Genomic DNA, 42,122 nt, shown 5'->3' with positions numbered 1-42,122 from the left:
CACCAGCGCGGACGTGACCCTCGGGCGGCCACCGTGTCCCGAAAGTTGAATGCTGCGTACATGCGCTCTGCGATCTGGCGTCCTTGATCCACAAAGCGCAGTATGCCTTCACCCCACGACATCGTCAGTCACCCGCCTGCTATCGACCCGCCTGACCACCCACCCTGTGCCACCCCGTCGGCCAGCGCTGGCTCACGATCGCCGCGCCTTGTCAGCGGTATGAGCGTGCATTCGAAACGACGGTTGGGTTTGCAGCATCGCGATGATGCGTTTCGTGATGGATTGCTTCTGCCCTCCGGTGTTTGGCGCGGCGGGCTGTCGTCAGGTGTTGTTCGCTCTGTCTAGGGCTAGCGCTATCGATGCCTGGGCTTTCTCGAGTGTGTCGCCGGCTCCAACCGCAAGGTCCCGTAGGTACTGGCGGAACTCGTCATCAGACGGGTGGTTTGAGGTGAGGTAGCCGGCGAGTTCGAGGCTGACCAGTCCGTGCAGCTGACACCACATGCGCCGGGTGATGGACCAGGGATCTGCGGGACGGAACCGGCCTGCCTGGATGCATCGGGGGACGGTATCCCTAGCTACGCGCAGCGTGTAGAGGCCGATGCGCCGGTCTTCTTCTGAAAGTTGGAACCCGGCGATGCTTGAGCCGCCGAACATCACCGCGTACAGGTGGGGTGCCAGGTGCGCGGACTGCCGGTACGCGATGGCCAACTGGAAGCTGTCGGCGACTGGGTCGTCGCTGGCATGCACCGTCGCCAGCCGGTCAGCTAGCCGGGCGAAGCCTTCCCGGATGACGGCCCGTACCAGACCTGGCATGCCGCCGAAGTACGTGTAAATGGCCATTGTGGAGGTGCCCGTCTCGCGTGCTAGTGCTCGCGCGGACAGTGACCGGGGTCCCTGCTCGGTCAGCAGCCGAGCGGCGACTTCGACGAGTTCCTGCCGCGGATCGCTGCTTGCCCTTGACATGAGCTCATCATAACGGTGTTATTGACATAACGGTGTTATGAGGGGGAGGCGATTGGATGTTGGGACCACGACGGATCCGAGCACGGATCCCGCGACTTGCCGAAGCGCACGGAGATGACTGGGGAACGGTGGCCGGCAACGGAGAGCCACTTCGGCTGGCCGTGCTCGGCGACTCCGCAGCGGCCGGGGTCGGTGCTCCCGACCATCAGGCGGCCTTGGCTGGTCAGACTGCGTTTGCACTCGCCGCGCTGACCGGGCGGCACCTGTCTTGGCGGGTCGTGGCACGATCGGGAGCCACGGCCAGAACGATCCGACGAGACTTAGTGGACGGCATCACCGATCCACACACGCGCTGGAGCCCACACTTGGTCCTCGTGGTTGTGGGGGTCAACGACGCGGTCCGGTTGCGGCGACCCGGCCGGTTTCGGCGCGACGTCGAGCATCTGGTGGCGGTGATTCGGCGTCGGCTCGGTGCCCCGATCCCTGTGCTTCTGGCTGGGCTGCCCCCCGTGCACCGCTTTCCCGCCCTGCCTGCGCCGGTGCGGCTGCTGCTTGGGACCCACGCGCGCCGGCTGGACCGTCAACTCACGCGCCTGGCTCGACGGGACACGGACGTGTTCCACCTGCCGGTTGGGCACCTACCCATCGAACGAGACGACTTCTTCGCCTCGGATCGCTTCCATCCCGGCCCAGCCGGATACCGCGTGTGGGGCCGAACGCTGGGTGCACAGACGGCCACGATCGTCGATGCAGTCCTGCCTATGACGGTGGAATGTTGCCAGTCAGCGTGACGGCCACAGGCGGGGCGCAACGGCAGAAGAAGCCGGCCGGAGGTAGCCGGCGGACAACATCCGCACATCGGCGTGACCGTGCACCGGCCGACTGACGATCGGGAGCCGAAGCGCCGCACGGTCGTGCGGGGAGTTATCTCAGAGATCCACAACTTCGGCGTCTTCGTGCGTCTCGAAGGGGATCCGGCCAGTTCACCCGGCACGGGGTTCATCCGGATTCCGGAACTGACCTGGGATTACTTCTCAGATCCCGCAGAGGTGGTGCACGCAGGCGACCAGGTCTGCGCCGAGGTGCTCGACGTCGACGCCACTCGTGGACAGGTGCAGCTGTCGCTGAAGGCGTTGCAGGAGGACCCACTGGTCCAGTTCGCGGACCGGGTTGGTGAGGTGCTGTCCGGGCCGGTCGTCAACGTGGTGCCGTTCGGCGTCTTCGTCCGCGTCGCGCCGGGCATCCTGGGACTGCTTCACGAGTCATTTCTGACCAGGGAGCCAGCGATGGGAGAGATCGTCACCGTCAGGATCGTCGAGGTGGACCGGCCGGGGCGCCGAGTGCGGCTGGAGCCCGCGTCGACGCGTTGATTGGTAGCCCACGACGAGCCGCCCGACTTAACAACGTCGACATCAGCCAAACCCACACCACGCGCGGGTCTCGGCGACGCTTTGGACGAGACGGACCCGCGTTCGGTTCAGCTGCAGTCGCGCGGATCGCGGCCAGAAGCGGACGTCAGCTCCGATCGAAATGGCACATATTCGGCGGCTCAGTTGGCGGGCGCCGGCGCCCGTCGAGTCGGCCGACCCCTGGGAAGGTTTCCTGGCGCTGCCAGGCTGGAACCGTGTGAGGGCCTACCCGCGCTGCGAAGGTTTGACCAGACCGAGCCAATGCGCGGCCTCATCGGCCGGCAGCATGTCATCCACGGTCACCGTCGGGCGCATCAACGGGTACGGCCGGCCGGCGTTCCAGCTCCGCGCGTACGGCGGCGGATCGAGGACGACGACTCGTTTTCCTTCTAGCTTCGGGATATCCGCGGGACGACCCTCGTTCCAGATCCATTCGCCGTGGGCGTCGACCAGGTTGAAGTTGCCTCGGATGCCGCCGGCTGGTGTCAGGTCCTCGCCGTCGGAGGCCGCCGCGATCTCCGCGGCGCTTGGCCGTTGACCGGGCAGCAGGCCCTGCGACTCGTCGCCGATCAGGGCGGCGGCGAGGAGTGTGTGCAGCTGAAAGTTGTCGCCGATGCCGCTTATCGTCACCCGATAGCCGCGTCGGGTCGCGCGGTGCAGCACGACCAGCGGTTCGTCGTCCAGGACAAGCAGCAGCCCGTACAACCAATGCGCCGTGCCGATGTGCTCACGCGTCGCGTCGATGGCGGCGGTAAGCCGCGGTCGTTCGGGCAGCACGGCCCGCACGTCCTTGCGCTGCGACAGGTACAGCACCGGCTGAACCCACTGGCCGCCAGAGAACCACGCCTGAACCAGGTTGTAGGCGTCCGGCTGGGCCATCCCCCGGTTGGGCGCCGTCTCGACGAACCGCTCGATCGTCGGGCCGATCTGCTCGGCATCATCGGGGTCGGGCAGGTCCCCAAACACCGCACCGTACAACTCGGCGAAGCGTGCCGCCTGCTCCATCGCGTTGCTGGCCCGCCTGACGAGGGTCGGCACCACCACCGCCGCCTCGGTGCCGTAGTCCGCCATACTGCCGGCAATCTGGGCCAGGTCGCCGCCCATTCCGATCGGGATCTCGGCGAGCACCGGAGTCAACCTGGCCAGGGCCGCGTCTACCTCGTCGGGGCGCGCCTTCGGCGTGGCGCCTGCGATGCCCCGCAGGGCCGCGAAGAACCGCTTGTCGTCGCGGCTGTCCACCGCGCCGACCAGGTCGTCGACCCGCTTGCCCAGGTCCGCCTTGAACAGCATCCGACGATCTTAGCGTTCGGCCTCAGGGTGTCCGTCCCGTGCCGAGCGCCGATCATCGGTATCCCCGGTGCCGGACGCGATGGTGTGCAGCGCTGGGGTTACCGCCTGTCCTTCTTGTCTTCATCGCCATCGGCAGCCTGATCCTGATTCAGGCCTATGCCTGACCGACGGCCTGAGCGATGGCGAGGGTGTGCTGGTACTCGCGCCAGTGAGCCAGTTTGCCGTCCCGGGTCCGCAGCACCCCGATGAACGGCGCCGAGGCGGTTGCCCCGGTTGTTGTGTGAGTGCCGACGAGTTCGTACTCGACCACGATCACCTCGGGGTCAGTGGTCTCGTGCACGATCACGTTGAGTGGAGACTCATTTTGGTAGAGGGTCCGCCGTTGCGCGCCGACGCGCAACGCAACCGAGCTCGCATCCTGGACGCTGCCGAGGCCGTCTTCGCCGAATTCGGCCCCCGAGCCTCCACCGAGGAGGTGGCCCGGCGGGCCGGCGTCGCCATCGGCACGGTCTTCCGCCACTTCCCCACCAAGGACGACCTGCTCGCCGCGATCATGAAGCGACTGCTGACACAGCTCGTCGAGGAGGCCGGACAGCGAGACCTGTTCGCCTTCTTCACCCTCATGGTGGCGCAGGCCGCGGCGAAGAAGACCGTCGCCGACCTACTTGCCGGGTCCGGGATGAACATCCGGCTGCCCGACGCGGTCGGTCACCTGGAGGAGGCGGTGGGCCGGCTGCTCGAACAGGCCCGCGCCGCCGGAGTCGTCGCGGCCCCGGTACGGCTAGCCGAAGTGATGGCGCTCCTCGCCAGCGTTTGCCAGGGAGCCTTGCACGGTGGATGGGACGAGCAGTTACAGGCCCGTACGCTCGCGGTTATCTTCGCCGGCCTGAAACGCTACTGACCGCCAGCCTCCGACCGGGTATTTTCCAGGCGTGACCGAGTACGCCGCCCTGCTGCACGCCTACGGCCTCGCCGTGGACACCCCCGGCCACCTGGCGGCGCTCGCCGGCGACGACCCGGCGGCCCGCGCGAGGGCGCTCAAGCATCTGCGGTCGGCGATCATCCACCAGGGAACGCCGTGCACCGCGACCCCGCCGGCCGCCCTCGAGGTGGCCGCGCTGCTCGCCGACCCACGGGTGACCGATCCCGGCCTGCGTGCCGAATTACTCAACTTCCTGGCCGCGGTGGCCGAGGCAGGCACCATCACGGACATTGACCTGTCCGAGCCGGACTTCGACGTGGACGCCGCTCTGGCCGAGGCGCTTCGCGACGGCGACGAGGAGGGGATCTGGGAGGACGGGCGGTTGCAGGGCGCCCTCTACGTCCGGGCTGTGCTCGGTTGCCGGCAGATCGCGTCGGCGTTGCTGGCCACGGCCACCGCGGCGTTGTCCGATCCGTCCCCGCAGGTCCAGGCCGCGGCCGCGCGCACGATCGACGCCTGCGGTGGGGTGACACCTCTCGCCTGGAGGAGTTGACCCGGACGAGCGGGCCGCCTCGCCCGGGCCATCGGCGACCTCGGCGTCGCGCCTCGTCGCCACCTGCAAGATCCTCACCCAGCGGTACGCGCCTGCGCCGCTCTCGCTCCCCCGCTGGCCGGCAACCCCGCGGCGGCGGCCGAACTGCTAGCGGCCCCTGGACGCACCCGGGCGGCGTCGGCTGCTGGTCAAGGGTGGTGTCAGCGTGGCGCGGCGGCGTACTCGGCTATCAGGTACGAGCGATAGGTGATCACCGCGGGGATAGTCACGTTCAGCTTCCCCGCCGTGGTGGTCAGCACCTCCTCGTATCCCAACAGCGCGCCCGAGCGTGGATCGACGATCACGGTGTATTGGGCGGGCAGGCCGTGAGCGTCGGTGGTGATGGAGAAGGCTTCGCCGGTGCGTCCGGCGCGGTCGGTGACGGTGCCGGTGACCGTGATGCCTGGGAGGTCGGCCAGAAGTGTGAGTACCGCTGCGCGCTGGGCCGGGTTCAGCAGCCGTACCCCGGCGAGTTGAGCGGCGTCCTCCAGGTACTGCACCGGGGCCTGAGGCGCGGACCCGCCTGCCCTCAGCCAGCCGCGCAGTGCGGCGGCGTCCGTCGGGACCGCACCGCGGAAGCCGCTGTAGAACTCCCCGGCGGCGTAGTCGTGCACCTCCTCGGACGACTCGGCCCGAGCGCCCCACTTCTTCCACTGCCTACGGTCAGCGTCGGATCGGAAGATCGGCGGCAGATCCTTCTGGATCATGCGGCCCGCGTTGTCGTCGGTTCGCCAGGACCGCCACTGCTGTGGCACCACGGCGGATACGGTCCTGCCGCCGGAGATGGAGGAGTTCAGAAACCAGTTCGTGGACTCCAGGTGCTCCACCGTCCCGGCGGGCCGCGGCGGCATCGGCTGCTGCGCCGCCACGGCGGCCAGCCGCCGAAGTCGGGTACTGGCCGGTTCCGCAGTCGGCGGCGGCCCGTAGGTCAGCATCACCGGGGTCGCCGCATAGGCCGGCTCCGGCTGGCGGTACAGCTCAACCGCTACCCCACCACCGGCCACCGCCACGACCACCGCACCGACCGCGGCCAACACGAACCGACGTCGCGACACTGATCTCCTGGCGGTACCTGCTCTGCGGTCCTCGGAGAGGATGCGAGCCAGAACCTGCCCGCGATGGCTGTCATCGCACGGCGGGGCGGTACAGGCCGGGTCCAAGCCACCCAACACCTGACGCACCTCATCCACGGCATTCATGTCATCCGCTCCAATTCGACATCGACGGCGCTGCGCTCGACGTCCGCCCCGCCCCGTCCCCGGTCACGCCGAGCTGCCTTCGTAACCGACGACGGGCTCGCATCAGCCGCATCGCGAACGTCGCCCGCGACTGACCCAGTACGGCCGCCGCCTCGGCCGGCGCCAGGCGCTCCCACGCCACCAGCCGCAGAATCTCCTGGTCACCGGCCGACAACCGGTCGAACGCCACCGCGACGTCACACTGACTGACCACACCGTCCGCGTGATCCACCTGCACCGTCTGATCAGGCTCCGCCGCCACCCGCAGCGTCAGCTCCTGCCACCGCCGACGGCCTCTGGCCTCGTTGGCCAGCACCAGACGCGCCACCCCGTACAGCCACGGCAATGCCGATCCGATTGGCACATCGTCCAGACGCCGCCACGCGACGAGGAAGACATCGGCGACAACATCACCGACGTCAGACGCACACACCCGCCGAGCGACGTACCGCCACACGTCACCGTGATGACACTCGTACAACTCGGTGAACTGCTCCTTTGCAGCGTCCATCACACCCCCTACGTGCTTATGTCCGGCACCAGCCAAAACGTCACACCTCGCAGCGGAGGATTCGCCCGACCTGGCACCGCCCTCCCCCTCAACGAGGCGGGACCGGTCCCCTACTTCTTCGGATGCGAGAAGGTCGCCGAGCTGGGGGTTAGGACGGGTGTCGCCGTCTGGAAGGCGACGCGCAGAGGCAGATACTGATCAGCTCGTTCAGCCCTGATCCGTTCCGACTGCCGGCGCGAACCGGCGAGGCGGTGTGACTGTTTCTCTTCAGGCCCCGACGGGGTAAGGCCAGAGACTCGGCGCGCTGTTAGCTTTGCACCTTCAGCGGGGGGAGCCCAGGTGACATCGAAGATGTTCCGTATCGGCGGAGATCTGGAGGTACGGCGACTCGGATTCGGCGCCATGCACTTGCCGACCGAGGCCGGTCCCGCCCGCGAGTCGTCTCTAGCGGTGGCCCAGCGAGCAGTCGAGCTCGGCGTCACGCTGATCGACACCGCCTACATGTATGGCTGGGGCACCAACGAGGAGCTTCTCGCCGAGGCCCTATACCCCTATCCGGACGGGCTGGTCATCACGACCAAGGTCGGCGTTGCGCGATCGGGTCCGCAGGGCGAATGGAAACTGGACGGGCGGCCAGCCATCCTCCGCGCGCAAGTCGAGCAGGCGTTGCGCCGGCTGCGCGTCGAGCGGATCGAGCTACTCCAGTTGCACCGGATCGACCCGGAAACGCCGCTCGCGGATCAGCTGGGCATCCTCCGGGACATGACGGCTGAGGGCAAAATCGGCCGGATCGGACTGTCCGAGGTCACCGTCGCCGAACTCGACCAGGCGCGGCAGATTGTTGATGTGGCGAGCGTGCAGAACCGCTACAACCTGCTCGACCGCAAGCATGAGCCCGTACTCACGGCCTGCGAGCATGCAGGGATCGCCTTCCTGCCGTGGCGGCCGGTCGCGACCGGCACGGCAGGGGCAAAGGCGGACATCGCTGCGGTGGCGTCCGAGGTAGGTGCCACCGCCACCCAAATTGCGCTCGCCTGGCTCCTCAGCCGCTCGCCGGCCATGCTGCCGATCCCCGGCACCGCCCGGGTCGACCACTTGGAGGAAAATCTCGCTGCCGAGGAACTCCAACTGTCCCCCGCCCAATACGCCACCCTGGACCGGCTGCACGAGCCTACGTAGCGCCTGCCGTGCTCGCAGGGCCACGCACTGACGTCGGCACGTGTCCGCGGGAGGGCGTCGAACCAGCGGGTGGCAACGGAAAGATCAGCGATGTGTCTGACTGATCAGCGCCTGCCTGAGGGCGTTGAGTATCCCTCGGCTGAAGAAGCTGTCCGCGTCCGGCGTCACGATGGTGACCAGCGACATGCCAACGGTGACCAGCGTGGCGGGGTGCGGGTCGAAGCCGAACCCGCTTCGTCCGTACGGGTCCTCGTGGAGCTGAATCCCGACTGCTGACTGGCTGGCGAGCTCGTAGAGCACCGCGAACGGTCCCTCAGCGTGTTCCATGAGCGAATACCCGACATCGTCCCAGCGCCGCTCCATCTCCGCATCGCGCGCGACATACACCTCGCCTGCGTCGGCCGGCACCTCCGCCCGCGCCTTCCGCCACGGGAGGAACGGCCCGACCTGCTCCCCGCCCAAGGCGACCAACATGTCCGGCCATCTGCCATGCAGCTCGTCCAGCATCGCTCGGATACCAGCCTCCACCGGCGCACCGGTGATGAGAACCGTGTCGTATCCCGTGATCATCTACGCTCCGTCCGGCTGCGGATCCGTCCGCTCGCCGTGCTGTCCAACGCCTACGCGGCACTCGCGCCTGTTCTCCGCAGAAGATGCTCGCACGGAAGAGGCTGTTGAGGCCGACCCACGGGCCGTACCCGCCACCAGTTGTGCGACGCCGATGCTGATGGGCCCGCCGCGCCTTGCCACCGGTTACTTGTGCGAGCGTTGGTCGGCGTACCACGTCGGCGCGACGTGAGCCGGTGATGGCGCGTCGGTGCGTCGGCTTTTCAGAACGGTGCGGGGCCGGGCCAATAGTGGACATTCGCCCGCCTCGCCGCGTTTCGGTTCGCCGCGCTCAGGGATGTCTGGTGACGGGCAGCGGGCCAGTGCTGCGGACGATGTCGCGGTAGACGGCGAGGGCGGGCTTGGGTCGGTATGTGTCGGTGACGATGCCCAGCGTCCCGGTGGGTTCCGTGGAGCTGCTGTCGGCGTCCCTGAGGCTGAACAGTTCGTAGTGGGTGATGTTCAGACGCTCTTGTTCGGTGAGGATGACGCCGAGCATGTCCGACAGTGAGTCGCACTGTGCCTGCTCGGTGCGCGGTGACCCGCTCGGGGTGCCGTTCTCCACGATGTGGATGGGAGTGCTGGGCGGGATGTGCGCGCGGGGCAGCGACCCGCCCCGCAAGTGGCGCAAGGCGTGAGTGGTGAGGGACGCGGTGTCCCCCGGGTTGCCCCGCGGGGCGACGGGCGAGAAGGCATCGGGGTACAGGCCCAGGCCGACGTAGTCGACGTGGGACGCGAAGTCCTGGTACGGGACCGAGGAGAGGTACGACCAGAATTGGTCGTCGCCGCCCAACCATTCCGGTGGTTCGGCGACGGAGAAGCCGATCCGCACGTGCTGGAGACCCCGCCGGTCCAGTGCGGCGCGTGCGTGCGGGATGCCGAGGGTCAGGGCTTCGAGCACGCCGGGTGCGCTTCCGTCGATGAGCGGGATGGGGAAGTTCGGCTCAAGCGTCACCTGGAGGTACCGCGTCAGGTGACCGTAACGGTCGATGACGGTGTCGAGGAAGGCCAGCCATCCGGAGAGGTCAGCGGCCCGGGGGATGTAGCTGACCACGAGGTCCAGCTCGCGGTTTCCGTCGACGTACCACTCGTCGGGCATCGTGAGGTGCGCGAGTTCGTGTTCGGCTCCGAGTGAGGTGACGACATCCGGCGGTGCCGCGTCGCCGAGGAAGTGCACGCACTCGCGGACGACGAACGGGCGACCGTCCGAGAGGTCGTCGACGAGGTCGCGGATCGCGGCGACATCGGGTGGGTGGGAGCAGACCGTGCCGGCCCGCCCGCCCGGATAGATACCGAACTTCACGCTTCTGCACTCCCCTGTTTGTCGGTTTGCTGGGCCGGCCAGCCGATCTCGTGTGACCGGATCCGCCGCACCAGGGTCCTGATCCAGGTGGCTTCGGTGGCGACGATGGTGCGCCAGTAGGCGACTTCGAGCATGTGCACTTCGAGTACGTCACCGTCGGGCAACCCCGAAAGGGCAGCCAGTTCCTGGTCGAGCCGGTCGGCTCGACCGTCCAGGATGGATGCCGCCTGGTCGATCGGAAGAACTCCGACGTAGGCGACCGCCATGACGAAGTCCACGGACGCGGCCGGGGTGTCGCACACCCCAACCTCGACCTTGCGGCGGAAGTCGGCGAGACCTGCGGCAGTCAACTCGTAGGCCGTCCGTGGTGGCCGATTCCCCACTCGCTCGGGCGGCCCGGAGGAGACCAGGCCTGCCTTCTCGAGCACCTTCAGCAGAGACGTGATCGTGCTGCGGGTGACCGATAGGTGTCCGTATCGGTCGCGTAGGCGTGTCGTGATGTCGTAGCCATGCGCCGGCTGCTCGACGAGGAGTCCGAGGATCGGCAACACCAGGCTGTTCCGTGACGCGTCCAAGGGCACCCAGGCAACCTATAGACGTATACGTCTAACGGCAAGACCGAGCCGGGCGCCCGAGACAACGGCCAGGTTGCGCATCGCCACCGCACCACCCCGGCTCGACACCCGCACATCGGCTACTTGTTTCATTGACCTGCGACCGTGGCCCGGCCAGGCTTCGGTCGAGGCGCCCGGGCTGTCGCTCTCATTTCGGCTGCCCACGCTGGTCGTGTGGCTCTCATTTGGCCTGGGCGGCCCGGGCGTCGCCCCAGGGCGGGGAGAGGCTCAAGAGGCCCCTCGTCCCTGTCCGGCGTCGGTGACCACTTCGGATGCGGAGACCACTTCGCCAACCTGCACCCAATCTGCTCCCAGTTGCAAGGCCAGGCCAACCAACAGCTCCTTACCGCCGTGACCTGCGCACACTCCCCTACCAGGCGACAGAGAGCGTTGACGACCGTATCGCAGAACCGTGGAGCACTCCGCGGTGAACCAGGACGCTGCACCCAGTCTGTGTCCGTCGACGGCTCGCCGCAGCCACACCCTCAGCCACCGGCAGAGCGGCGATCCTGCTGTCCTGGCTGGGCCGGCTCCCCATTCCGGCAGAGGCATTCTGGGGCGGGGGCGTTCTGGTGCGGCAGCTACTCGCCGACCTCGCACTGCCCGACATCGCGGCCGCAAAGGTACGCGCGACCGAAAGGTTCCGCCCGCTCAGCGGCTACAGCGGACATCTGGTTCAGCTGAAGACGTCGTGGTGCGGTACACCGCAGGCGAGAGCCAGATCCATTGGTACGTTGCCCGCCATGACTGAGCTTGGACCCGCCGCCTGGCCACCTGCCCCGATCAGGACCGAGCGGCTCGTGCTCCGTGAGCCCGAGGCCCGGGACCGCATGGCGGTCATCGAGCTGTTCGCCTCGCCAGAGGTTGGCACCTACATCGGTGGCCCTCGCCCCCGTGACGAGCTCGAGCGCACGGTGCCTGAGGAACCCCGGCGGCGCCCTGGCCTATTCGTGGTCGATCTCGACGGAGCGATGATCGGCACGATCACGTTCGATCGGCGCGACGCAGAGCGTCCGGGTCACCTCCGTCCGGATGCCGGGGAGGCTGAGCTGGGCTACATGTTCCTGCCAGAAGCATGGGGATACGGGTACGCCGCCGAGGCGTGCGCAGCGGCACTCGACTGGTTCGCCAACGCGCTTCCCAGCGAGCCGGTAGTGCTCTGCACCCAGACCGCCAACGACCGCTCGATGCGCCTCGCCGCAAAGCTGGGGTTCACCGAGGCCGACCGGTTCAAGGAGTACGGCGCCGAACAGTGGTTCGGCGTGTGGTCCTCGGTCAAGTCGTCCGGTTGAGCAGGTTGAGGCCTTGCCAGCAGCCGGGATCTGCACTACTGCTCCGCCCACGATCACGTGAGACGATCCGCGAGGCCGACATCGATCGGGCACTCGCGCTGCGGGCATACGCCAGGATGCCCGTCCGGCTGCTGACCATCGACACCAGCATGGCCTTACGCGCCCGGATGCTCGACCTACGAGTCCTCAAACCCACCAAGGACATCGGCGACGAGCCAGTCAAGCCCGAGCCCAAGCCGACGATCCAGACCAAGGCGGCGCCGGCCCGGTAGACGCCTTCCGACATGGCAATGGTCCGCCGGGCACTCATCACACGGGTGGCGTCAACGGCCGCAACCAGCTGCACCGTCACGAAACGTGGTTACGGGTGCCTTCATGGCGACCGACAACTTGGGCGTGCCCAGTCCCGGCGGGACCTGGCGGCCCTCGACCAGCCCGCGACGATCCGCGAATCAGTCAAGGAGGAGTCTGTCTAAGCGCGCCCGTCACGCAGTGCTGGGCCCCCGGGCATAGCGGACGAGGCGAGTGGCTCTGATTGTCTTGGCGGGCCTGTACCCTGCGGCCAATGACAGGCAATTCGTTGACGTACCTTCGAGACGACTCGAGCAGCGGCCCCCTCGGCCTTGACCTTCCGCCGGGGCGAGCCGTGCACGAGACCGAGGCCGGCGTTCTCGAGGAGCCGATCCTGTGGATCAGCGACACACGTCCGGATGCGGGTCTGTGGGGCTCACTTCAGGCGCTCCATGGCCGGACGGGTCTGTGGCCACTGCTTCTCGGAGGGAGTTCGTACGAGCCGAGCAGCCCTTGGACGACCGGTCAGCTCGACCCGGGTCTCATCAAGTCCAGGCCGGGCGATCATGACGCTGACGTACTGCTGGCGGGGTGGTGGTCTGTCTACACGACGGTGGATGAGGACGACGACCTGCTCAGCGCGCCGGAGCGGCTGGCCGTCACGGCGCCGTTTGGCAACCGGTGGCCTGGGCTCGCGCCTGCCGGAACGCTGCAGGAAAGTCCCGCGACTCGGGCTGCCGAGTTCGCTGAACATCTGATAGCCGACTCGTGGCTGACCGCGCCGCGCCTCGGGCTCAGTGCCAGTTCCCGCGGTGCGGATGCCCCGGCCGATCTGGGGTGGGGTGGGCCGTTGAACTACGAGAACGACACCGCGCAGTTCAGCACGGTGCTGCGCAGCTGGGAAGAACGTTTCGGCGCCAGAGTCGTCGGCCTCGGACCAGCCGAGCTATTCCTCAGCGTCGCCGCTCCACCCACCGATGCAGACCACGCGCTGCGCGTCGCTGCGGAACACTTTGCGTTCTGCCCCGACAACGTGTGGCAGTCCAGCACAGACACCCTCATCCGTTACGCCGAGAGCCTCACGAACCGGGCCTGGTGGTCGTTCTGGTGGGACTGAACCGCCAGGGTGCGGGTGCCGGGCAGAGAAGGGTTCACCAATCGAGTAGACCTCCAGGCACGACAAAAATCCGCTGCCCGGTCAGGGCGGCCAGCACGGTCCCGACGGCGAGATCAGGTTATCCCGGCTGAGTTGCCGACTGCTCGCCGCGGCGGGCCGACCGGACCGGGGCGATGCGGGGTCGGCCGACGCGAAACACCGCGAGCGGAAGGCCTGCGACCCGCTCGGCGAGCCGACCGGCGGTCGCGGGGCAGTCGATGAGCTGGCTGAGCGGATGGACCGCCAGGCCGTGCCGGGCGAGAGCCAGCCACGTACGCAGCAGACGTCGGCCCGAGCTGATCTGGTCGTCGCCGTCGGCGGCGAGGAGGACCAGGACGCTGCCGTCGTAGCGCAACAGGCCGCGACCGCTGGCGGCCAGCAGCGCCGGCAGGCCCAGTCGGCGGGTGACCGGATACGCGCGCAGCGCGGCGGACAGGACGCGCGCTTCGGTCCGGGACAGGCTGAGCGCTCGGTCCGTGAGTCCGTCGAGGTGATAGCGAGGATGGCGTGGGCTCAGGCGCAGCCAGTCCCGCAACTCGACCGCGACGGCAGGTGTGCCGAACATCCACCGGTCGGCGACGGCCAGGTCCGATACGAGATCCCGGGTCGGGACGTGTGCGATACCCGGCTCGAGATCGGCGAGGACGGCGTCGTCGACGTACCCGGGTGCGTATGGACCACGGGCGACCCGGCGGGCCTCGATGTCGGCGATCGTGAACGGAGTCGCGTACCTCTGTGCCGCGGGGACCAGTCGTGGACCGGGCGCCACGGTGACGGTGAGGCCGAGTTCGGCGGAGACGATGAGGCAGGTCTCGACGAACGCGCCGATGCCGAGGGTCAGGTCACGCCCGGTCGGGTCGGAGTCGGGCAGTCGGCGGGCGGGATCGACGTCGATGGTGATCTCGTCAGTGTGGTATTCCGGTCGCCACGGCTGCGTGTTGTGTGCGCTCGGTGCCCGGCGGCAGATCGCCTCGGTGGCCCGCAACTGCTCGACCCAACTCACACCGATGTTCCTCGCTCGTAGAAGGTGTACCCGTGCAGGGGCCGCCCACCCGCGCGCCGGTACTGGGCGGCCGAGGCGACGTTCGTCCGCTCGACGAAGGTACTGCGCAGTGCCCGGTAGCCGTTGCGGGCAAGGTTGCGATGCAACTCCCGGGACAGCAGCGTCAGGTATCCGTTGCCCTGCTCATCGGGAACGGTGCCCTTGATGATGAGGACCGCGTCCCGCCGATACCGGCCGCGGGTGGCGAGAAGCCGGAGCTGATTGAGTACGTCGAGCCGACCGCCGACGCTCATGACGTATTCGGAGATGTCCGGCACGGTGACGACGAACGCGACGGGTCGACCGGCCTTCTCCAGCCAGAGGAGCAGCGCCTCGTCGAGCAGGAACGCCAGGCCTTCGGTCTGCTCCGCCAGTTGCTCGGCGGAAATGTCGGTGTAGTAGCCCAACTGGGCGAAGCTCGCGTTGAGCATCCGGCGCAGGATCGGCAGTTGGCTGCGCAGGTGCCACCGGGAGCCATGCCGGATGACGAGCTGTTCGCTGCCGATCCGGGCATCGTCGAAGGCGAATCCACAGTCGGCGTCGACGGCCGGCGACGCACCCGTGGCCGTACCGTCGAGGTCGACAAGCCAGGTGTCGGCCTCGAAGCGACGGTGGAAGCCGTGTCGCTCGTACATCTCCGGGTAGTAGGCGGGGTTCCACGCCGAGTCCACGAAGCCACGATCGGCGAAGCCGGAGGTGATCACCCCGCCGGTCTGGTTGGGCAGCAGGGCCACCGGCCCGAACAGTTGTCGACCGCCGGCCCGGGCCTCGACCGCGTCCATGATGGCGGTGAAGACGTCGTCGTCATCGACGAACTCGGTGTGCCCGAACAGCTGCCGCGGGCCGACCTTGGCGTCGAAGGGCGCACTGCGGTGCATGCTGGTGCGTCCCACGACCTCGCCGCGTCGGTCGCGGACCAGGAACAGCTCGGCGGCGCGGCGGTGGGCCGCGATGACCGATGACAGCAGGGGTACGTACCGGTCGGTCGGGTGGAGCCGGAGCGGAAAGTCGACGAATGCCCGCAGGTCGGCCCGCGATCGCACGGGATCCAGTCTCATGCGCGGTGCACCGGCGGGCCGGACGTCTCACGCGAGAGCGGGGTGAAGGTCGGTATGTGCGCCATGCCGTCCCCTTCGGCGCGCCAGATGCCGTTGCTGTAGCCCTCGGGCTCGGCGTTGTAGAGGCGGATGTAGCCGCCTGTCGCGTTCTTCGTGCCGTGATCGGTCACCCAGCACATGAGGTCACGGTGATGGCGGCTGCGGGCGAACGTCAGTAGCGCGTCACGGTCGCTGAAGAAGGCGATGGTGCCGAGTGTGAACGGGAACTGGTAATAGACGGTGTGCCACCGGTATCCGTCCATCCGCCGCATCTGCCGGACCATCCTGTACCAGGTCCGGGTGAGCGTGAGGATCGAGCGCGGCCCCCGGTAACGGGTGGCGCCGACGAACATGGCTGTCGCCTGGCCCACCGCGGGCGCGGCGGAGAAGTCGGTGGTCCTCATGCCGGCACGCCCTTCACCAGGTAGACGTTCTTGATTTTGGATGCCGCGTCGGCGAACGGGCCGGTGCCATACTCGTGGACCTCCACCCGCAGGTCCGCCGCGGACGGGTCCTCGGCGAGGGACTCGGCGAAGTCCCGGCTGACCTCGGCGAGGTGGCGCAACACTCCCGCGCGGCAGGTGTCGGCGAGGGTTCGCCGCTCTACCGGTTCGAGCGTCAGGCCCTCGCGGAGTTGCAGGTTGACGACCGGCCGGCTCTCCAGGTCGGCCTGCTCGGTCACCGCGAGGCAGAAGCTTTGCAACAGGTGCGCCTGGGGATTGCCCGCATAGAGGCCGTACTCGACGTCCTGCGGGTAGATGTTGGCGCCCATGTACGAGATCGTGCTGTCCTTGCGGCCGTACAGGAACAGCAGTGGTAGACGCATCCGGTCGACCTGCCAGGCACGGTCCGCGGCGGCCCGCGCCGCGGGGTCGGCGATCGCGGCCAGGACATCCGGGTACGAGATCAGCCGGCCCTCGTCGCCGATGTTGTAGCGGACCCGGGGATTGAGCACCGCCGTCGAGTTGATCGTGCAGAGCACCTCGTGGTCCGGTGTGGTCTCCAGGTACGTCTCCAGCGGGTTGTACTGGAAGACCATCGGCAGCCGGTGCTCGTCGGCACCGAGCAGGGCGGTCCGCAGTGCGGCGTCGGTACGCAGTCGTCGGCGGACCCAGACGCTGAAGTCGCTCTCCCCGGCCATGCCGATGGTGAGGTCGCTGGCCCCGTAGCCGGAGCGCACCTTGACGAAGCGTTCCTCCAGGTAGTCGCGCAGTGCCTCGGTCATCCCCTCACCGCCGACAAGTCCGCTGATGCGGTACTCGGCCCAGGGAAAGCCCTCGGCGTCGAGCTTGTCGCGTAGGTGCTTCAGGAACGGCGGGTAGGCGGTGACGATGTAGTCGAAGCCGGGGCCGAAGTACAGCAGGGTGTCGACGATCTTCCGCAGGTCGGGACCCGTGTTCTTGACCATCGCGATCGCCGACATGGCGATGCCTGTGTTGGTTCCGGTCGCCCAGGCGCCCATCGAGTACGCGTTGATGACGAACCGCCGCTTCGACGGGAACACCATCGTCGCGAAGCCGGCCAGGTTCTTGTGCACCGAGCGCAGCTCCCGGCGGCTGCGGATCCAGTTGAACGGCTGGCCGGACGAGCCCGACGACTCGTCGACCACGCTGCCGGCGATCTCGATCTCCCCGTGCCGACAACGCTGCGCCTCCGGGTACGCCTGCACGTACGACCGCTTGTTCGTCGGCGGGTACGACGACAGATCGAACCAGCGGAACCGCCAATGGTGGCGGCGAAGAAAATCGCCGTACGCGGGCACGTCGATCGCGGCGAACTGGCAGGTCATCCAGGCGTGCAGCCGGGCGAAGCGCCCCATGTAGGGACGGTACTGACGTGCCGTGAGCCGCCACACCGCCGGATGGATCCGGTAGAGGGTGTAGAGCCAGGTCAGGGCGAAGCTCGCGGCCCGCAGGGTCCACCGACGCAGGAATGTCACCACGCGGCAACACTATTGACCGGTAGAGCCGGCCACCTGATGGCGCATACTCAGCCCTCCTGAGTATTCGAACGAGGAGCCGGATCACCCCGATCAATTGACCGTTCAACTTTCCACGGGCAACCTTCGTGGCCCATTCGTTGGCCAGCTGGTCAGGCTGGCGGATCATCTCGAAAGAGGTGCCCCTTCACATCTGGCCCCCAGCGGGTTGCAACGAGTTCGGGACGAGCGCTGTCATCGGCAAAGTTCTCGGCCAGCGGCCGATCAGGGTGGGTGACCTTGGCGCCTCAGCGAGCAAGTGCGCGACGTCAGCTGGCCCCAAGCAGGTCCCACCGGTTGCCGGCGATGTCGAGGAAGACCGCGACCCGGCCATAGGGCTCGGTCCGCGGCTCCCGGACGAAGGTGACATCGGCCTCGACCATCCGCCGGTAAGCGGCGTCGAAGTCGTTGACGCGCAAGAAGAACCCGACTCGGCCGGCTAGCTGGTTACCGATTGCGGCGCGTTGGTGTTCTCCGTCGACGCGAGCGAGCAGGATCCCGGTCTGGGCGCCCGGCGGTCGAACGACCACCCACCGCTTGGGTCGACCGTCATTGGTCAGCGATGGGGAGTCCTCGATGAGGTCGAAGCCGAGTACGTCGGTGAAGAACGCGATCGCTGGGTCGTACTCGTCGACAATCAGGGCAACCAAGTCGATCTGCACCAAGGCAGCGTACGCGGCACGGTGTCCTACTGGCCGCCTTGTCCACCGACAACGGGCACAAGACATTTGCCGCTGACGCGCTGCTGCTCCGAACCCCTGGGCATCGCTCGCAGCCGCTCGATCGTCTCCGCCCAACCGGCCCGCAGCTGCCGGACAGCCTGCAGCAGGTCCGCCGGATCGGCTGAACGGAGCAGCAGCCGCACCGGATGTATGCACCCGGCCGTTCACCTTCGTCGCCGGTATCGGGCCGGCCCTGATCTTCGTTCGCGCCCGGTCATGAGCGACCGCGCGCGGACCGCCGCATGATGCAGTCCGGGGCACGGCCACCTTGCCTGTCGCCCCAGCTCAGCCCCACGGCGGGCGGAGTTGCCGGAGTAGCCCTGCAGAAGGATCGGATCCAGGTACCGGACCGGGACCCGGTCGTGATCCGTGATCTTGCTGGTGCGGTCGCAGGAGACGCAGGTGACCAGGAGCAGGATGTCGAGGAGTTCGTCGTTGGCATTGACGCGGAACGTGCCATCGCCGTTGCTGGCGAGGCCGGAATGGCAGTGGACGCAGCGGAACCCGAGCAGGGGAAGGGGCGTGCGCCGAATGGTCCAGGACGGAACGATATGAGGACGCGTAGACATGATCCCTCTGAAGACCTGACGGAAGGCATGGGAAAAGAGCCGACGGCGACGTCGGCGACCGATGCACGGAAAGAGGTCAGGTCTAAAGAGCAGGCGGCGTCACGGGGGGTGAAGTCCTCTCTTGACTGGGTCGGAGAAAAAGATCCAGTTGCAAGGTAGGGCGGGACGGGCTGGCGAGGCCACCCATTTTGTCTTGGTGCCGAGCACCCCCAGCGCCACCAGGACCTCAGAGATCATGCGGCTGGACCGAACCGCAGCCGCACAGCAGCACCACGGTTGCCAACGTCGCCATAGAGGCAACCCACTGAACTTTGCCCGCCGTCAGCCTCCCCCCAACGACGCGAGGGGACGAAAAGGGGTGCACGCTCCGATCGAGGACCACCGAGGCCAGGCACACGACGCCGACCAGCAACCACACCAAGAACCAGTCAAGCCATGGCGCGGCTACTAGGCTGCGGGGCCACTGCGAGACGGCGAACGCGGCGGCCGGCCCGAGCGGCAGTACCGCAAGCAAACCGCCGCCCGCAGTCAGCGGCCACCTCAACGGTCGTCGCCGCCCGGGGACCAGCCGGTGGCGGCAGCCCATTCCTCCGCGACGGTCACGACGAGGTCGACCACCGGGTCTTTGACGTCCGTGTAGACGCCCAGGTCGCCGACGGCGGCGGCCAGAGCGCCCTTGAACCGTGCGTACGCTGGCACTGCTAGCGGGTGCGCCGTGAACCAGTCCCGGAACAGCAAGGCGAGCCGCTCATTCGGTGAGCCTACGAGCCGACAATGCAGGTTGACCTGCCGCTCACCGGCGCTTCGCTTGTTCCAGTATCGCTTGGCCCACCTATGTGGCGGGTCGTCACGACCGGCCGGTACGTGGTCTCGCTCGTATGGTCGTCGGCAGAATCCGAGGGCGGCCAGCGGTTCGTCGAACGCCGCTACGGCGGCGTCGAGGTCAGCGACGCTGACCTGCAGGTCGAAGACCGGCTTGGCTGCCATGCCGGGGATCGAGGTGCTGCCGATATGATCCACCCGCCGTGCCACCGGTACCAAAACAGCCTGCAACTCGTGGACGAGCGCCGCTCCCTGTTGCTGCCAGGCTGGGTCAGCCGCAGCGATGAACGTGGAGGCGAAAGAATCTGCAACGACCACGTGTAGCAAGGTAGCGCAGCGGTTTGGGTCGATCCGCCCGGTGTCCCACTGCCGATGTCGCCTAGACCAATTCCGGGGACCACGACGGTCGGGGATATCACCTTCGGCCACACACTACTTCCGGCATGTGCGGATGCTGCCCGACTGACAACCGGGAGCGCCATGGCTGACGCCTTCGGATCCGCAGAAACTAAGGGTGGGCGATGCTGGTATCGAACCAGCGACCTCTTCGGTGTGAACTCGGCAAGCCGGTCGGATCGGGCTTGATGCGAGTTCGCACGGCCTGCTAGCGCGCTTCTCGGCTCGGTTCGGCTGGCCGGGTTGCTGTACTTAACTGCTGTACTGCTGGCGTCAGACGAGGCGTTGGATGCGGACCTTCGGGCGCTCGCTCCTGAGGTGGCCGTGCTTGTGCTGGCGGACCTACTCGTCCCAGATTTCCTGGTCGTAGTCCGGGTCCGGTGGGATCCATTTGTGCGAGCCGTCGCTGTAGTGGAACTTCTCATCACCCGGCCGCAGGGTGCTCATCGGGTCCAACCGAGGAAGCGGTAGCGCAGGTGGCGAGCGGGAACGTGGGCCAGGTCATGGGCGGCATCGACGAGTTGGGCGGCCAGATAGAGGGCCATCGACACCGGGGCGCGGTCGTACTCGGCTCGCAGCTCTTGGCACCGGGTCTGGCATGGCCACTCCCCCGCACAGCCGCCGCACGTCCAGGCCGGCTTGATCGGGTGGTGAGTGGTCACTGCCGGCCGTCCTGGCTGGGCCAGTGGCCGCGGTTGATCGGGATGCGGTGGCGGCTTCGGCATGGCAGCTCGCCTCGGCCGCTCGCGCCAGGGTCTGCCCTGCCCATGTCGATGGGAGCACCGCCGTCTCCTTGTGTCGGAGCGATCTGGAGGCGTGGATGCCCGAACGCGGGAGACGCGCCGAACATCCACGCCGGCGAGGACGGCCCACAGCGCCAACCGAGGGAATCGACCTCCTCTTGCCAACCGAGGAGAACCACGTGCCACCGCGTTACCGCTACGAGCAGATTGCCGACGACCTCGCCGAACGCATAGCGTCAGGCGAGTTCCAGCCTGGCTCCAAGCTGCCCAGTCGGCGAGAGTTGATCGAGCACTACGGGGTCACCGAGCCGGTGATCGACCGCGCCATGCAGGTACTACGGATCAAAGGGATGACCGAAACGCTACCCGGCGTCGGCGTCTTCGTCGCCGAGAAAATCTCCTCGCAGAGCCGGCCGCCACGCCCGCGACATCTCGCTTACAAGCGTTGTTCATCTCGTCCGCACACGTCCGGGAGCGGCTGCACGCTCGGAGCTTCGTCCATACCAGCGCTCGTAAGGGTGCTGCCGTCCGGCGAGGTTGCTGTCAGCGTTGCTGTCGACAGCGGACCCCGAACTCCTGAAGTCCGCCTCCGGTTGACGGTCAGATACGGACGTAGCATCGGGCCGTGACGTCCGGAACAGCGACGCTCATCGGCTGCGGGGCTCTCTTCCTCGGCGGCCCGGTCGGCCTGATCCTGGTCGCCAATCTGATCCGGCAGCGAGACTTCGGTCAACGATCCCTGCGGCTCCTTGTGGTCGGCGGCATCGTCGCGTCCGGGGCGATCATCCTCTGCGCCGCTCCCGCATTCCATCGACTCTTTCCGCCGCCGCACGATCCCGTCTTCGCCAGCGGCCGCGGCCTCGACCTGCGCGGCATTTGGTTCTGGCTGGCCGCCTGGGCCGGTGGGGCTCTGACCTTCGCCCTCGCGCTCGCCTACGGTGTCGACCTGGGTCGGCTGAGGCGGTCCCGGCAATCGGAGCGACAAACGAACGCACCTGGTTGAGTTGAAGCGGAACGTTGTGCCGCCGTGGCCTGACCTGCGTCACGATGCCGGCGTGCTGGTCGCGGGTCGGCGGCTCATGCCACTGGTTGCTGGTTGCTGACGTTTGACGCTGTCTTGTGCCCCATGTGTGCCCCGACTCCGAGAGCTGCTGCGTCACCAGCTCCGGCCGCCGGCAAGCAAGTCCTCCGCCCAAACGAGCGCTCGGAGGACTACCGCTTGGGTCAGCCCTCCGGCTGGATCGCCATCAACTAGCAGCGTCGGTGCCTTACGGCCCTCGGCCCAGGCACGCTCCTCCGACGTAACGCGTCGTCGATCCATACCGCAGGTCGTTAGCCCACATAATTTGGCGACGGCCGGCACCTTCTCCCGTGGCTCGAACGGGATCGGAGGAAAGCCGATCACGGGCAGCTGTGGAAGCTGTAGCACCGGTGCGAGAAAGTCGCATTCGCCTCGGCACCCCACCCGGTTGCCCAGGCTATCTCGAACCGGTCACCCAGCTCCCGAAGCCAAGCCGCGTGAGCGCGGCACAGCCGTACCGGCTCCTCGTCCGGGAAGAAAATCGAACTCCTCGTAGCCGGATGGACACTGGTCAGCCCCGAACGGGTTCAGAACCCCGTCGACGTCCAGCAGGAGGAGAGGCAGGCCGCTCGGCATGGTTGCCACAGTACGGAATCCGGCGTACAGGTCGACTCGTCCGTCGCCCACCAGGTCAGCCGCTCAAACACGGCAGCTGACCTGCTGTTTCTTCGGGGCCGCTGGTCGTCGCTGGTTATCTCTGGTCAGCGTTTGACGGCCCGATGCTTCGCCGAGCCGACACTGCGCAGTCTCGACGCCATTCATCTGGCGACCGCGCAGGTTCTTACCAACGAGTCCGGAGCGGAGTTCCACACTGAACGCACAGGCCACCGCCACGAAGATGGCGTGTGGTGTGCTCACGTGCGATTGCGGCCAGTCTGGGAGCGCACGGCGAGGGTGACACGCAGGAAAGCTGCGCTTGCGGCGCTGACCGGGCTCATCACACCTGGCCGCCCAGGTGGTGGGCGCTCCCTGGGCCGATCACCGCCGCCAGGTCGAGCAGGCCCGAAGAAGGCGATCATCAGCACCCACGTCGCCGAGATCCAGATTGATCAGATCACGCCGCATTCGCTCGGCAATCTTGGTGTGGCGGGCCGTGGCTACACTGACGCCGCTAAAGCCCTTGCTCGGCAACCGAAACGGAGGCGCGATGGGTAATCCGCTGTTGGACGCCGAGGATGCGCGGGAACGCCTGGAGGCATGGCAGGCCAATGCCTCGCGCCGGGCCGCCGACACGCAGGCCGCCGCTGCCGGCTTGCGCGCGCTGCGGGTCACGGCCACCGACGCCCACGGGATCGTCGAGGTCACCGTCGACTCCACGGGGGCGATGGCCGACGTCCGGCTCTCCGCGCGGGTGCAGCGCATGGGCCTGGAGCAGACGCAGCAGGCGATCATGGGCGCCTATCGCAACGCGCGGGTCAAGCTCGCCGAGGCCGCCGCCGAGGTCGTGCGGGAGACGGTCGGCGCCGACTCGGCGACCGGCCGGGCCCTGCTGGCCGGATTCCGGACCGCCGACACCGAGGACGAAGAGGGGCGTTACTGATGCACGGGGGATTCGAGGTCGACGTCGAGGCCCTGCGCGCGCACGCGACGGCCATGTTGGCCATTCACGACCGCTTCGCCGCCGTCAAGGCCGCGAGCGGCACCATCTTCCAGGCCGACGATGCGTACGGGCAGCTCTGCCAGTTCTTGCCGCCCATCCTTGAGGGACGCCACCGGGACCAGGACAAGGGCGTGGGGATGCTCGCCGAGAACATCGCGCTGCTCGCCGCGGGAATCAAGAAAACCGCCGACGCCTACGAGCGGACCGAGGAGTCGACCACCGACGGCTTCAACTCCTTCCACTCCGCGACCTGAGCCGGCCCGGCGTCCTCTCATGAGCAACCCACTGGTCGCCACGACCTCCGACATCCCTTCGACCAGCGCCGCGCACCGCGACGGCTGGACCGGCCTGCCGCTTGCCGACGACTACATGGGCATCAAGGACGCCATCGACTCCGGCAGCTGGATCGACGGCTCAATCGCGGGCTTGGGCGCCGCTCTCGACGGGGCGGCCATCGCCATCGACCCGTTCAGCACGCTCCTGTCGATGGGCATCGAGTGGGCCGTCGAGCAGGTCGAGCCACTGAAGCAGGCACTCGACTGGCTCGCCGGTGATCCCGAGACCATCGAGACGCACGCCATGACCTGGGACAACATGGCCAGTGAGCTGTTCTCCATCGCCGAGGACCTCAAGGCGCGGCTGGTCGGCGACCTCGACGGATGGCAGGGCGCCGCCGCCGACGCCTACCGCGACATCCTCACCATCAACATCGACGTCGCCGGGATCTTCGCGGGCACGGCCGCCGGCATGGGTGCCGCGACCCGTGGTGCGGGAACCGTGGTGCAGATAGTGCGGGAGGTCGTGCGCGCCTTCATCGCCGACTGCATCGCCAAGGTCGTGGTGTGGCTGGCCGAGGTGGTCTTCTCCCTCGGCGTCGCCACACCGCTTGTCGCCGCCCAGCTCGCGGTCGCCGTCGTCCGCTGGACCGGCCGCATCTTCGGCTGGCTGATGGGCCTGATCGCCAGCCTCTCCGCCCTTCGCGCACTCCTCGACGTCTAGGCGGCCCTCGATGCGACAACTCATGGCGGCTCTGCGGACCACCGCCGTCCTGGTGGTGCTGTTCGCTGTGGCGGGCCTCCACAACAAGCACCCCTCAGGCCCCACCCCACCGCACGGCGGTGACGGCGACGGCCCCAAGCGTCCCAAGTTCAGCCCCGGCATGATGCCCAAGCGCGTGGGACCAGCCCAGCAGCGCGGCATACAGCGCGCCGAGGAGGGCCACCCGAAGGGCGCCGACACCTCCGAGCCCGAGGCGCCCAAGAGGACCAACCCCTGGGACGACCCCGAGTTCACCGACGCCAAGTACGACATGCACCGCTTCGGTCAGATGGGCGACGGGGCGATGGACAAGATCTGGGACGGCGACGGCAAGGGCAATGGCGACCACAAGCCCTCCTCCACCGAGCCCGGCAAGACGCTCTTCCCGCCCGGCACCACCAAGGAGCAGGTCGAGGGCTGGTTCAAGAGCATCGCCGCCAACCCCGACAGCCGCCCTCAGGCGCGTCCCGGCGGCGACGGCTGGGTCGTCATCGGCACTCGCGACGGCATCACCTGCAAAGTTACCCTGGACAAGGACGGCAGCATCTCCGGCGGCCACCCCACCAGCGGCGAGGGCGTCCGCACCAACCCGCTGGCCTAACCACCGCACCCACAGGAGACCCATGGAAGTCAACGATTACATCCGGCGCACCCTCCGAATCATCGACCAGCTCGCACCCAAGATCAGCCCGAAGTACCTGCCGATCGTCCGGGACGCCGCCGGCGCCGGGGCCTGGGACCTGGCGATCACGACGCTCGTCGGCGCCGTGTGGGAGGAGGGCGTTGTGATCACCACGGCGGAGAAGGACGCGCTGCGGGAGCTCATGGAGTACCTCCAGGAGCCTCTGACGCGCCTGGAGCAGATCCGGATCTCGGACTGACGGCGGAAGCGTAGATCGGGCCCCTCGAACCCTGCACCGTGTCGACCAGCGGGCGTCCCAGACCTGGCCCGATCTCGGCGAGCATGTCGATGGCGACATTCACCGAACGGTAGATCTCGGGATCCGACTGCGGAAGGTGTCAAGATTTTTGAGGCGGGTTGATCAGGGATTCTTCGAGTGAATCTGCTGGTCGTCCTGCTCCTGAGCGGGTGGGTTGATCCATACCGCTGCGGGCAGGACTGCTGGTTCAGGGTGTTTACGGACGAATCGTTCGGGGTGGCGCTGGTAGGCGACGGTCAGGACCTCGGCGCGGACCGCGTGGACGATGCCGGCGTGTCCTTGGTGGACGTTGTACGGAGTGTGCCAGGCAATACCGGAGTGCCGATGCTGGATGTTGTACCAGGTGAAGAAGTCGCGGCAGAAGGTTCGGGCCTGTTCGATGTTGTCGAAGCGGTCGGGGGAAGCCCCGACGTCCACCCCAGAGTCGCCATGCAGGTGTTGAGGCACGCCCGCTCCTCCGTGACGATGGAGATCTATACCCAGGTATCAAACAAGGCGACCAGGGACGCCCTCCCCGTCGCGAGCGCGTGATCATCGGCAGATCAGGATGGCGGCCTGGGCTGGCGGCCAGGAAAGATCAAAGCCATGGGGCACAGGTCTGCCAGGTGGGCATGGTCGAAAGTCAGCACGATTCATGGGGTCCGTGGTGGGGACGCCGTCGGGTGTGCCGGCGAGATCTCCTCCTACAGGTACCGCCTATACGCGCCCTCTGACAAGTTCTACGAGCGCTGCGTTGGCTTGGCGTGGTGCTCGAACTGCCGCGAGTACTCCGGTGCCATGGTGTTCGTGCCGCGGAACGAACGCCTCCGGGACCTGCTTGCCGATCTGCCGACGGCCGAGCGTGAGAGGCTTGCTCGCAGCGAGGTGAAGCTACTCGATTACCTTGATCGCCTCGCCCGGCAAGGAATCTGGCCGCCACGCCAGCCGTGATCGGCGGACGAACTAGCGGCGCACTCAATTCGACACGAGCGGACCCCGCCCTACCGCCTCTGCGGGGACGCCAACGCTGACGCCTTCGGGTCCACCGAAGAGGTCGCCAGCCTGAAGGGCCTGCTCAGGACGCTGCCCGTGGGATCGGCTTCTCAGATGACGGAACTGCGGCGGACTTCAGCCTGCTCACCCGAGACGCTCTATGTCGATCTACAGCACCTGCGGCGCTAGAAGCGGATGTGCCGAGTCCAGGCAGCGACGCATAATGGCCCGACGACGGCGTGCGGGTCGGCGTCGAGGAACAGTCGGGATCCGCTCGGTGATTGGTGACCAGTCAGGTCCGAGCCAGACGAAGTGGCTGTCGGCGAACGAGCTCACCGAGCCCGTAACAGCGCCGCCACGTCGGCGAGGAAACGGTCCTCCGCCGCTGCGGCGGCCGGTGACGCATTGCGCAAGGTCGGAAAGTTGTGCACTAGCCCAGCCTCGCACCGGTGCACTACTGGCACCCCAACATCGATAAGTCGGCTGGCATACGCGTCGCCTTCGTCGCGAAGCGGGTCATGTTCTGCCGTTACCACGACGGCCGGCGGCAGTCCGCTCAGGTCGGCGACGAGCGGGCTGACAGCGGCTGAACCCCGCATGGCAGGGTCAGGCAGCCACATGCTGATCCATCGCCGTAGCTCGTCAACGTCGAGCAGCCAGCCGTGTCCCTTCTCGGCAATGCTGGGCATGCGAAGCGTGGGATCGGCGTTGGGACAGACCAGCAGTTGTGCCAGCAGCGACACTTTTCCGCGCAACCGCAGCGCCGTCAGTGCAGCGACGAGGCCGCCCGCAGAGTCGCCGGCCACCGCAACCGGCGTTCCATCCGCTGCGATACTTGCAACGACGCTGACAGCATCGTCAACCGCTGCAGGCCATGGATGCTCCGGAGCCCGGCGGTAATCGACCGCGACGACGGTTGCTGCCGTAGCCGCAGCGAGCCGCCGCACCTGGGCGTCATGGGTGTCGAGATCTCCCAGTACAAAGCCCCCACCATGCACATAGACGATGACGGGGAGAAGGCCGGGCTGGTACATCCGCACCGGCACCCCAGCGATCAATCGGTCGACGGTGGGCATCGTCGGTCCCGGGGTGCGGGCGGCAGCCCGGGCGCGCGCCGCTTGACGCAACGCCGCAATCTCTGGCACGCCATTGACGGGCTGGGCATGCACCGAACGCAGCAGCGCGGCCAACTCGGGATCAGCTATCCGATCGTTACTCACGTACAGAGCGTAGGGCCAGGCAAACGCTCGTTCATCGGCTACTTATCTACTGGTGCTACGACCGCAGCCCGGCCAGGCTTGGTCGAGGTGACCGGCGGGGTCGCTCTCTCATCGGCTGCCTACCGCGGTTCGGTGTGGCTCACTCATGATCCGCGACCATCGAGATCATCAACGACAGCGAGAAGATCCTCGCCCAGGGCCGGTTCGGCACCGACCGCGACGGCTACCAGGCCACGCTCAAGCTCGGCCGGCAGCACAAAGAGCGGATCTGGGCGGTGGAGGGCTGTAACGGGATCGGGCGGCACATCGCTCAACGCCTCGTCGCCGACGGCGAGACCGTGGTGGACGTGCCGGCGAAACTGTCCGCGCGGGCTCGCGTGTTCGACACCGGTCAGGGCCGCAAGACCGACCCAGTCGACGCCCACAGCGTCGCGGTCGCAGCCCTATGCACCAAGGGTTTGCGGCAGGTCACCATCGACGATGTGGCCGTTGCGCTGCGCCTACTCGTTGATCGCCGCGACGGTCTTGGCCACGCCCACACCGGCCTGCTCAACCGCATCCACAAACTCCTGCTGGAACTGCTACCCGGCGGGGCCAAGCAGTTCCTGTCCGCCCCGCAGGCCCGGACCCTGCTCAAGACGATTCGGCCGCGTGAGCTTGTCGGGGCCACTCGCCGGCGGTTGGCGTCGGAACTGATCACCGAGCTGGCCCAGGTCGACAAGAAAATCAAGGCAGCGAACAAGGAACTGACAGAGCTCGTCGAGACCACCGGCAGCAGCCTGCAGGACCTCAACGGCATCGGCCCCTCCGGCGCCGCCCGCCTGATCGGCGACATCGCTGACATCAGCCGGTTCGCCAGCCGCGGGCACTTCGCCTCCTGGAACGGCACAGCACCCCTGGACGCCTCCTCCGGCGATCACAAACGCCACCGCTTGTCCCGTGCCGGGAACGGGCGCATCAACCGAGCCCTGCACATCATGGCCATCGTCCAACTGCGCCAAGACACCGAAGGCCGCGCCTACTACCGGCGCGAACTCGCCGCGGGCAAGACCCCGATAGAAGCCATGCGCTGCCTGAAACGACGCCTGTCTGACGTCGTCTACAAGCAGATGATCAACGATGCAAGACAGACGAGGACGGGCCCGGGAGGACACGCGGGGGCGACTCTGCAATCCAGCGCGGCTGACCCGATCCCCATGGTCAACACTTCGGAACAGTCACTACCCGGACCCGCCGACTCCCAGCCTAGAACACCGCTCCTCGCCGTCTCTTGACACAGCGGGGTGCCTACTTACCGCTTTGACCTGCGCACATCACCCCGCCAGGAAACATAGGGCGTCGTCGACTGCTCGGCAGAACCGCGGAGCGCTCCGCGGCGAACCAGGACGCCGGACCGACTCTGACCTGCGGGAACGTGGAGCTGCAGGCAGGGGTGGGTGCAGTTGAGCGCCGTCCGTTGCCGTTGAACGCAGTTCAAGGCCGTTCAGGGCGCCCTGTTGCTCCCAACCTGCTCTCCCCAACCGGGCTCGCACCGGGCCGCCGACCGATCGTTAGCTGCCGGCCCAATGCCTTGGCTGGCACCAGCACTGGCTCCAACAGCCGCATCGGTCGATCGGAGAGCACCCCCACGGCAAGTCGCCCCGTGATCGACGCGGCCCTCCTCTTCGCGCGGGTGCCATACTCGCCGACGTGAGCTCGCCGCTGGAAACCTTCGCCGGGCTGCTCGATCGCTCCATCCGGGAGATCGCCACCCTGGCCACGGACGCCCGGAGCTTCGACGCGACTCGCATCGGCCGCATCGCCGACATCTGGGACAACAACACTCTGCCTCTGGTGGTCGCCGCAGGTGCTCCGTGGCCACTTCGGTCCAGACGAGCCAGCAGCGCCCTGCGGTGGATGGCTGACCTCGGGGCCGACCGCCGCGGGCTGATAGTCGACCTGGACCCGAGCCTGGACAGGGTGCTCCCCACCGCAAGGCCGGAGCGTTCCGTACATCGGGACTACCAAGGGCGCGTCTTCCCGGGCACCTTCCGGCTGACCGCGGAAATCATCGACGCGCTGGCCCACGACTACGACCTCGCCAACGGCAGCGTGCGCTCGCTCACGGCACGACCCTCGGATGAGGGGTTGCAGGTACACCTGACCCTGGCCACTCCACGGCGGTTCACACCCAGTACCGGACGTGTCTCGCGGGACGGGTCCACAATGCCCTGGCCCGCCGCGCCGCTGAGGTTCACCTTCAACGGGGTCACCGACTTACAGTTCGACGCCGACGACCGGATCGGCATGGTCGTGAGCCGCACTAGCTCCGGGCCGGCCGTGGCGATCGGGCGCAGCGGTCTTCTGCAGGCGACCGAAGCTTCAGTCTGGCCCGACGACCCACGATGGTACGAGTCGACGGCCGGCCAGGCAGCCGACCTCACCACGCCACACACACGGCCGCAACGGCGGAAGCCGGCACCGACGTCGACCCTGACCGCACCGCAGCGGGCCGCCACTCGAGCGCTCATCATGCTGATGAACCACGCTCGGCTGGTCCACCACTATCCGAACCTGGCCGCTGGCGTCCCGATCCTCGACATCTGCCGTGTCGCGGCCGACGCGGGCAGCGCCATCCTTGCCGCGAGCGCACGCCGTGGAGCCGAGCGCCAGACAGCGTTCGCGGAGCTTGAACGAGGGTGGCGTCACGTACCACCCGAGGTGCCACCTGCGGCGATCCGTTCCGGCCCGGTCATGCTGCGTCACGCGCGGTACGACGAGCCCCATGACGACTACGACGCCCCTCACCACGGCAGTGCCGTCCTGCTCGCCGCGGTGCCCGGCGCAGACCCCGCAGTACCGTGGACTCTCGCCAGCAAGGAGATCACCCGACCGTCGCGGTTCCGAATAACCAGCACCGCGTTCGACGAGGTTCAGCACATCCACCACGACGACAGCGTTCTACGCATCGACGACGCACTCGTCGTCCGTTGAACCGCGAGTGACTACGTCAAACCTGCGCGCCGCTCTCGGCTGCGCGTACTCCAGGCCGCATCCACGTACCGCATTAGCGGCGACTACCCGACGGGCGTGGTTCCGCTGCCCTACCCGAGCACGGGCCGACCAATCAGGGTGCCTGCACTACCCGCTCCGGCCGCAGACCCACGATGGCGAACACGGCCGACACGATCTGCGCCCGCCGATTTCCTTCTGACCCCTGGAGGGCATGCGCGCTCAAACCAGGCCGAGGCCAGTGGCGAAATCGGTGATCGTCGTAGGGGCGTCTGCCCGTTGGGCAACCTCGGCGACGACGCGCCGCGCCGCCGGCCGGTGCCGTATCTCCGATGGTGCGATGTTGTCGACCAGCAGCAGGCTCCGAGCCGCCGTGATCACGTCGCCGACCTGAAGGTACGCGCGAGCGACATCGACGAGATGGGCAGCACGATGTTCGAGCGGCAACCATCGCCATTCCTCTCGCTCGACGACCTCCTCGTGCTGCGTAACCGCGCGCTTCCCGTCGCCCAGCTCGATTGCCGCGGTAATTCGGGCCAGATCAACGACCACAGGCCCGAAGGCGGTGTGATGGTGGTCGTGTCCATCGCCCACATGCATCGCCATCTCCGTCGCCTCGTTCAGCAGGCCACCAGCGTCGCGGTCGTTGCCCGCTCTGGCCGCCGTCAGGGCAGCCTGCACGAGTAGCGATCCGCACAGGGACAGCTCCTGCGGTGTGCCGTCGTTCGGATCGGCTGGAGCAATCCGGTACGCAGCGGCCAGCATTACCGACCTCGACCGCGCCGACGCGCGCAGCACCTGGCCGAGTTGCACCGCCGCACAGGCCAGTAGCACCGGATCACCGATGGCAGCGGACATTGCCCGATCGGCAGCCAGCCAGGCGAGGCTTGCCTCGTCCAGCTTGACCAGCAGCGCCGCCGTCACCCGATACGCCTCCACCACGGCCGTACGCTCAGCGCCCGACTCCTGTGCCTGAAGCCGTTGAACACCTGTCAACAACACCGGCAGCTGCTCGATCAGCTGCGGATACCGTGCGTGCTGGTAGGTAGTCCACGCGTGCCCGACCGCCCGGCCCAACTGATCAGGTGACGCGTCCCGGCAAGCAACCAGACCGCTGTTCGTCATCCCGTACGCGGAAAGGGCCGCCCGAACCTTAAAGATGCCTTCCGCGCGCTCGACCAACTCCACGGATCGAACGTCCCGTCCGAGCAGTGTCGCGGCGTCGACCCGAAGAACCGCAGCGACCTCCCGGATGGTCGAAAGCCGCTCCAGGGACCGCACCCCGCGCTCGACCTTGTCCACCCAACTCTTGGACTTCCCCAGTCGATCCGCGAACGACTGCTGCGACAGCTTGCGCCGTGCTCGCAGGTAGGCCACGCGCCGACCAATCGGAACCGAATCACCGGTCACGACGCCACCGCCGCTCCGGCACCGCCCGCGTCGTTTCCTCGACCGGAATGCGGTCCGCCTTGGCCTTGCTCCAGAACCCGCTTCCTGGCTGCTTCCTGCTCCGCAGCCTGCACCCGCTCGGTTGTCCTGTCGCCTGCGGCGTCGTCACTCATCCCTGCCTCCGCAGCGCTTCCGCTCCTGCCTCATGTGGGATCTACTCTGGTGACCGCGCGACTACGCTCGGAAGCACCTCGATGCTTTCAGGACCTTTCACAGGGGATCCGATGGATGACCTCGGTGCGCAATTGAGGCAGGCTCGGCTTGAGGCCGGCGTGACACTGGCCTCCATCGCGGCCCGTACCTGCTACTCGGCCTCGCATCTCAGCAACGTCGAAGCGGGACGCCGGACCGCGACGCCGGACATCGTGCTCGCCTATGCGCGAGCGTTGGGAGAAGCCGACGTGAGACGCAGAGACCTCCTCGCCGCAGCCACCATCGGCCCGATCGCTGCCAACGAATTGATCCGCAACGGCTTCACCGCCGCGCTCGCCGGACACCGCGACGGCGTCGATCGTTGGCGTGACCGCGTCGACCAGTACGGCCGCGATTACATGGAGATCGGCGCGGACTCGCTTCAGATCAGGCTCGCTAACGACCTCGTCGTCATGCAACAGCAGCTCGACAGCCCGATCATGTGGGCCACCGCAGCCCGCGCCCTGACCACCTACGGAAAGACGACGAAGGACCCCACCGAAGCCATCGGCTGGTACGACACCGCCCGCGTCGCTGCCGACCGCTCCGACGACCTCGCCGTCCGCGTCTGGGTACGGGGCCGAGCCGCCATCGCCCTGGCCTACGAAGGCGCCGCACTCCCCGTCGCGCAGCGCTACGCGGACGAAGCGCTTGGCTTGTCCGACCGTCCGTCACTCGGCCAAGTCCAAGCGCTGATGGCCCGCGCTCACATCGCCGCCGGACGAGGCGACACCGCCGCAGCCATCGTCGCAGATGAAGACGCCCAACGTGTCTTCGAGCGCACCGCCTCACCCGACGGCGAGATCTCCGACGCCGCCGTACCCGCCTGGCGCATGGCGACCTTCCGATCCATGCTCTACGCCCGCCTCGGGCTCATCCAACGCGGCGAGCAGGCCCAGATCAACGCCGACCGTCTCCGGCCCGCCTCGCTGACCCGCTTCGCCACCCATATCGAACTTCATCGCGCACTCATGATGGCCAAAGCCGGCGACGGACCCAGCGGACTGACACACGCCCGACTCGCATGGGCTGCACTACCGACCAACCGCCGCTCGCAAACTCTCGGCCTGGTCCTCCGTGAAGTCGAGAGGGCCGCGGGGCAACGACGCTGAGCCAGCGAATACACGACCCCTCGCTTTGTAAGTTCTGGGCGCTGCGTCCGGCGGGGTCCATCCGCGTCCGCGACCTCGGACCGCTGTCTTCGTCCGGCCGCGGCGGCTGCCCTCCCCTCGGCACTTGCTGTCACCGCTGCTGTCAGCGACCTCCACGCGACAACGATCAGATCCGGCGACGAGGTTCCTTCCCGGGAACATCGCCGTACGGGAGCGAGACGCCCAAGGCTCGCCAGAGGTCGTGGAGCACTCGCCCGAGCCTTTCGCTGTCGTCACTCGACAACTGAGCGACAGGCATGCCGGCGGCTTGGTGCTCACCGATGTTGTAGATCAGGTCCGCGAGCGACGTGGCTGTCGGTCGGTCGAGGCGAAGAACAACTTCCTCAGACATGTCCGCACCCTACGGCTGCCTGACGGCCAGCCACGTCCGCTTGGCTCCTCGACGTCCACCCCAGAGTCGCCATGCAGGCACTGAGACACGCCCGCTCCAGCGTGACGATGGAGATCTATACCCAGATATCAAACAAAGCGACCAGGGATGCGCTCAAGGGCGTTCGCGATTCACTCGGCCACTGACGCCGCTGCTGCACGACAGCAGAAAGGCCACCTCCCGAACCCGGGAAGCGGCCTCTGACCTGCGGAACTGAGAGTGGGCGATGCTGGTATCGAACCAGCGACCTCTTCGGTGTGAACGAAGCGCTCTCCCACTGAGCTAATCGCCCTCAGCGACACTGACTCTACCCGATCGTGGAACCGGACCGGAAATCCGGGGTCAGTGCCGCGCGAGGTACTGCATCGCCTCGGCCACCACGTCGATGCCGAGGCTGTACTTGAGGGACAGCCAGACCACGGCGGCCACGAAGACCAGGCCGACAGAGCCGAGCACGATTCGCACTGTCAGTGACTGTCGCGTCACCCACTGCGTCCAGCCGTGGACGTGTCGGCGGGTGAAGCCGAGCAGTCGGCGGGCCCAGTGGTATTCGACGGCCCAGATGCCGAGTCCGGCGATGACCAGCAGCCAGCCCGGCCCGGGCAGCGGGATGAGGGCGATGCCGATGGTCACCACGACCGCTCCCGCGATCGCGATGAAGATCTTGAGGGCGATCCGGCCGGTGGGGTTGGCTCGGATGAGGTCGAGGGTCATCGAGATCCGCTCCCGCCAACGAGGGCGGCGTGGCGGATCCCCGTCGACAAGGACACCGCCGGGGCGATCGGCGTCGGACGCCGGCCGACCGGTGCGATCGGGCTGCTCCTTCGGCACTGCGTACCCCCGCTTTTCGGTTGCTCGGACCGCGACCTTCGGCGGGCCGAACGCCGCAGGCTGATCCATTGAGGATCGCTTCGTCACCATTTCACCCCCCAGTGTCGCCCGGGCCCGTCACTGCAACGGCCGACTGGACGTTACCGGAGTAAGTCGACGACTGAACCACCCGATGCCGGGCGGGATCACGCACTGGGCAGAACCGGAAATCCTACCTGAATGCTCGCGTTCACGAGGCCTTTCCGTCCCCCTTCCCACCACTGGGTGAAGTCAGCGTATGGCGGAGCGTAGCCAGGAGTAGCACCTGAGTATGGGAAAAGCGGGACACGCGCGTTCCGCAGCGGTGCCGGGGGGAGAACGTCCATGAGTGTCATCCGACCGACGACCGTAGAGGTCGAGACGTCGCTAAGGCTCGTCGCACCTGACGCCACCGCCTTGCCGGTGCGTGCCAGTCTGCGTTACGACCCTGCTGACCCGTATGCGGTCCATGTCCTGTTCCATGCCGAATCTGCCGGTGGCGAGGCGGTGAGCTGGTCCTTCGCCCGCGAACTGCTGGTCACCGGCCTGGACGAGCCAGCCGGCATCGGTGACGTGCGGGTCTGGCCCTGGGCCACCCCGCGCGGCGACTTCGTCGCGCTGGCCCTCTCGTCACCGGACGGCAACGCCCTCTTCGAGGTGCCGCGCAGCGTCCTGGTGCGTTTCCTTCGACGGACCTACGTCGTCGTCCCGCGCGGTCGCGAGGCCGAGCACCTGGACGTCGACACTGCGGTGAACCGGCTGCTCGCCGGTCGCTGACCACCGCCCGAACGGGCAACACCGGCCACTGTCGGGGCCGCGCGGATCTGCCGAGTCCGCGCGGCCCCGGCACACCCGGGGGTACGCGGGCACGCCCGCCCGGGTCGGGCGGTGCTCAGCCGTGCGTGGTGATGCCGCCGTCGACGGGAATGATCGCGCCGGTGAGGTATGCGCCGGCGCGCGACGAGAGGTAGATGGCCGTGCCAGCCATGTCCTCCGGGCGTCCGATCCGGCCGAGGGGCACCTGCTGCTCGATGGCGGCCCGGCTCTCGGGGTCGTTCAGAGCGAACGCCATCATCTTGCTCTCGAACGGGCCGGGGGCGATCGCGTTGACGGTGATCTGCTCGCCGGCCAGTTGATGGGCCAGGCTGCGGGTGAGCATGTGCACGGCCGCCTTGGTGGCCGAGTACGCGTACACCTCCATGAACGGCACCCGGATGCCGTCGATCGACCCGATGTTGATCACGCGGGCCGGGTCGTCGGCGCTGGCGGCGGCGCGCAGCGCCGGCAGCAGCGCGGTGGTGAGCCGGAAGACGGCCTTGACGTTGACCGCCCAGAGCTTGTCGAACGCGGCCTCCGGGTACGACTCCAGTGGTGCGCCCCAGGTCGCGCCAGCGTTGTTGACCAGCACGTCGAGGTGACCGAACCGCTCGCGTACGGCGGCGGCCAGCGCCTCGGCGCCGGCGTCGTCGCCGAGGTCGACGGGGATGGCCTCGCAGCGGCCCTCGGCGGAGAGTTCCTTGGCGACCGCTTCGCAGACGTCGGCCTTGCGGGACGAGATGATCACGCGTGCGCCGGCTCGGACGAAGCCCTGGGCGATCATCAGACCGATCCCCCGCGACCCGCCGGTGACCAGGACCGTCTTACCTTCGACCGAGAACAGCGTCGTCATGCCCATCCCATCGCGAGTCGGCGGGGGCCGGCGGCCGGTCGGGCGGCCGGCGGGGCGCCGCCGGTCACGGACCGGACGGCACTACCGCCGGGTAACGTAGCCCGGCCGCCGGGATGACGACAAGCCCGCGGTGTGACACGGATTCCGCTACCCGCGTCGATCAGGATGCGGTGACCTGCGGTTCGGGCTACCGTCGCTAGCGATGGTCGCCACCGGTCCCTCCCCCGCGCCACCGCTCGGAACGGCTTCACCCGTACCCGACGAGATTGCCACGTTCGCGCTGGCCGAGCTTTCCCGTGACCCGGGCTGGCGCCGGCCGGTGATCGTCGAGCGGGAGCTGCTGATCCTCACCACGCGCGGGCACGGCGACGCGGAACTCGACTTCCACCTGCTGCCGTGCCGGCCCGGCACGCTGCTGCGGGTCCGCCCCGGCCAGGTGCTGCGCTGCGCCGGCCCGCAGTTCGACGCCACCGTGGTCTCCTGGGAGCCCGAGTCGCTGCGCAGCTTCGACGTCGACGCGGACACGCCGGTGACCTGGCGGCAACTGGCCGGCGAGGACGAGGACGCGGTGATCAGCGAGGTGAGCCAGTTGGCGGTGGACTGCCAGCGGCACCCCGACAGCCGCACCGCCCGGGCGCTGCTCCGCCATCAACTGGCCGTGTTGCTGCTGCGGCTGGCCCTGGCCAGTGCCGACCGGCCGACGCCCCGGCCCGAGGACGAGACGTTCCACCGGTTCTGCCGGGAGGTGGAGTACGGCTACCCGCAGACTCGGCGGGTGGAGGATTACGCGCTCGGGCTCCGCTGCTCGGTGCGGACCCTGACCCGGGCCTGCCTGGCCGTGACCGGTCGCAGCGCCAAACAGATCATCGACGAGCGGGTCGCCCTGCAGGCCAGCCGACTACTCGCCGCGACCGACCAGCCGATCGCGGAAATCGGCCGACAGCTCGGCTTCTCCGAACCCACGAACTTCGGCCGTTTCTTCACCCGCGAGGTCGGGGTCAGCCCGGGCGCGTTCCGGGCCGCACGGCTGCACCCGGCGGCCGGCCGGGTGGTCCGGCCCCGACCGCCGGCCGAGCCGTCGGGCGCCAACGGCGGCAGGTTCCGCCCCGGCACCCTCGGCGAGCCGGCGAACGGCGGCTACTCCGGGCGACCCGGATCGCCCGCCGGACCGGCACGCGGCACCGGCCGGGCATGATGACGGGGTGCAGATCTCCGCGCGCGGCGACTACGCGGTACGGGCAGCGCTGAGCCTCGCCACCGCGTACCCCTCACTGTTGTCCACCCAGGCCATCGCCGCGGAGCAGGACATGCCCCGCAAGTTCCTGGAGGCGGTCCTGGCGGATCTGCGCCGGGCCGGCGTCGTGCGCGCCCAGCGCGGCGCCGAGGGTGGATACACGCTGGCCCGTCCGCCGCGCGAGGTGACCGTCGGCGCGGTGCTGCGCGCCGTGGAGGGCCCACTGGCCGGGGTACGCGGGCTGCGCCCCGAGGAGACCCGGTACGAGGGTGCGGCGGAGAACCTGCCCGGCCTCTGGGTGGCGGTGCGCGCGGCGGTGCGGCGCGTCGTCGACGAGGTGAGCCTCGCTGAGATCATCAGCGGTCGCCTGCCCGCGCACGTCCGCAAGCTCACCGCGCTGCCCGACGCGTGGGAGCCACGCTGACCGTCCGTCCGTCGGGTTGGGACTGCCCGGGCACTGTCCAAGCGGGACGGCGAGGGGGTTTCGGAATTCACCGCTGCGGGCATGTTCGATCTCGACACGGCAGGGAACTGGTGACGAGGGGAGTCCTCCGATGGGCCTCATGTTTCGCAAGCGCAAGAAGTACGGTCCGATCATCCTGAACTTCACGGAGAACGGCTTCTCCTCGTGGAGCATCAAGATCGGGCGCTGGTCCTGGAACTCCAAGGCTCGGGCGCACCGGGTCGACCTGCCTGGTCCGCTGTCCTGGAAGCAGGACAAGTCCCGGTCGTAGCATCCCGGGAGTCGAGCGGGGTGCCGGTGATTCACCGGCACCCCGCTCGGCGTCCGTGGGGGTTCGCTCTCAGCGGGCCAGCGTGATGATCTCGTCGCCGGCCAGCCTGCCGGCCTCGCGGTCGCGCCGCACCGCACCCGCGTCGAGCAGGTCGGCGAGCGACCGGTTGGCGTCCGCGGCACGGTAGACGGTCGCGGTGAGGGTGTGCCGGCGCAGCTCGGTGACCGGCCGCGGCCCGCCCTCTCGCAGCTCGGCCAGCAACTCGCGGGCCAGTGGTTCGAGGTCGGGGTCGCCAGCCACGTCGACCGTCGCGCCCATCGGGTCGGCCGGGTCGCGGTAGCGCACGCCCAGATCCGCGCCGACCGCCCAGAGCGCGTCGCGGACCGCCTCCAGACTCCGGTCGGAGCGGCTGCCAAACGCGATCACACCGGCAGCCTCGCCGTCCGGCAGCACCGGCGTCACCTCGGCGACCAGGGGGAACCCGGCGGAAACCAGCGCGGCGCGGGCGCTGTCGCCGGTGTGCAGCAGCAGCTCTCCGGCGCGGCCGTTGGTCGCGGCGGTGAGCAGCTTCGGCGTCACCGCGCCGGGCAGGTCCACGAAGGAGAACAGCGGGGCCCCGGCCGCCCCGGCGGCCTTCACGGCGACCGGAAGCCGGTACGGGTCACCGGGCAGCAGGTGCACGGTGACCTCGGCCGGCAGCTCCGCCTCGATCGGGCCGAGTCGGGCCGGCAGGTCGGCGGCGACGTCGGCCAGCACCAGCACGGTCACCTGCCGACCACGCAACTGGTCAGCGTGCGCGGCGACCAGCCGCAGCGCGGCCACCGCGCCGTCCGCGTCGGCGCCGGCAAGCGCGACGGTGGCCCGCCGGGAACGGTGCAGGGCTGTGGGCAGCCAGCTCGTCAACTGGCGGACCAGCAGCTCGCGGAGGAAATCGGTGGTCCGGTCGGTCGGCATCGGTCCGTTCTACCGTACGACCGCTCAGGCCGGGACGGAGATCCCCACCCCGCCCCGGGTCTGCCCGCCGTAGCGCTGCCGCTCGGCGTCCAGGTCGAGCCGACCGATCTGCTTGCGGGCGGCCAGCGCGGCGTCGTCGAGCAGGTCGGCGGGGATCAGCCAGACCACCTCGAACTCCAGACCGTCCGGGTCCTGCCCGTAGAGGCTCTTGGTGGTGCCGTGGTCGGAGGTGCCGACAAGTGCTCCGGCCGCGGCGAGCCGCTCGGCGGTGGCAGCCAACTCGTCGAGAGTGTCCACCTCCCAGGCGAGGTGGTAGAGGCCGACGGTGGCCCGACCGGCGGTCGACCGCCCGGCGGCGGCGCCGATCTCGAACAGGCCGAGGTCGTGGTCGTTGGTGGAGTCGGGGGCCTGAAGGAAGGTGGCGCCCCGGAAGCCGTCCGGGGTCATCGCCACCGGGCGGAAGCCCAGCACGTCACGGTAGAAGGCGACGCTGCGGGCGAGGTCACTGACGTAGAGGACCGCGTGGTTGAGCCGGTGGATACCCATGACCCGAGGCTAGCGCGCTTTAGTTGAGCGTTCAACTATTTCGGGTATGATGGCGGTCATGACCCGCTGGCTCGACCCCGACGAGCAGCGCACGTGGCGCGCGTACCTCGCCGCCTCCCGGGCGCTGATGGACACGCTCGACCGCGAGCTGCAACGTGACGCGGGCATGCCGCACGCGTACTACGAGCTCCTGGTCGTGCTCTCCGAATCCCCCGGTCGCCGCCTGCGGATGAGCGACCTCGCCGAGGCCGCCGGGTCGTCCCGCAGCCGACTCTCACACGCGGTGGCCCGGCTGGAGGCCGCCGGCTGGGTGCGTCGCGAGGAGTGTCCGACCGACCGACGCGGGCAGGTCGCGCTGCTCACCGACGAGGGATTCGCCACCCTCGCGGCCGCGGCACCCGGCCACGTCGAGGGGGTACGCCGGAACCTGTTCGACGCGTTGAGCCCGGCTCAGGTCGACCAACTGCGCCGGATCAGCGAGACGTTGGCCGAGCACCTGACCGGATAGTGACCAATCGTCACCGGCGCGGGTCTTGTACTTACCGTCGTCGGATGAGCACGATGGGGCGTGTCTTCCGGCTTCGGTGAACTGACTGATCAGGCGCACCACCTCGTGTCGGCCGGCGATCTGGCCGGCGCGCAGCAGTTGCTGGCCGACGCGCTCACCGACGCCGACCCCCGTCCGGCCAACGCCACGCCCGAACTGGCCGAGGCGGCCAGCCTCCAGGCGCGGGTGCTGGTCGCCCTCGGTGAGCCGCACTCGGCCCGAGGATGGGCCGCCTTCGCGTACGCGGCCAGCACCCGCCTGCACGGCCGCTCCGACCCCCGCACGGTGGCCGCCGCGGCGACCCTGGCCGCGGTGCTGCACCGGGTCGGCAGCCACTCCCGAGCGGCACGGCTCTACCAGGAAGTCATCATCGAACTGACCGCACAGGACGGCCCGGAGTCCCTGCGAGTGCTCGCCGCGCATGCCGACCTGGCCACCGTCGAGTACGCCCGCGGTCAGTGCACGGTGGCCCGGGACCGGCTTCAGGATGCCTGGGAGCTGCACCGCGAGGTGTACGGCGACGGGCACCCCAGCGGCATCAAGATGCTGGCGCGGCTCGGGGCGATGCAGCGGGACTGCGGGCAGTTCACCGAGGCTCACGACAACCTGGCGCTGGCCCGTGAGTTGTGTCGGCAGCACCTGCCCGCCGACGATCCGCTGGCCGCGCAGGTGGCGTCCCTGGCCCGCGCTGCCGCCAATCCCGACCACGTCTGCGCCGACAACCCGCCGACGGCCCGCGACACGCCGGTGGTGCCAGCCGCCCGCGTCCCACCGCACAGCGACAGCCCGAGCGAGGCCGGCTACCACCCGTCGGCACCTCCGCCATCACAGGCCGGCCCGGCAGCGGCCGGCGGGGCGGTTCCGAATCCCCGCACGCCAGCCGACGAACCGGTCGGGTCGACGGGCACCAGATGGCCGCCCGAGCCGGCCGAGGAGCAGACGCCACACAGCACCGACACCCCGGTGCCCCCGTCCGTGATCGGGCTGGCCGGCGGCGCCGAGGAGCAGCCCGGGGTGTACCGGCTACACCGACCCACCGCGCCGTCCGACCCCCACGCGACGGCCGATCCCTACCCGCCGTCCGACCCCTACTCACCGTCCGACCCCTACCCACCGTCCGACCCGTACACGACGTCCGAGCCCTACCCACCGCCGGACCCGTACGCGACATCCGACCCCTACCCACCGCCGGACCCGTACGCGCCGCTGGAGCCGTACACGCCGTCCCGGCTGTTGCCGGTGCCCGTGCACCGGGCGGCGCCGACGCAGCGCAACCGGCTGGTGCCGGTGCTGGTGGCCGGTGTGGTCGTGGTGCTGCTCGGTGCGGCCGCGGTGATCGCCGGGGTGGCCGGGGTCGACGGTGACGACGAGCCGACCCCGCCGCCGGCCACCAACTCCCCCAGCGCCGGTCCGCCGGCCACCACGGCGCCCGCCCCGGGCGGCGTCGCGCCCACGTCGGCTGCCGCCGGGGCCCCGCCCGGCAGTCCGCCCAGTGCGGTGACCCTGCGCGACAACCGGGACAGCATCGCTCTGAACTGGACCTACCCGGCCGGCAGCGAGGGTCCGGTGGTCATCGCGGGTGGCCGCACCGGCCAGGACCGCAACGTCTTCGCGACGCTGCCCGCCGGCACCAACAGCTACGTCATCTACGCGCTCAACCGCACCAACGACTACTGCTTCACCGTCGCCGTCGTCTGGTCCACCGACACCGTGGCCAGCTCGGAGCAGGTCTGCACCCGCCGCCGCTGACCAAATCGGCTGTGCCCGGACCTGCCCGCCATGTCGATGTGCTGTAGAGCGGTATACCGCAGAGGTATGAATATGACTC

General features: G+C 68.4%; 51 protein-coding genes, 1 tRNA gene and 2 pseudogenes. 27 read left to right on the top strand and 27 right to left on the bottom strand.

Going from position 1 to position 42,122, the window contains the following annotated elements; all coding sequences use genetic code 11:
* Positions 1-321: 321 nt before the first annotated feature.
* Positions 322-963: a TetR/AcrR family transcriptional regulator gene (locus tag C7C45_RS07910; protein WP_110562986.1), complete on the bottom strand. Its 642-nt coding sequence runs from the start codon at positions 961-963 to the stop codon at positions 322-324.
* A gap of 56 nt (positions 964-1,019) precedes the next feature.
* Between C7C45_RS07910 and C7C45_RS07905 the strand changes: the two genes are divergently transcribed.
* Positions 1,020-1,754 (top strand): SGNH/GDSL hydrolase family protein, encoded by a 735-nt coding sequence (locus C7C45_RS07905; RefSeq protein ID WP_110562985.1) that lies wholly within the window; start codon positions 1,020-1,022, stop codon positions 1,752-1,754.
* 72 nt (positions 1,755-1,826) lie between these two features.
* Complete coding sequence (locus C7C45_RS07900) at positions 1,827-2,333, top strand: S1 RNA-binding domain-containing protein (protein WP_110562984.1); 507 nt, start codon at positions 1,827-1,829, stop codon at positions 2,331-2,333.
* A gap of 264 nt (positions 2,334-2,597) precedes the next feature.
* Here the strand turns inward: C7C45_RS07900 and C7C45_RS07895 are convergent, their stop codons facing one another.
* Both C7C45_RS07895 and C7C45_RS07890 read right to left on the bottom strand, forming a co-directional pair.
* Positions 2,598-3,662 (bottom strand): hypothetical protein, encoded by a 1,065-nt coding sequence (locus tag C7C45_RS07895; protein ID WP_110562983.1) that lies wholly within the window; start codon positions 3,660-3,662, stop codon positions 2,598-2,600.
* 154 nt (positions 3,663-3,816) lie between these two features.
* Positions 3,817-4,002 carry a nuclear transport factor 2-like protein gene (locus tag C7C45_RS07890; protein WP_244200288.1) on the bottom strand — a complete coding sequence of 62 codons (186 nt, stop codon included), beginning with the start codon at positions 4,000-4,002 and terminating at the stop codon, positions 3,817-3,819.
* Between the two features lie 42 nt (positions 4,003-4,044).
* On the opposite strand from C7C45_RS07890, the gene C7C45_RS07885 reads away from it, so the two are divergent.
* The gene (locus C7C45_RS07885) at positions 4,045-4,563 is read left to right on the top strand and encodes a TetR/AcrR family transcriptional regulator (protein WP_244200287.1); all 519 of its coding nucleotides are present in this window, start codon (positions 4,045-4,047) and stop codon (positions 4,561-4,563) included.
* A 31-nt stretch (positions 4,564-4,594) separates the two neighbouring features.
* Positions 4,595-5,137: a hypothetical protein gene (locus C7C45_RS07880; RefSeq protein ID WP_110562981.1), complete on the top strand. Its 543-nt coding sequence runs from the start codon at positions 4,595-4,597 to the stop codon at positions 5,135-5,137.
* Positions 5,138-5,337: 200 nt separating this feature from the next.
* Here C7C45_RS07880 and C7C45_RS07875 read toward each other — a convergent pair whose 3' ends face one another.
* Both C7C45_RS07875 and C7C45_RS07870 read right to left on the bottom strand, forming a co-directional pair.
* Entirely contained in the window at positions 5,338-6,375 is a 1,038-nt protein-coding gene (locus C7C45_RS07875) for a CU044_5270 family protein (RefSeq protein WP_110562980.1), read from the bottom strand.
* Position 6,376: 1 nt separating this feature from the next.
* Positions 6,377-6,925: an RNA polymerase sigma factor gene (locus tag C7C45_RS07870; protein WP_110562991.1), complete on the bottom strand. Its 549-nt coding sequence runs from the start codon at positions 6,923-6,925 to the stop codon at positions 6,377-6,379.
* Positions 6,926-7,276: 351 nt separating this feature from the next.
* Between C7C45_RS07870 and C7C45_RS07865 the strand changes: the two genes are divergently transcribed.
* Positions 7,277-8,104 carry an aldo/keto reductase gene (locus C7C45_RS07865; protein WP_208641102.1) on the top strand — a complete coding sequence of 276 codons (828 nt, stop codon included), beginning with the start codon at positions 7,277-7,279 and terminating at the stop codon, positions 8,102-8,104.
* An 84-nt stretch (positions 8,105-8,188) separates the two neighbouring features.
* Here C7C45_RS07865 and C7C45_RS07860 read toward each other — a convergent pair whose 3' ends face one another.
* The 3 genes from C7C45_RS07860 to C7C45_RS07850 all read right to left on the bottom strand — a co-directional run bounded on the left by C7C45_RS07860 (position 8,189) and on the right by C7C45_RS07850 (position 10,564).
* Positions 8,189-8,611 carry a hypothetical protein gene (locus C7C45_RS07860; RefSeq protein WP_146247289.1) on the bottom strand — a complete coding sequence of 141 codons (423 nt, stop codon included), beginning with the start codon at positions 8,609-8,611 and terminating at the stop codon, positions 8,189-8,191.
* Positions 8,612-9,002: 391 nt separating this feature from the next.
* The gene (locus C7C45_RS07855) at positions 9,003-10,013 is read right to left on the bottom strand and encodes a hypothetical protein (RefSeq protein ID WP_110562977.1); all 1,011 of its coding nucleotides are present in this window, start codon (positions 10,011-10,013) and stop codon (positions 9,003-9,005) included.
* Positions 10,010-10,564, bottom strand: a complete 555-nt coding sequence (locus C7C45_RS07850; protein ID WP_244200286.1) for a PadR family transcriptional regulator — start codon at positions 10,562-10,564, stop codon at positions 10,010-10,012. Before C7C45_RS07850 ends, C7C45_RS07855 begins: the two co-directional genes overlap by 4 nt.
* Positions 10,565-11,370: 806 nt before the next feature.
* Here C7C45_RS07850 and C7C45_RS07845 point away from each other — a divergent pair.
* The 3 genes from C7C45_RS07845 (at position 11,371) to C7C45_RS07840 (ending at position 13,327) form a co-directional block, all read left to right on the top strand.
* Positions 11,371-11,919, top strand: coding sequence for a GNAT family N-acetyltransferase (locus tag C7C45_RS07845; RefSeq protein ID WP_110562975.1), 549 nt, complete (start codon positions 11,371-11,373; stop codon positions 11,917-11,919).
* 116 nt (positions 11,920-12,035) lie between these two features.
* Positions 12,036-12,191 (top strand): hypothetical protein, encoded by a 156-nt coding sequence (locus C7C45_RS33985; protein ID WP_167454681.1) that lies wholly within the window; start codon positions 12,036-12,038, stop codon positions 12,189-12,191.
* Positions 12,192-12,565: 374 nt separating this feature from the next.
* Complete coding sequence (locus C7C45_RS07840) at positions 12,566-13,327, top strand: DUF4253 domain-containing protein (RefSeq protein ID WP_208641100.1); 762 nt, start codon at positions 12,566-12,568, stop codon at positions 13,325-13,327.
* A 118-nt stretch (positions 13,328-13,445) separates the two neighbouring features.
* Here C7C45_RS07840 and C7C45_RS07835 read toward each other — a convergent pair whose 3' ends face one another.
* The 6 genes from C7C45_RS07835 to C7C45_RS34875 all read right to left on the bottom strand — a co-directional run bounded on the left by C7C45_RS07835 (position 13,446) and on the right by C7C45_RS34875 (position 18,615).
* Complete coding sequence (locus tag C7C45_RS07835) at positions 13,446-14,369, bottom strand: nitroreductase family protein (protein WP_110562973.1); 924 nt, start codon at positions 14,367-14,369, stop codon at positions 13,446-13,448.
* Positions 14,366-15,466 (bottom strand): hypothetical protein, encoded by a 1,101-nt coding sequence (locus C7C45_RS07830; RefSeq protein ID WP_110562972.1) that lies wholly within the window; start codon positions 15,464-15,466, stop codon positions 14,366-14,368. Before C7C45_RS07830 ends, C7C45_RS07835 begins: the two co-directional genes overlap by 4 nt.
* Positions 15,463-15,909 (bottom strand): DUF4188 domain-containing protein, encoded by a 447-nt coding sequence (locus tag C7C45_RS07825; protein ID WP_110562971.1) that lies wholly within the window; start codon positions 15,907-15,909, stop codon positions 15,463-15,465. Before C7C45_RS07825 ends, C7C45_RS07830 begins: the two co-directional genes overlap by 4 nt.
* A complete protein-coding gene (locus C7C45_RS07820) occupies positions 15,906-17,447 on the bottom strand; it encodes a phenylacetate--CoA ligase family protein (protein ID WP_110562970.1) in 1,542 nt (513 codons plus the stop codon). Before C7C45_RS07820 ends, C7C45_RS07825 begins: the two co-directional genes overlap by 4 nt.
* Positions 17,448-17,752: 305 nt before the next feature.
* Positions 17,753-18,148, bottom strand: a complete 396-nt coding sequence (locus C7C45_RS07815; RefSeq protein ID WP_110562969.1) for a VOC family protein — start codon at positions 18,146-18,148, stop codon at positions 17,753-17,755.
* A gap of 221 nt (positions 18,149-18,369) precedes the next feature.
* The gene (locus C7C45_RS34875) at positions 18,370-18,615 is read right to left on the bottom strand and encodes a DUF1062 domain-containing protein (RefSeq protein WP_244200289.1); all 246 of its coding nucleotides are present in this window, start codon (positions 18,613-18,615) and stop codon (positions 18,370-18,372) included.
* Here C7C45_RS34875 and C7C45_RS34870 point away from each other — a divergent pair.
* The gene (locus C7C45_RS34870) at positions 18,568-18,933 is read left to right on the top strand and encodes a hypothetical protein (RefSeq protein WP_244200290.1); all 366 of its coding nucleotides are present in this window, start codon (positions 18,568-18,570) and stop codon (positions 18,931-18,933) included. The two genes, C7C45_RS34875 and C7C45_RS34870, sit on opposite strands and share 48 nt — an antisense overlap.
* Positions 18,934-19,314: 381 nt before the next feature.
* Here the strand turns inward: C7C45_RS34870 and C7C45_RS07795 are convergent, their stop codons facing one another.
* Positions 19,315-19,914: a GrpB family protein gene (locus tag C7C45_RS07795; protein ID WP_208641098.1), complete on the bottom strand. Its 600-nt coding sequence runs from the start codon at positions 19,912-19,914 to the stop codon at positions 19,315-19,317.
* A 521-nt stretch (positions 19,915-20,435) separates the two neighbouring features.
* Positions 20,436-20,654 (bottom strand): flavin reductase, encoded by a 219-nt coding sequence (locus C7C45_RS07790; protein ID WP_110562967.1) that lies wholly within the window; start codon positions 20,652-20,654, stop codon positions 20,436-20,438.
* A 260-nt stretch (positions 20,655-20,914) separates the two neighbouring features.
* Here C7C45_RS07790 and C7C45_RS34865 point away from each other — a divergent pair, with 260 nt between their 5' ends.
* From C7C45_RS34865 to C7C45_RS33570, 7 genes are all read left to right on the top strand, one after another.
* A complete protein-coding gene (locus C7C45_RS34865) occupies positions 20,915-21,364 on the top strand; it encodes a winged helix-turn-helix domain-containing protein (RefSeq protein ID WP_244200285.1) in 450 nt (149 codons plus the stop codon).
* A complete protein-coding gene (locus C7C45_RS07780) occupies positions 21,361-21,738 on the top strand; it encodes a hypothetical protein (protein WP_110562966.1) in 378 nt (125 codons plus the stop codon). Before C7C45_RS34865 ends, C7C45_RS07780 begins: the two co-directional genes overlap by 4 nt.
* A 1,225-nt stretch (positions 21,739-22,963) precedes the next feature.
* Positions 22,964-23,356 (top strand): YbaB/EbfC family nucleoid-associated protein, encoded by a 393-nt coding sequence (locus C7C45_RS07770; protein ID WP_110562965.1) that lies wholly within the window; start codon positions 22,964-22,966, stop codon positions 23,354-23,356.
* Positions 23,356-23,670: a type VII secretion target gene (locus C7C45_RS07765; protein WP_110562964.1), complete on the top strand. Its 315-nt coding sequence runs from the start codon at positions 23,356-23,358 to the stop codon at positions 23,668-23,670. The genes C7C45_RS07770 and C7C45_RS07765 overlap by 1 nt, the downstream gene beginning before the upstream one ends.
* 19 nt (positions 23,671-23,689) lie before the next feature.
* Positions 23,690-24,415, top strand: a complete 726-nt coding sequence (locus tag C7C45_RS07760; RefSeq protein WP_110562963.1) for a WXG100 family type VII secretion target — start codon at positions 23,690-23,692, stop codon at positions 24,413-24,415.
* A 10-nt stretch (positions 24,416-24,425) separates the two neighbouring features.
* Complete coding sequence (locus C7C45_RS07755) at positions 24,426-25,055, top strand: EndoU domain-containing protein (RefSeq protein ID WP_110562962.1); 630 nt, start codon at positions 24,426-24,428, stop codon at positions 25,053-25,055.
* Positions 25,056-25,077: 22 nt separating this feature from the next.
* Positions 25,078-25,335: a hypothetical protein gene (locus tag C7C45_RS33570; RefSeq protein ID WP_146247288.1), complete on the top strand. Its 258-nt coding sequence runs from the start codon at positions 25,078-25,080 to the stop codon at positions 25,333-25,335.
* Positions 25,336-25,360: 25 nt separating this feature from the next.
* Here the strand turns inward: C7C45_RS33570 and C7C45_RS35810 are convergent.
* Both C7C45_RS35810 and C7C45_RS33980 read right to left on the bottom strand, forming a co-directional pair.
* Positions 25,361-25,438 (bottom strand): annotated as a pseudogene (locus C7C45_RS35810) (type II toxin-antitoxin system RelE/ParE family toxin); the annotation flags it as partial.
* 59 nt (positions 25,439-25,497) lie between these two features.
* Positions 25,498-25,812, bottom strand: a complete 315-nt coding sequence (locus tag C7C45_RS33980) for an integrase core domain-containing protein (protein ID WP_341866475.1) — start codon at positions 25,810-25,812, stop codon at positions 25,498-25,500.
* Positions 25,813-25,980: 168 nt separating this feature from the next.
* On the opposite strand from C7C45_RS33980, the gene C7C45_RS07735 reads away from it, so the two are divergent.
* A complete protein-coding gene (locus C7C45_RS07735) occupies positions 25,981-26,325 on the top strand; it encodes a hypothetical protein (RefSeq protein WP_110562959.1) in 345 nt (114 codons plus the stop codon).
* 374 nt (positions 26,326-26,699) lie between these two features.
* Here C7C45_RS07735 and C7C45_RS07730 read toward each other — a convergent pair whose 3' ends face one another.
* A complete protein-coding gene (locus C7C45_RS07730) occupies positions 26,700-27,587 on the bottom strand; it encodes an alpha/beta hydrolase (protein ID WP_244200284.1) in 888 nt (295 codons plus the stop codon).
* Positions 27,588-27,745: 158 nt separating this feature from the next.
* On the opposite strand from C7C45_RS07730, the gene C7C45_RS07725 reads away from it, so the two are divergent.
* Positions 27,746-28,861, top strand: coding sequence for an IS110 family RNA-guided transposase (locus tag C7C45_RS07725; protein ID WP_110562957.1), 1,116 nt, complete (start codon positions 27,746-27,748; stop codon positions 28,859-28,861).
* Positions 28,862-29,276: 415 nt separating this feature from the next.
* Positions 29,277-30,560, top strand: coding sequence for a hypothetical protein (locus C7C45_RS07720; RefSeq protein ID WP_110562956.1), 1,284 nt, complete (start codon positions 29,277-29,279; stop codon positions 30,558-30,560).
* 240 nt (positions 30,561-30,800) lie between these two features.
* Here the strand turns inward: C7C45_RS07720 and C7C45_RS07715 are convergent, their stop codons facing one another.
* Entirely contained in the window at positions 30,801-31,988 is a 1,188-nt protein-coding gene (locus C7C45_RS07715) for a helix-turn-helix domain-containing protein (RefSeq protein WP_110562955.1), read from the bottom strand.
* Complete coding sequence (locus C7C45_RS33975; protein WP_167454679.1) at positions 31,985-32,140, bottom strand: hypothetical protein; 156 nt, start codon at positions 32,138-32,140, stop codon at positions 31,985-31,987. Before C7C45_RS33975 ends, C7C45_RS07715 begins: the two co-directional genes overlap by 4 nt.
* A gap of 111 nt (positions 32,141-32,251) precedes the next feature.
* Here C7C45_RS33975 and C7C45_RS07710 point away from each other — a divergent pair, with 111 nt between their 5' ends.
* Positions 32,252-33,331 carry a helix-turn-helix domain-containing protein gene (locus C7C45_RS07710; protein ID WP_110562954.1) on the top strand — a complete coding sequence of 360 codons (1,080 nt, stop codon included), beginning with the start codon at positions 32,252-32,254 and terminating at the stop codon, positions 33,329-33,331.
* A 166-nt stretch (positions 33,332-33,497) separates the two neighbouring features.
* On the opposite strand, the gene C7C45_RS07705 is transcribed toward C7C45_RS07710, so the two are convergent.
* On the bottom strand, positions 33,498-33,722 hold the full coding sequence (locus tag C7C45_RS07705) for a hypothetical protein (protein WP_110562953.1): 225 nt from the start codon (positions 33,720-33,722) through the stop codon (positions 33,498-33,500).
* Between the two features lie 47 nt (positions 33,723-33,769).
* Between C7C45_RS07705 and C7C45_RS34860 the strand changes: the two are divergent.
* Positions 33,770-33,907, top strand: a pseudogene (locus C7C45_RS34860) (site-specific integrase); the annotation flags it as partial.
* 74 nt (positions 33,908-33,981) lie between these two features.
* Here the strand turns inward: C7C45_RS34860 and C7C45_RS07695 are convergent.
* Together C7C45_RS07695 and C7C45_RS07690 are read right to left on the bottom strand one after the other, a co-directional pair.
* Positions 33,982-34,053 (bottom strand) — tRNA-Val (locus C7C45_RS07695).
* A 50-nt stretch (positions 34,054-34,103) separates the two neighbouring features.
* Positions 34,104-34,661, bottom strand: coding sequence for a TIGR02611 family protein (locus tag C7C45_RS07690; RefSeq protein WP_110562952.1), 558 nt, complete (start codon positions 34,659-34,661; stop codon positions 34,104-34,106).
* Positions 34,662-34,955: 294 nt separating this feature from the next.
* Here C7C45_RS07690 and C7C45_RS07685 point away from each other — a divergent pair, with 294 nt between their 5' ends.
* Positions 34,956-35,387 carry an SsgA family sporulation/cell division regulator gene (locus tag C7C45_RS07685; protein ID WP_007457244.1) on the top strand — a complete coding sequence of 144 codons (432 nt, stop codon included), beginning with the start codon at positions 34,956-34,958 and terminating at the stop codon, positions 35,385-35,387.
* A gap of 115 nt (positions 35,388-35,502) precedes the next feature.
* Here C7C45_RS07685 and C7C45_RS07680 read toward each other — a convergent pair whose 3' ends face one another.
* A complete protein-coding gene (locus C7C45_RS07680) occupies positions 35,503-36,279 on the bottom strand; it encodes a glucose 1-dehydrogenase (RefSeq protein ID WP_110562988.1) in 777 nt (258 codons plus the stop codon).
* A 202-nt stretch (positions 36,280-36,481) separates the two neighbouring features.
* On the opposite strand from C7C45_RS07680, the gene C7C45_RS07675 reads away from it, so the two are divergent.
* The 3 genes from C7C45_RS07675 to C7C45_RS07665 all read left to right on the top strand — a co-directional run bounded on the left by C7C45_RS07675 (position 36,482) and on the right by C7C45_RS07665 (position 38,247).
* Entirely contained in the window at positions 36,482-37,474 is a 993-nt protein-coding gene (locus C7C45_RS07675; RefSeq protein WP_110562951.1) for a helix-turn-helix transcriptional regulator, read from the top strand.
* Between the two features lie 7 nt (positions 37,475-37,481).
* Positions 37,482-37,937: an RrF2 family transcriptional regulator gene (locus C7C45_RS07670; RefSeq protein ID WP_110562950.1), complete on the top strand. Its 456-nt coding sequence runs from the start codon at positions 37,482-37,484 to the stop codon at positions 37,935-37,937.
* A 130-nt stretch (positions 37,938-38,067) separates the two neighbouring features.
* A complete protein-coding gene (locus C7C45_RS07665; RefSeq protein WP_030333600.1) occupies positions 38,068-38,247 on the top strand; it encodes a DUF4236 domain-containing protein in 180 nt (59 codons plus the stop codon).
* Positions 38,248-38,316: 69 nt separating this feature from the next.
* On the opposite strand, the gene C7C45_RS07660 is transcribed toward C7C45_RS07665, so the two are convergent.
* Together C7C45_RS07660 and C7C45_RS07655 are read right to left on the bottom strand one after the other, a co-directional pair.
* On the bottom strand, positions 38,317-39,201 hold the full coding sequence (locus C7C45_RS07660) for a hypothetical protein (protein ID WP_110562949.1): 885 nt from the start codon (positions 39,199-39,201) through the stop codon (positions 38,317-38,319).
* A 24-nt stretch (positions 39,202-39,225) separates the two neighbouring features.
* Positions 39,226-39,747, bottom strand: a complete 522-nt coding sequence (locus C7C45_RS07655; protein ID WP_110562948.1) for a VOC family protein — start codon at positions 39,745-39,747, stop codon at positions 39,226-39,228.
* A gap of 49 nt (positions 39,748-39,796) precedes the next feature.
* On the opposite strand from C7C45_RS07655, the gene C7C45_RS07650 reads away from it, so the two are divergent.
* Together C7C45_RS07650 and C7C45_RS07645 are read left to right on the top strand one after the other, a co-directional pair.
* Complete coding sequence (locus tag C7C45_RS07650; protein ID WP_110562987.1) at positions 39,797-40,255, top strand: MarR family winged helix-turn-helix transcriptional regulator; 459 nt, start codon at positions 39,797-39,799, stop codon at positions 40,253-40,255.
* Positions 40,256-40,315: 60 nt separating this feature from the next.
* Positions 40,316-42,043, top strand: coding sequence for a tetratricopeptide repeat protein (locus C7C45_RS07645; RefSeq protein ID WP_110562947.1), 1,728 nt, complete (start codon positions 40,316-40,318; stop codon positions 42,041-42,043).
* Positions 42,044-42,122 lie beyond the last annotated feature (79 nt).

The organism is Micromonospora arborensis, from assembly GCF_003205615.1.
Lineage (GTDB): Bacteria > Actinomycetota > Actinomycetes > Mycobacteriales > Micromonosporaceae > Micromonospora > Micromonospora arborensis.
Note: the sequence above shows the minus strand (reverse complement) of the source record. Positions and strands in the feature narration are given on the sequence as shown.

Excerpts from the sequence above, each read along its gene's own strand:
- C7C45_RS07910 (WP_110562986.1), bottom strand. The coding sequence starts at position 963 with ATGTCAAGGGCAAGCAGCGATCCGCGGCAGGAACTCGTCGAAGTCGCC.
- C7C45_RS07905 (WP_110562985.1), top strand. The coding sequence starts at position 1,020 with ATGTTGGGACCACGACGGATCCGAGCACGGATCCCGCGACTTGCCGAA.
- C7C45_RS07895 (WP_110562983.1), bottom strand. The coding sequence starts at position 3,662 with ATGCTGTTCAAGGCGGACCTGGGCAAGCGGGTCGACGACCTGGTCGGC.
- C7C45_RS07875 (WP_110562980.1), bottom strand. The coding sequence starts at position 6,375 with ATGAATGCCGTGGATGAGGTGCGTCAGGTGTTGGGTGGCTTGGACCCG.
- C7C45_RS07870 (WP_110562991.1), bottom strand. The coding sequence starts at position 6,925 with ATGGACGCTGCAAAGGAGCAGTTCACCGAGTTGTACGAGTGTCATCAC.
- C7C45_RS07865 (WP_208641102.1), top strand. The coding sequence starts at position 7,277 with ATGTTCCGTATCGGCGGAGATCTGGAGGTACGGCGACTCGGATTCGGC.
- C7C45_RS07860 (WP_146247289.1), bottom strand. The coding sequence starts at position 8,611 with ATGCTGGACGAGCTGCATGGCAGATGGCCGGACATGTTGGTCGCCTTG.
- C7C45_RS07845 (WP_110562975.1), top strand. The coding sequence starts at position 11,371 with ATGACTGAGCTTGGACCCGCCGCCTGGCCACCTGCCCCGATCAGGACC.
- C7C45_RS33985 (WP_167454681.1), top strand. The coding sequence starts at position 12,036 with ATGCCCGTCCGGCTGCTGACCATCGACACCAGCATGGCCTTACGCGCC.
- C7C45_RS07830 (WP_110562972.1), bottom strand. The coding sequence starts at position 15,466 with ATGAGACTGGATCCCGTGCGATCGCGGGCCGACCTGCGGGCATTCGTC.
- C7C45_RS07825 (WP_110562971.1), bottom strand. The coding sequence starts at position 15,909 with ATGAGGACCACCGACTTCTCCGCCGCGCCCGCGGTGGGCCAGGCGACA.
- C7C45_RS07770 (WP_110562965.1), top strand. The coding sequence starts at position 22,964 with ATGGGTAATCCGCTGTTGGACGCCGAGGATGCGCGGGAACGCCTGGAG.
- C7C45_RS07765 (WP_110562964.1), top strand. The coding sequence starts at position 23,356 with ATGCACGGGGGATTCGAGGTCGACGTCGAGGCCCTGCGCGCGCACGCG.
- C7C45_RS07760 (WP_110562963.1), top strand. The coding sequence starts at position 23,690 with ATGAGCAACCCACTGGTCGCCACGACCTCCGACATCCCTTCGACCAGC.
- C7C45_RS07755 (WP_110562962.1), top strand. The coding sequence starts at position 24,426 with ATGCGACAACTCATGGCGGCTCTGCGGACCACCGCCGTCCTGGTGGTG.
- C7C45_RS33570 (WP_146247288.1), top strand. The coding sequence starts at position 25,078 with ATGGAAGTCAACGATTACATCCGGCGCACCCTCCGAATCATCGACCAG.
- C7C45_RS07735 (WP_110562959.1), top strand. The coding sequence starts at position 25,981 with ATGGGGCACAGGTCTGCCAGGTGGGCATGGTCGAAAGTCAGCACGATT.
- C7C45_RS33975 (WP_167454679.1), bottom strand. The coding sequence starts at position 32,140 with ATGAGTGACGACGCCGCAGGCGACAGGACAACCGAGCGGGTGCAGGCT.
- C7C45_RS07710 (WP_110562954.1), top strand. The coding sequence starts at position 32,252 with ATGGATGACCTCGGTGCGCAATTGAGGCAGGCTCGGCTTGAGGCCGGC.
- C7C45_RS07705 (WP_110562953.1), bottom strand. The coding sequence starts at position 33,722 with ATGTCTGAGGAAGTTGTTCTTCGCCTCGACCGACCGACAGCCACGTCG.
- C7C45_RS07690 (WP_110562952.1), bottom strand. The coding sequence starts at position 34,661 with ATGGATCAGCCTGCGGCGTTCGGCCCGCCGAAGGTCGCGGTCCGAGCA.
- C7C45_RS07685 (WP_007457244.1), top strand. The coding sequence starts at position 34,956 with ATGAGTGTCATCCGACCGACGACCGTAGAGGTCGAGACGTCGCTAAGG.
- C7C45_RS07680 (WP_110562988.1), bottom strand. The coding sequence starts at position 36,279 with ATGACGACGCTGTTCTCGGTCGAAGGTAAGACGGTCCTGGTCACCGGC.
- C7C45_RS07675 (WP_110562951.1), top strand. The coding sequence starts at position 36,482 with ATGGTCGCCACCGGTCCCTCCCCCGCGCCACCGCTCGGAACGGCTTCA.
- C7C45_RS07665 (WP_030333600.1), top strand. The coding sequence starts at position 38,068 with ATGGGCCTCATGTTTCGCAAGCGCAAGAAGTACGGTCCGATCATCCTG.
- C7C45_RS07660 (WP_110562949.1), bottom strand. The coding sequence starts at position 39,201 with ATGCCGACCGACCGGACCACCGATTTCCTCCGCGAGCTGCTGGTCCGC.
- C7C45_RS07655 (WP_110562948.1), bottom strand. The coding sequence starts at position 39,747 with ATGGGTATCCACCGGCTCAACCACGCGGTCCTCTACGTCAGTGACCTC.
- C7C45_RS07650 (WP_110562987.1), top strand. The coding sequence starts at position 39,797 with ATGGCGGTCATGACCCGCTGGCTCGACCCCGACGAGCAGCGCACGTGG.